Raw genomic sequence first — 57,671 nt, 5'->3', positions numbered from 1 at the left:
GTCAGTACGCTCAACTGGCATAAACAACCCACTAGGAAGGGTGAGACGGATTTCACGCTTTAGCGCGTCAGCGTCATTTTCTAATAAGCTAATTTGCTTACGAACACTTACAGCTTTATCCCAATCTCCAGCAGTGGTTGCTTCAAAGAATGGTACGAGTAAAGATGCACATTCATGCACTTTATCTATATGCTGTTCTAATGGTTTAAGGGGTGATTTTGCAAACACACCTAAAATAGAGTTTACTGGCATTGCGGTTAACCTATTTAATGATTCCAATGTTGGAAAAACGGGCGCATGTTACCTCAAGCGTCCGCATAATGAAACTGTGTTTTTAATTTAATCTACAGTTAATACGGCTCAGTATATAGAACTGAGTTGCGCAATCCTAAGGGATTTTTATGACAGAAATGTGACATTGTGAATTTATTATGACGCATTGATGAAGATTTAATGACAAGATGAGTAGAAAGTCAATGGACGCAGAGATTGAACTTAAGCTGTTTATGCAGTCGCAACACAATGATTTGCTTGTTAAATTACTTAACGGAATGAGTGATTCAACACCACAAAATATCACAAGTTTAACAAATAAATATTTTGATACAGCCAAGTTACAACTTCGCAGCTGGAAAATGGGCTTGCGTATCAGAAAGGGTGAAAATTTCACCGAGCAAACCATTAAAACAGCTGGAACAGTTTCGGGGGGGATTCACTCTCGACCTGAATATAATGTGCCGATTTCCCAAGATACACCCGAGTTGGCGCTTTTTCCGAAAGAAGTATGGCCTCAAGAAGCGGATATTGATGCGCTACAAACTGAGTTAACCTGCGTATTTGAAACGAACTTTACCCGTCAGGCATGGCACATATACATTGAAGGCAGTTTAGTTGAAGTGGCGTTTGATGTTGGAAAAGTGATCGCAAATGGTGAGGTTGATCCGATTTGCGAGATTGAGTTTGAATTACTGGCTGGAGAGACATCGGCGTTACTGCACCTTGCAATTGAAGTTGCTAAGCATATACCTGTCCGTTTAGGTAAGGCGAGTAAAGCGCAACGCGGCTATCATTTAGCAGGACACTTACCTGCCATAGCACTAGAACAGATTGATTATATTTGTTTGCCTACTGATAAAAGCTTATCTAAAACATTAGAGGTGTTACTTGAAACTGGTATTGAGCGCTGGCAGGTTATAGAAGCCTTACTTATTGATACTAATGATATTGTTCAACAAGCAAAATTATGGAGTCAGCTCAGAGCATGTGTCAGGTTATTAAGATTAACCTTGATGCAATTTGGCTTACTTAATAGCGATGTATTAACCCACTTTGATGTGATTGAACAAAAATTACAATTTATCGAGCCACTGCAGAGTTTGAGCTTATTACTCGATGAGCCACAAAAGTTGCTGGGCAAACGCATCGATAAAACTCAAATCATTCCACTCGCGCAGCAAAGCGTCAATGAATTGGTTTTAAACCAACGATTAAGCTGTTTATGGCAACTGCCAGAATACGGTCAATTACAATTGGCACTGGTTGAGTTGTTACTAAAAACCGCGAATGGGAGCCACCAATTAGTTGATTATCCCGAATTAGGTTTATTTGCTAATCATCTTCAGCAGGACTCTTGGCAAAAAATTGTTGATTTAATGCCAATATCTGCGGCAATGGACAGTTTAGATTATCAACAAGTCGCACAAGGGTTAGATGAAAGTATTTTGGTCGGTTTTGCTTATGGCGAGCTGTACCAATCTGATGATCGAGAAGCATTTAGAGCGCCATGGCAAGATCTGGCATTAGGTATTCAAACGTTAGGTTGCTATCAGCTTTTAGCTAAATTAACTGAGCAAAGTGAAGTGGATATTAGCGATTGGCTTCAAGACAAAGAAGCCAGTTTACTCTTTGCAATGGAGCACTCACGTAAAAGCGCGCTTAATAATCAGCCTTATTGGTAAGCATTGGATTAGCGCCCCCAAAAAAACCTATCATTACGATAGGTTTTTTTATGTCACTTGCGCTATTCACGAGTCTTGTTTTGTTGATTAAGTTCTTCCCGTAATCGAGTGATTTCAGCTAACATGACTTGCTGGTTTTGCTCCATTTGCTGCTGATTTTCTTCCATTCTCAATAAGGCTTTTTCAAGTTCAAATTTAATTTCTTTCTTATTATTCTCGCTTCGTTCATGGTCATCTGGTGCGACAAAGACTGAGGCCATGTAGCCCGATATCACACCAAAAAAACTTACGCCGCTCATAATAACAAGGGCGCCAACGACATGTCCCACAGTGCTTACAGGGTAGTAATCTCCATATCCCACGGTTGAAATGGTAACCAAGGTCCACCAAATGGCTTGTTCAGCGGTTTCTATATTGGCGCCTTCTGTACCTGCTTCAACTAATAAGATGACAATAGAGGCAGTAGTTAAAATGAAGACCATTGCTAACAACAAGCTTGCTAAAGTGGTTTGTTTACGTTGTCTAATCAGTGGAATAATTAAGGTGCGACTAACACGTATTAAGCGTATAACCCGAAGAATTTGGAATACACGCGCAATACGCAGTGCTTCAATGGCGGGAATACTGGCAACGAAGTCAATCCAATGATGTTGAAGATAGAATTTTTTGTTGTTGGCTTTTATGAGACCGTAAAAAAAACGCGACATAAAAATCATACAAATACTGAGATCGATAAACAGTAATAGCCTGCGTGTTTCTGCGTCAACGTTTCCAAATGTCAGGATTAGCACCACGATGACAGAGAACAGCGACAGGATCATCATAGCTAAGTCAAAAGGGCTCGGGCCATTTAATGCTTTTAGTGACCAACGTTTTTTTTCGATCATAGTAAAATCCGTTTTGAGAATATTGCGTTGTGGTGATGCTAACAATGTAACCTTTTAGAGACAATCTAAAGGTATAAAAAAACACGCCAAAGGGCGTGTTTTGCATTTAGCTTGGTTGTAGTGCTTATTCATCAACAAATTGAACTAAATCATCTAGCACACGTTTTTTGATTTCTAGCTGAGCATCAGCTTCTAAACCATATCTGTGTGCCAAAATTGCATAGTCATCTTGGCTTAATGACACTGTTAACCTTGGACGCTTAGGGCGTTTAGTCACTTCCAAGCCTAGGATTGAGCGAATTTGATCTGAAGGGCTAACACCTGCATCTAGCGCTGCTTTACGAATTAAGTATTGAAACTTTTCATCGAGGTCAAAAGCCACTTGTGTCGCTTTTGCTGCTTGCTGATTTTTAATCCATGTATCTGGTAATGATTTACCTTTACTCATGTCAGGTGTTACTCCTTTATACTGCCAGTGTTAACTCGCTGGCCAAAACTCACGAATGTCAGTTACTGGGCGGTACAGTGTTAACATGACATCGGTATCGCCACCTTCGTAGACCTCAATATCGACAGCCTGAGAATCTTCATTATTGACTAAAGAATAGCTTTCAAAGGCATTTCCGCGGTGTTGGCTGCTATCATCTTGAGGTGGTTTTTGGCCACGATAATCTTCACGGTGGAAGTATCCAAAACAACCAAACTCTACTTGATGGTATGCGCTAGCAAGCCAACGTCCGTATTCGCTATCTAACTCATTCGACAATGAAAGTGTCGTGAGCTCTGCATTGCCCGGTTCTTCAAATATTTGGCTAAACTGCTCCAAGTCAAACAGCTGCTCTACCACCGCTCGGTTTACTTTGATTGAAAAACTCAAGTAAGCCTCATCTTCTTGATGATACGAGAGATAAATTGCAGTACCGCTGTGGCCTCTAAGTAACCACTCACATTGCTGAGAGCGTTCATACTCATAAGTATGGACTTCTTCAACTTTAAGCTGCTGCCCACGTAGTTGCTCAGGTAAAGCAAAGCTATCATCAAGGGAGATCATATCTCCCTTGAGTAGCTTGTTCACATGGTCAAGCTGACGTTTTGGGGCTTCTTTCTTGCCGAAAAGGCCACTTAGAAATCCCATAGCTTAATTAACCTTTTTTCGCTTTAAGGCGATCAAGAACTGCATTAGCACTAGACTTTTGCTCACCAATGCCTGCTTCAGCTAGCTTGGCATGTAATGACTTATCGCTGTTTTCTTCAGCTAATGCTTCAGAGGCTTGTAAGCGATCATCGAATGATTGCTGACGTGCTTTGATGCGCTCTAAAGAATCTTTCGCATTCATTAGCTTCGAGTTACTTGACGCAAATGAGTCAGTAATCGTGGCAGTGGCTTTTTGAACACTTTCAGTGGTTTTCACCATGCTTAGCTGACGCTGGTAATCCGTTAACTGACGTTCAGTTTTCTTAACTAAATCTTTAAGGCGAACGGCATGAGCAGAAAAGCTTGCGTTAGCGGCTTCTTGGTCAGCGAGTTCTTGATCCAGTTGAGCAATCTTTTCAGCAACTTCGATAGCCAAAGCTTCGTTGTCTTTTTCAAGCGCTTGTGTAGCGTAACCTTCGTGCTCAGTGATGCTGCGCTTTAAGCGGTCAACTTCACGGCTAGCTTGCATCTCTTTCGCCATTACGTCAGTTAATTCACGCTTAGCTTTGGTTAAATGCTTTTCTGCATCACGGATTTCTTGTTCAAAAATACGGGTAGAATTTGCATCGACAATGTTTTGGCCGACTTCATTAGCACCGCCGCGAAACGCCGTTAAAATTTTATTTAAAATGCCCATGTGTGGCTCCTTACTTCAAAAATTCGACGAGTTCGTCGATGACTTCTAAACAGTTATCAGACAATACTGATAATTCTTGTTCAATCTCTTCCATGCTTGAGGTGACTGAAAGTGCACCGTAAACCACATATTTATCGTCAATTTTTGCAAACGATGATAGTGGCATTGGAATGTTTAATTCCAACATGGTTTCAAACATTTGAGTGCGAGTTTCTTCTTTCACTTCGCTCTCATCCCATAAGTAACTGATACACAAAACTTGGTTGTCAGTTACTGATACAAATACTGGTAACTCTTCGCGACCAGCAACGTTGACTTGTAACACCTCAACATCACCATCAATTGGGAAACAATCAAACTTCAACCCTGTGTGGCTCTCATCGCCTAGTTCAGTTAAGTGGTTAGCAATCTTATGGATATTCATATTTGTCCTTATTGACATATTATGTCTTAGGTTTCAAAGATAGCACTTAGACATATTATGTCAAGGCTATTCTTTATTAGATTAAAAAAGATTCATCCCTTGGTTATCAGACCAAGACGCTAAGTGATAATGGTAAAGCTGTAATGAGCCAATTTTGTTGGTCTTAATCTTATCTTTATCGTCATAAAAGTTGCCAGGAAACTCAAAAGCACCATGAATTAAGCCCGGTGTTAACCAGTCTTCTTCTATTGGCAGTGGCTGATTATGGGCTAAACGAGACTTGGCATCTTTTCCTGCGCGAGTTGCGATACTCCAGCCCCATTCTCCAAAACTTGGCACATTATGATGATATTGCTGTACGGTAAAACCAGCCGATTCTATGGTTTTTCCGACAGAAATGAATGCCTGCTGCGCATGGTATGGCGAGGTAGACTGTACTGTCATAGCACCATCGGCACTCAATAATTCAGCGAGCTTTCGGTAAAATAAATCAGAGTATAGTTTGTTGAGATCGGGATGACTTGGATCTGGAAGATCCACGATGATGACATCAAACTTCTGATTCCCTTTAATCAGGTTATCTACGCCATTAAATGCGTCATCGAACACCAAGTTGACTCTAGGGTCATTTAACGCATTGCCATTAAGTGACAGCATAGCTTGGCTGACATGGGCTGGCATTTTTTCATCAGGGGCTGCAAATAACTCGACTAATTTCTCGTCTAAGTCCATTAAGGTGACCGACTTAGGTTGCCATTTGAACACTTGCTTAAGGCCTAACCCATCTCCACCACCAATGATGAGTACCTTGTCTTGTCTAGCACTGGCTGCCATCGTTGGGTGCACTAAAAAACTGTGATAAATATGCTCATCAATGCTGGAGAACTGCAAACGGCCATTAATATAAAGAGAGTAGACAGGTTCTTGGCCATTACCACGTAAGCGTTCAGTAAAGGTTAATTGCTGAAAACGGGTCGCTTCGGCATAAACAACCTTGTCTTTGTACAATAAATTATTGAAGTTTTGTTCCCAACTTGGGCCGTGCATCGCCAATAGCACCAGTACACCACTGGCAACAAAGTGACCAATAAGAATCAATTTAGCCCAGCGAATTTGTTGCCAAAAACGCCATATAAAAACAAACCCTGCCAATAAGTTAACACTGGCAGTTAATGCTGCTGCTAACTGAATATCTAGCGAGAGCATAAACATTACCCATATTGCAGCGCCTGCACCAGCGCCGATGTAGTCAGCACCATAAATGGTACCAGCATTATGGAGAAGGTGTTCTTCAGATAGGGATTGGCGAACTCGAGCAATGAGTGGAATCTCCATACCAATCATCAAGCCTAAAATGACGCCCCAAATATAAGGTAAATACTCACTGAGATTTTGTAGTGTCCCGATAAAACCTCCATCAGGAATATGATCGGGTGGCAGGCCTAATGTGTTGGCGATTATCAAGGGTAATTGCTGGCCAAAACCAATAACGGCCGCTGTGATTAAAATGGCGAGCGAACCGCAAAAAGCGACGGTGAGTTCAAGCAAGGCGAAACCGGTAAACGCACAGCGAATTTTACGGGCGGCAAAAGCGCCAATACCCATAGATACGATCATAATGCCAATCATGGTATAAATCGCAGCTTCTAGTGCGCCAAGAATGCGGCCGGCATAGTGAGATAATAGGTATTCGTAGATAAGACCGCAGCCTGCAAGTAGCGCCATGATGCCCAGTAAAAGGGCATCATCGAACCATGCTAAGCTGCGTTTAGAAGGACTGCTTTGCTTGTTGCAGCCCTCCTGGCCATGTTCAAGCAAAGTATTATTCATCGAATTAAGCCATTAATGCCGCAAGAATAAGTGCGATACCAATACTGATAGCAAGCTCTACAGCTGCTACGCCAACGTTATGCTGCTTTTCAACTTCATCTGTGAGGTTAATTTGCGCTAACACTAACTTTTTGACGATGGCTAATAACACTGACAGTGCGATAAGCATGATCACTGAGAATGTCAGCCAGCCAACAATATTCATTAAATAAGCAGTCGGATCATAAATGATAAAGTGACTTGCAGCATTAAAAGTAAATGCCATTGCAATCATGTAACCACTGTGACGAACAGCAATAGCAACTTGACCTTGCTCTAACGCCTTTTGCATTGAGTCACCCTGATTACGCTTAGCGTACTGGTGTTCACGGAATCGAGTTAGCAGCACTAGCATTAATTGAGAAATCAAGAATGCAGTGAAAATTGCGATAAAGGTGTCAACCGTAATATCTTCAGCCCACATTAATACTGAGCGAATAATGATAGCCGTTGCTATTGCAGCTGCTGCATCTACGATAGCAACAGACATATTGCCATTAACAATTTGGCTGTTTTTATCAAATTCATTGAGTGCCACTTTGTCATGTAAAAAACGGCCAAATTTAATTAGCACTAAACCAAATACGCCGTAGCAGGTCATGCCGATTGCTTCCATTGCGTATGAGTTTGCTGCTTCACCTGTAATGGCGCCAGTTAACACAATGCCTAAGGCTAATACTGCACCAGCGGTGCTAACACCAAAGGCAAAATTATCACGGTCTGCTAATTCTGCACGGCTGTTAACACGCACACTCCAACCTTGTAAGTAGCGCATTAATGCTAACAAAATTACAGCAATGGTAATGTCGATAGCTAAAATAATCGCTAAGTCTAGGGTAAGTCCGAAGTCACTTAAAAATGTCATGATTGTTCCTTATTTGCCTCGGCGTACACCGCGAGTTGTGCGGCTAGATGAATTACGAAAACTGCTGTCTTTTGAATAGGTCGAACGGAATTTACTTGAGTTAGCACTTCTAGTGCCTGTGGTACTTGCTTTGGGAGCAGAAGTACTTTGACGTGATAAGCTCGTTGAGCCAGTACGGGATTTAGCGTACGGGCTATTAAATTGTTTACCCTGAGAGTTAAAGGTTTTCTTGGTGTTTTCATAAGTGCGATTTTGAGCACTTGCTTGTTTTGGAGACGTGTAGCGATAACGACCAACGTCATTGTAATAGCTGTAACCACGATTGTTTGACCAACGATCATAACGCACTGGGTTCATGATATTTGAAAACATCGAGTACATGCCGTACCACGCCCAAAAAGACATGCCACTTGAATTCGTTTGCCAGCTACCATATGAAGGGTTACCGACGAGTTGACTACCTGCACCAAAATCTTCACTGCCATTAGCCAGTGCAGCGGCTTCACGACTTATTGAGTTCACCCGTGCTAATTGCCCGCCAGATAAGTCTGCTACAACGTTAACAGGATCAGACAACATGTCATTATAGAGACTTGAGTCTGCAGCTTGATAAATGTTCTGCGCTTCTTCGAGCTGTTGATCTAAATCGATAAAGTTGGCTGAATCAGAAAGCTCGCTTGTGCGTCGTTTTAGCGATTGAAACATTGGCCCTGTGGTGCCAGCATCTTTTGCTAACTCATCTAAAAGCGGCACCAGATCGGGTTTGCTGCTTTTTAATAATTGCGTGTATTGCTTTAATAAAGTGGCATTACGCAATTCACCAGCATCTAGCATGGCGCCAAGCTGAGTTATTCGTTGTTGAGACAATTGCTGATATTGCGCAATTTTTTCAGGACGGTCATCGCCGCAACCTGAAAGTGAGATGCATAATATCAACCCGGAAAATACTGTGAGGACACGGGGTAACAAACCAGCCATGTTTTCTCCAATGCTATAAAAATCAAATTAAAATAATTAACAAACCGAATAAATATGTATTCATATTCGACCAAATATTTATACGGTTAGGTATAACTGCTATACAGGTTATAGTAATCTTAATGCTATATACAATTAAGACTTACATTAAACTTTTATTATGAATGGTATAGCATAATTCGACATATTATGTCGAATTAAACCTGCCATATCATGTGTAAATTGCCGAAGGGATCGAATAATAATGCTAATCGAAAGTAACTCTATTTTATCTGCCGAATTATCAGAAATTGCAGAACGTTACTGGTTGAGGTTAGGTAATTCTTCCCCGGAAGTCATTGATACGTTATCAATCGACGAGCAAAAGGCATTAAAGTCAGTCTTTGGTTTGAGTGACTACATTGCAGAACAATTGTGTCGCCACCCTGAATGGATAAGCTTGTTACTTGATGGCTTATTAACAGAAGTCGATAGGCAAAGCTTTGCGATTGAATTAGCAAATAAACTTGCTTCGATAAAGTCTGAAGATGAAGTTAAATCAATCCTGCGTCAATATCGTAACTTCCAGATGGTGAGATTAGCTTGGCGCGACTTTGGCAATTATTCAGCATTAGAAGAGTCATTACTGGATTTGTCTGCGTTAGCTGAAGCCCTCGTTATTGCCGCGAGAGATTGGCTATATCAAGATATGTGTCAGCAGCTTGGTACACCGTCAGATGAACAAGGTAATCCTCAGCCATTATTAATTCTCGGTATGGGTAAACTTGGTGGGCGCGAGCTTAACTTTTCATCTGATATTGATTTAATTTTTACTTTTCCTGAGCATGGCGAGACTGTCGGAGGCCGTCGTGCCCAAGCTAATCAGCAGTTTTTCATACGTATGGGTCAGCGATTAGTTAACCTACTTGATCAAGTGACCGTTGATGGCTTTGTTTTTCGGGTTGATATGCGTCTGCGCCCATATGGTGAGAGTGGCCCATTAGTGGTGAGTTTTAGCGGTCTTGAAGATTATTACCAAGAACAAGGGCGAGATTGGGAAAGATATGCCATGGTCAAAGCCAGAGTATTAGGCCCGTGGACTCAATTTAGCGATGACTTACATGACTTATTAAGACCCTTTATTTATCGACGCTACATCGATTTTTCAGCAATCGATTCATTACGTAAAATGAAGCAATTAATTGCGCAAGAAGTGCGCCGTCGTCAGCTTACCAATAATATAAAATTGGGGGCGGGCGGGATTCGAGAAGTGGAGTTCGTGGTGCAAAGCTTCCAGCTTATTCGAGGTGGAAGGGAGCCAGCACTGCGTCAGCAAAGCCTTTTTGGTGCTATTGATACGTTATATAACTTAGGTCAACTCGAGTATCTTGCCGTTGATGAACTCAAAAAGAGCTATATCTTACTTCGCCGAGTAGAAAACTTACTGCAAGCTATTGATGATAAGCAAACTCAGACATTGCCAGATAATGATGTCGACTGGCAGCGTTTATGTTTTGCGATGAACTGCGAAAATGAAACGGTGCTGCGTGCTGACATTGATAGAGCAATGCAACAAATTCATAGACACTTCAACGATACTGTTGGTGGCGATGATGCACATGAACAAACGGAACATTGGACTAGTCAATTATGGGTCATTGAAGATCCAGACAACGCCGCAGCGCTTTTAGAAGAACATTTAGTGGACGATGCTAATTTTTGGCCGACATTAACTGAGTGGCGATCTATAACGGTTAAACGTTCAATTGGCCCAAGAGGAAGAGAGACCCTCGAAAAGCTGATGCCAAGATTATTGTCCGAGCTATTAGAGCATGCTTCACCTAGCGCGGCATTAACTGCCGTATCAGGGGTTTTAGAACAGATTTTAACCCGCACTACCTACCTTGAGTTATTGTGCGAAAACCCTGGTGCTCGACAGCAATTAATTAGTTTATGTTGTGCTAGCCCATGGATTGCCCAAGAACTTGCCAACTTCCCAATGTTATTGGATGAGTTGATTGATCCTGCGCAATTATACGACACCACTTCTGTTGATGATTACCCTAGTGAGCTAAGACAATATTTACTGCGGGTGCCTGAAGAAGATATGGAGCAGCAAATGGAAGCGTTGCGCCAGTTTAAGTTATCTCAACAATTAAAAATTGCAGCTGCGGATGTCACAGGTGTATTACCGGTAATGGAAGTCAGCGATCACCTGACTTTTTTAGCGGAAGCAATCATTGAACAAGTCGTATTGCAAGCATGGCACCAAGTGGCGAGTCGACATGGTGTTCCTGCTGGTACCAGCCCAGACAAAATGGGCTTTGCGGTAATTGGTTACGGAAAACTCGGTGGAATAGAGCTAGGGTACGGATCCGATCTGGATTTAGTGTTTCTGCGAAATAGCGTCAATACTGGTGAAACTGATGGCAAAAGACCCATAGGTATTGGCCATTTTTATTTGAAGCTTGCTCAACGAATTGTGCATTTGTTTGCAACACGTACGACATCGGGTGAATTATATGAAGTGGATATGCGTCTTCGACCTTCTGGTGCATCTGGTTTATTAATTACTGAAGTTGAGCAATTTAAAGAGTACCAACAAGCTGAGGCGTGGAACTGGGAGCATCAAGCATTAGTTCGCTCCCGTTTTGTTTATGGTGATAATGCGTTGGCCGCCCGTTTTAGTGAGATTAGAACTGAGATTTTATCTAAACCACGTGATTTACCTGAGTTAGCTAAGCTGGTTCGGGATATGCGAATTAAAATGCGCGATCATCTATTAAAGGTAAGTCCTGATAAATTCGATTTAAAACAGAGTCCTGGCGGCATCGCTGATATTGAATTTATGGCGCAGTATTTGGTGCTAGCCCATGCTAGCAGCCATAAAGAGTTGGCTATTTGGTCTGATAACGTGCGTATATTTCAAATGTTAGCTGAACTAGAAATGATTCCATTTATGACTGCGCAGCACTTAACGCAGACCTACTGCTGGCTAAGAGATGAAAATCATCGACTGACATTGCAACAGCAAAAAGGACAAATTGATGTTTCAGAGGCAGAAAAACACGTCGCTCAGGTGATTGATATTTATCAGCATATCTTGGGAGAGGCGGATTAATAATACGCTTAATACGAATATTGAAACCCGAAAGGCAATAATCGAATTCGCATATTCTAGTGGCTTTAACGTTGATATTGCTAGCTACATACTTGTTAGTTAGTCAATTCGTTCACCCTAACTAGTAAATTTAACCTATTGATTTATTGCCATATCTGCTATTTGATATTAACGTTAGTATATTGTGTTTAATATTGATTGGCAGGGATTATGCTTACCGCACCAATACCAGAAAATGAAGCTGCGCGTCTAGCGACACTGCGAAATTTAAATGTGCTTGATACTGCCGCTGAAGAACGGTTTGACCGCATTACCCGCCTAGCAAAACGGTTATTTTCAGTTTCTATCTGTCTAGTCAGTTTAATTGATGAAAATCGACAATGGTTTAAATCCTGCCAAGGGTTAGTCGCAAATGAAACTCCTCGAGATATTTCATTTTGCGGTCATGCCATTCAATACTCTGAAGCATTCGTCATTACCGATGCCTCAAAAGATGCGCGCTTCAGCGATAATCCTCTGGTTACTCAAGCGCCTCATATTCGTTTTTATGCAGGTCACCCACTGACAATGCCAAATGGGATGAGAGTCGGGACCTTATGCATTATTGATGATAAACCCAAAGAGCTAGATAAAGACGAGATGCTAGCGCTACAAGACCTTGCAGAGATGGTCGTATCTGAGCTGATTTCCATCCAGCAAACAACCCTAGATCAGCTGACAGGTATTTCCAACCGTCGTGGATTTGAAGTGCTAGCAAAGCAAGCATTATCGACATGGGATCGCAATCATATTGATAGTTGCTTAGTGTTTTTCGATTTAGATTATTTCAAAGAAATTAATGATAATCATGGTCATGAGGCGGGCGATCGAGCCTTAAACCAGTTTGCTCAGCTGCTTACCTCAGAATTTCGCGATTCTGATGTGATCGCTCGTTTTGGTGGTGATGAATTTTTAGTATTGTTTAGTGAGTGCAGTAAGGGCCAGGTTGACGTCGCACTTGCTCGTTTTCAAACAGCATTGAATGCCCATAACACTCAGAGTGAAGACGTATTTGAGCTGGCGTACAGTGTGGGAGTTGCGACTCGACATGCTAATCAAAAACTTGATATAGCCGAGTATTTAGAAATTGCAGATCGAGAAATGTATCAAGTGAAATCCAAGCATCATCAACAACGTTGATTCAATTTGTTACACCTTAATCCCATATCATTGATGTTTTCTTGCTCTCTATCACTGTTCTGAATTGCGATTATTCTAGACTGATCTAACTATGAGCTCGTCTCGTATTCACCTCATTGGTGCAATCGTCGAGTCTGTTTATAGAAAGCATCATAGAGATATCAATCAGGAGATGTAGCATGCGAAATGCAATCGATATTTATCAAGCGTTAAAGGTCTTTAATAAAATCGTTGAATGTGGTGAAAAGCATAAAGCTGAAAATGGCTACAACTCTCGCTATCATTTATGTGGACTGCAAGCTGAAACAGGCTTTGATGGTTACACAATAACGCTGAGTGATGGCAGAACTTCGCTTAATATCTACTTCCATAATAAATATCAATTTGATTACCCTGATAACGAAGCGTTTGAAAACTTCATGCGTCGCTTCGGTGATGTGATAAAACACACTGTGCAATAATCGACAGCATGAAACACCTTAGCTAGAGTTGTTATGTTTTATCAGTTAAATCATAAGTTACTGATAAAGCTTATTTGGTTGCTGGTTTGAGCCAGCGCTGCATTTCAACTAAGCGACTCACCGTTCTACGAAACTCAAATGATAAGGCGCCGCCTGAATACAATTCTGTAATGGTCCATTCTGAGCAGACCGTTAACGATACGCGTTGATCGTAGAGTTCATCGACTAAACTAATAAACCGTTTAGCAGGATCGTCACTGGTTGCATATTCTAATTGACGCTCGCTAGTTTTATTACTTTCAGCCCCATCTTCCGTACCACGTGCTTTTATCCAAGTTCTAATTTCACCTCCTAGTTGGGGCACTTCATCAATAATCACATGCTTAAATAAGCCTGCGAGCTCGATATAGTCTAAAGCAGATCGAGGCCCGTCACACAGTTGGTCGAATTTAAACCAAATCACTTGATTCACTTTAGCTTGAAAAGCAATTGTACGATGACATATTTCGATATAGCTATGTGTTTCACACACAGCGGCTTGATGGGGATAATGCAGTCCTGCAATAGTGACAAAATCTTGGTGACTCATGTGCTTTGTTAACTGTATTTGTTGTTCAAGCGAACGGTCAGATTGCGCAGCTATTCGATGGTCAGTGGCGCCAGTTAAGTTAATTTGGTCTACATTAGTTTGTAAAATATCAATAAAAGGTAAAAATCGCTCACGCTGCAATCCACCTTCATATAAACGGCTAATTTCAATATTGGAGGTAGCGACTAAGATGACTCCATGAGCAAAAAGGTGTTCGAACAACCTAGCAAGAATAATTGCATCTGCAATATCATTGACAGAAAACTCATCAAAACAAATGACTTGATATTGAGCTGCATAATGACGAGCAATATGCACTAAAGGATCGGCAATCCCTTTTGTGAGATTGAGTTCTTGATGCACCATAGCCATAAAGCGATGAAAATGTAATCTAAGCTTATTTTGCTGTTTAAGATGATTAAAAAATAAATCCATCAAAAATGTTTTACCACGACCAACATCTCCCCAAAGGTAAACACCTTTGGCAGCTTGCTGCTGAAGACTGGTATCACCGAGTTCTGCTACTTCTTCATTAACATTCACATTATGTTGGAGTTGAATAAATAGCTCGTTGAGGGCAAGTAGCGCTGTACGCTGTTCAGCATCATCGTGTAATCGCAATTGAGATGATTGAGATGATTGAGATTGTGCTATTTTACTTTGATAGAGTTCTAATAACGTTGTTGTCACGCCAAGACCATATTGATTGGTTTATGAGTCACAATATATCAATTAAAAACAAGCTCAAGTATTTAAGGGAAATATAACTTGCGCTATGTGTGAGCCGTCGAGTTGAAAAACAACTTGAAGTCGTTTGCTACCCTTATAGGCATACCCATGGTTCAGGCTTCATTACTATCTTGTCTATATCGAGCGACATAAGACGAGAATAAGAAAGTGCTAAAACCAATCGGCAGCTATAACGCGATCAACTTCGTAAACTCCGTTAGTACGTCAGACATCTATATAAGCGACTAACCTAAATCACACTTGTGTAAAGACGTAAGAAAGCTGTCCACGGCTTGAAACATTTGTTTTCTTGAAAATGTTTTGAATGTGCATTTTGACTGTATTAATCGAAATACTTAAGTTTGCTGCAATTTGCTCATTAGATAAGCCTTGGCAAACCAAAGACAGCACTTGCTGTTCTTTTTTGGTGGTTAATGACAGTAGCTCAGTTTGACGTTGTGTAATAGGTTGGCGGTTTCTTGATTGAATATAATGAGACATCGCATCATGACTGAAATACAATTTATTGTTGTCCAGATTCTTAAAGGCTTCGATGATCTCAATAATCGATGCATCAAAAGACAGTCCACCATGAAACCCATTTGCGATGAGCAAACTTTCAGTGTCAGAGGTCAATTGAGGGCAAAAAGCCAAATGTTTGCCGTCTGCAAGTAATTCTGCCGATAAGTTAGGGATGTGTAATTTGGGATCACTGACATAGTGCAGTAGAATTTTTTTGTGGTGCTCTGCTTGTTGCCACTGGAGGTTAAGCGGGTCGTGGCTAATGGTATTACACTTTAAAAGTTCAGTAATCTGGCAAAGCTGTTGGGTCAAACTTTCAGGTATTTCACCTAAAAAAATATCCGATACAATCATGTCACATCCTTGTTTATAAAACTCGACTATTGAAGATCCTTAACAATAGGTTCGTGAATAATAATTATTCTTAATCACAGTGTCCAGCAATAAGTGATGAGTTAGCAATTTAATTGATCCGAAATGTTTACAAGGTGAATTTTATGTAAATGCAATGTTATTTGTTGTTTTTAATTAGTTAGTTTACTATAAGTCGAAAATTTATAATAAAAGGATACTGCTGGGTATGAATAACAAAGGAAATGGGGTGACTTTTATCGGTCCCGAGACTTCATTGGATGGAGAAATGACGGTAAAAGGACCTGCTTTGATCGCTGGTCAAGTCAAAGGTGTTATTCGTTCAACAGACCAAGTTAAAATTGAAGTAGGTGGCGAAATTGACGGTGAACTTTACTGTCAAGAGTTACGTGTTTGTGGTGTTTTCAAAGGAAAATTACACTGTAACAGTCTCGTTATCGTAAGCTCTGGTGTGGTTGAAGGTGATGTTTCGAGTCATAAAATGGAAATTTATGATGGTGGTCAATTCTTAGGTGCAAGAACTAAAGGCCCTGAGCAAGGTGTATTACCTGAGCTAGCAGCTGATGAACAGCCTGTTGCTCCTTATTCTCAACCTTTTAATGATGAGCCGGCTTACGCATCCCCAAAGCCTGAAGCGCCTATTGCAGAGGCGCCGATAGCTCAGGCTGCAAAAGTGAGTAATGTTAACGTAATGGCCGAGCCTATTACTAACGTTGCTGTTGACACTCCTAAAGTAAAAACTGAAATAAAGCCTGATGTAACGCCTGAGATTAAGCCAGAGTTTGTCGCTGATGAAATGACAGTTAAGACTGATGTCAAGTCAGAAAAACCGGCTCAAGCACAAGAGATTCGTACTCCTGCACCATTAAATAGCGTGCCAGAAAGCGAACCAATGCCAGCGCCTAAGCCGATGTCAAAACTTGAGATTAAGCCACAACCAAATCCTCAAGCTCAGTTAGCGGCAAAAGCAGCAGCAGAAAAAGCGCAACAAAAGAAATCAGGTGCGACTAAATTTGTTGTTGCCGGTGTGGTATTAGCTGCAGCGGCAGCTGGTGCAGTAGTTATAAAGCCTGAATTAGGCGAAGCCTTGATGGCGAAAATTAATTCAACGACGAACACGCAATCAGCAAAATCTGAACCAGCAGTAGAAGATGCAAGTATTGCCAACGTTGAAACTACTGCAGCAGTTGAAGTTATTGATGCTGAAACAGCCCTCGCTGAGCTAGATCAAGCTGCAGCAGCTAAAGCCGTTGAAGCTGAAGCGGCGACAGAGCTTGTTGCAGATGTTAGCGAAACGTCTTCTGACAGTGTTGATGAGTCTATCAATGAGACTTTGGCTGATGAACAAGCTGATTTATTAGCAGAACTAGAAGGCGTTGACAGTGAATTGACTGCCGACATCAATACAGAAGCTGATGATATTGTCGAAAGTGCTGCAGCGTCAGTTGAAGATGACAAAACAAAAGTTGATAGCCTACTTGCTGATTTATTAGCAGAAGAGCGAGCTGACTCTACAGAAGCGGCTGAAGCGACTGAAGAAGCAACGACAACAGCGGGCAATTTATAAGCCTTAAAGCTTAATTTTACATGTTTAAAGGCCCTCATTTGAGGGTCTTTTTTATGCCTGAAACCCAGTGTGATACCACTCGGCGCAACGCTTTTTTTCCTCAGATTTTGACAACATACCAACTTCTTTAGCCCATCCTTTAATCTATCGTTGTTTTGATTTTTATCCGTAAGTTTACTTTTCTTCTTGGAGTTTCAATTGTTATTGAGTGCTTATTTCTATTAGAACACGAATGAATTAATAGCTCTTTTGAGTCAATTTTGGAGACGAGAAGGATGCGCTAATCTTGTGCGCACCGAAATAGCGCTGCACTTATATGGTGCGAAAGTTTGAGGTTATTGACTGCAATAAATTAAATATTTCAACAAAAACATTATCTTACAAGTTTGGCCTAATGATTGAATTGTTATTGCAAACAAATTTATAACAATCACACTTTTGGAGGTCGAGATGAAACTCGTCAGCGCTATCATCAAGCCGTTTAAATTGGATGATGTCCGAGAAGCAATTGCAGGAATGGGCATTGAGGGAATGACTGTTACTGAAGTTAAAGGCTTTGGACGTCAAAAAGGTCACACAGAACTTTATCGTGGCGCAGAATATCAAGTTGATTTTCTTCCTAAAGTAAAATTAGAAATTGCGACAAAATCTGAAAATTTAGACATGCTAATTGAAGCTATCACAACAGCAGCTCACACCGGCAAGATTGGTGACGGCAAAATTTTCGTAACTGATCTTGAACAAGCAATCCGTATTCGTACGGGTGAGCTTGATAACGAAGCATTATAAGGGGGCTGAAATGGAAGAGTTAGCAGCGTTAGGAACAACAGTAACAGAATTACGATTTGCACTAGATACATTCTACTTTTTGATTTCAGGTGCGTTAGTGATGTGGATGGCAGCAGGTTTTGCCATGCTTGAAGCGGGTTTAGTTCGTTCAAAGAACACCACAGAAATTTTAACTAAAAACGTTTGTTTATATTCAATTGCCTGTGTCATGTACCTACTTGTCGGTTACAACATTATGTATGTTGATAATGTTGAAGCGGGTTGGTTACCTTCATTTGGTTCATTAATAGGGTCACAATCAGCCGATGCGGATCACGCACTTGAGTCAGATTTCTTCTTCCAAGTTGTGTTTGTCGCTACTGCAATGTCGATTGTGTCTGGTGCTGTTGCTGAACGTATGAAGCTATGGTCATTTTTACTTTTCTCAGTGGTATTAACAGGTGTTATTTACCCAATTGAAGGATACTGGACATGGGGTGGTGGTTTCATTTCTGCTGCTGGTTTTGTTGATTTTGCAGGTAGTGGTATCGTGCACATGGCTGGTGCAGCAGCAGCGATTGCTGGCGTACTGTTACTTGGAGCTCGTAAAGGGAAATACGGCGCGAATGGCGCAGTAAACCCAATTCCTGGTTCAAACTTACCAATGGCGACATTAGGTATGTTTATCCTATGGATGGGTTGGTTTGGTTTTAACGGTGGTTCTCAGTTATTAGTATCAGATGCTGAAAATGCATCAGCAGTAGCAAAAATCTTTGTTAACACAAACTCTGCAGCCGCATTTGGTGCAGTATCAGCACTCATTGTTTGTAAAATTGTTTGGGGTAAAGCTGATTTAACCATGATTTTAAATGGTGCATTAGCTGGTTTAGTAGCTATTACCGCTGACCCATTATCGCCTTCATTATTGATGTCTGCAGTTATCGGTGTCGTTGCTGGTGGTGTGGTTATTTTCTCAATCGTTGGTTTTGACCGCATTAAAATCGATGACCCAGTAGGTGCAATTTCGGTGCATGGTGTATGTGGTTTCCTAGGCTTAATGCTAGTGCCATTATCAAATGCTGACGCAAGCTTTGGCTCGCAGTTATTTGGTGCTGCAGCAATCTTCACTTGGGTATTTGCCGCTTCATTTGCTGTTTGGTTTGTCCTTAAAGCAACTGTTGGTATTCGTGTTACTGAAGAAGAAGAGTATAACGGTATGGATGCATCAGACTGTGGTGTTGATGCATACCCAGAGTTTGTATCGATTAAATCAGCGGGTTAATAACTGAAAAATCGTGTATAAAAGCAGAGCTATTTAGCTCTGCTTTTTTGTTATACTGATGAAATACCAATGCTCTTATTTGAATAGGTCTCACTATGGCTAAGTCACTTAGGTTAACGCTTCTTATTAGTGTTATAGCACTTGCGGGAATAACGATGACTACGCTAAGCCATGCGGGTAAAGTTGTGGTTCGTAAATCATCTGACCCCTTTGATGCCTTTGCCGTTAGAGATGCGGTTCAGCAGGATCATCAGTGGCAAGAAATGCTACGTATGCAACAACAAATTCAAATCCTTCAAGCGTTGCCTTTAGGGTGCCTCGCAGTCGCTGTCCCATACCATTATTATAATTGTGCAGGCAGTATGTACCGACCTTACATGCATCAAAATCAAGAGTTATTTATTCAAATTGACCCGCCTAAAATACCACAAGTAAAGTAATTACTATCTTCTTGGTGATGTGCTTCGCTATGTTCTTAGCGATATACATTGCCCAGTTTATTCTGTTTCAGTTGATTGTTGCTGAACAGCCTTAACCTTATTGAAAATATTTTTTGTCACATTTATATATCTCAATTTTCGTACATGCATCTATGCTTAATAAAGGTGTTTTGTACGGGGCATAAATATGTTTCAAAAATATGAAAATAACAAAAAAAATAATAATGCAATTTTACCTCGCAATAATATACAGCTAAGCCTTTGTTTGGCATTGCTATTACCTCTCTTTCTTTTTGGCTGCTCTAGCACTCAACCCCATCAAAGTTCAGCCAATGCCACAGAGTTGTTTAATGACAGCTATTTCACGCCAACGGCAATACCAGCAACTGAAACAATCTATGAGTTACCTGAAGGCATGGTTAATGAGATTAAAAAAGCCTATGCCCGCTCAGGTGGAGTTGTTGGAAATAAAAAGCCGGTTAATGTTTGGCTTGCTGAGTACATTGATGCAGAAAATGGTGGATTTGAATATCGTGATCATTATACGCGAATGGCCAGCGTTACCGCACAAGAACGAGCAGGCAATTGCATGTCTTTAGTTGTGCTGTCTACTGCAATAGCTGAGGCATTAAATGTCCCTGTTAAGTATCAAGACATAGATGTCGAGCCTATTTGGGATAGACGTGGCGGTTTTTATCTTGTTAATGGTCATGTGAATATGAAGCTGCTTCATCGAGACGACATCAACTCATACAGCTTTAGAGGGTCTGAAATTTTAGTCGACTTTTTACCAGAGCGTTCAATTAGAGCCTATAGAATAAAGCAGATAAACAAGCAGACTTTATCGAGTATGTACTTCAATAACGTTGCAGCAGAAGCATTAGTTAAAAACGAGTATGACTTAGCTTATGCACTATCTAAAAGAGCGATAGAATTAGATCCATATTATGTAAATAGCATTAATACGTTAGCTGTGATTTATCGCCATAAAGGTTTAAACAAACTCGCAGAGCAAGCGTATCGGCATGTATTACAGCTTGAGCCTGAGAACATTACGACTTTATATAACTTAGCCTTGATATTAGGTGAACAAAACAGATTAGATGAATGGCAACAAGTACATAAAGTATTGGAGCTTGCACGGATTAAAAACCCTTTCTACTACTTTGATATGGCGCAACAAGCTTATTTTGAAAAGCAGTATCAAGAGGCGCTAGTCTGGTATAAGCGTGCGGTTGAAAGAGCCGACTATCGACATGAGTTTTATTTTGGCCTGTCCCGTGCTTACTGGGCGACAGGTGATGAGAGACGTGCGAAAAAGAATATGAAAAAAGCGCTGGATTTGAGTATTGATGAAGTAAACCAACATCGCTACAAAGGCAAGTTGCAAGCTATGATGCGCCATTAGCTATGCAAAGAAGCGTGAAAAACAAAGGCCTCATCGATGGCCCATTATAAAACCATGCTCAACGTATGTTGCTCATGGTTTTTTCGTTTATGACTTTGAGCACGCTGTGCGATATTAACTCAATCTAGTCAAATAAACGCAGATAATAAAAATTTCATATTTATTTAACTAAACCGAACTTAATGAATTTATTATATATTTTATTTTTGTTTATCTAAACTTATTGATTAACAGTCATTTAAATACATAAAACTGATAAAACCATAGATTGAACGAATTATTGTGTGGTACTGTTTGAATTATAGAGCTGATCGCTATGCTTTACTGCCAATGTTAAACGTTGGCATAAATAAACTGTTTGCTGGAGTTGTATAAACTATGTATTACCAAAATGATGACGTTAGAATTGATGAAATAAAAGAACTATTGCCTCCAATTGCCATTTTAGAGCGATTTCCAGCATCAGAAACTGCATCAGCAACAGTCTTTAACGCACGTGATGGCATTCACCGTATTTTAAACAGACAAGATGATCGTCTACTTGTCGTTATAGGCCCTTGTTCTATCCACGACCCTGTTGCCGCGTTGGATTATGGTAAGCGTTTATTAGCATTACGTGAAAAATATAAAGATCAGCTTGAAATCGTCATGCGAGTGTATTTTGAAAAGCCACGTACAACTGTTGGTTGGAAAGGTTTAATTAATGATCCTTATATGGACAATAGCTTTAAATTAAATGATGGCTTACGTACTGCACGTAAACTTCTCGTTGATTTAAACGAAGCAGGTATTCCTACCGCGGGTGAGTTCCTCGATATGATTACACCACAATATGTGGCGGATATGATGTGTTGGGGCGCAATTGGTGCTCGTACTACTGAGTCTCAAGTTCACCGTGAGTTAGCATCGGGTTTATCAAGCCCTGTCGGGTTTAAAAATGGTACTGACGGCACAATTAAAGTCGCTATCGATGCTATTGGTGCAGCAAGTGCACCTCATCACTTTTTATCAGTGACCAAGTTTGGTCACTCAGCCATTGTATCGACAAAAGGTAATCCTGACTGTCATATCATTCTTCGTGGCGGTAAAGAGCCAAACTTCAGTCAAACTCATGTAGCAGCGATTGAAAGCCAACTAGAGAAAGCCAAGCTTGCAGCTAATATTATGATTGATTTTAGTCACGCTAATAGCAGTAAGGATTTTAAAAAGCAGATGTTAGTGGCAGAGGATGTGGCTAATCAGATTAGTGCGGGCAATCAGAATATTTTTGGTGTGATGGTTGAAAGTAATATTGAAGAAGGTCGCCAAGATTTAGTTGTTGGTAAAGCGCTTTGTTACGGTCAAAGTATTACTGATGCTTGTATTGGGTGGGCCGATACCGAGAGCTTATTAGAGACACTTAGCCAAAGCGTACAAAAACGTCGCAGCTAATTAGGTGCACTCATTTGATAAAAAAGGCGCTGAGAGGCGCCTTATTTATTGGTATTTGCTAAATATTCGTTTGCTTTAGCTAGGCTTCCAAATGCCGAGATGAGGTTGTTTCTTCCTTTGTCTTGTAGCTCAGGGTTACCTGATTCGATCATCATCCATACCCAAGTTTGTATTAGTTGTAATGGTGGGTGCTGAACTTTTGTTGCGTCTAACATGTTACTTCCTTTGAGCTGGGAAAAATGTTAATGGCTGGTAATAAATGCCAAAAAGAATCAAATAAAGAGTACCAAATTCTTTTTCGTTTCAGAACTAGAAACAAGCCAAAATTAGCTAAATCTGCGTTTTTTTCTAAAAAAATAGTCTTTTAGACTAGTCAGAAAAAGAAAAAGTAATTCTAAAGTATTATTTATCGAATATCTTACCGATATAATGCCGTAAAATCATGCAATTTTTATCGTGCTTTTTTGATTTTAAATAAGCTATGTAAAGCCGTTATAGTGTTAACGTTATGTAGAACTTAATGTCTTGCTTAACTGAAATTGTTGCATTGTGCTTGTATTCCCTCCCTATGGTGAAATTTAATGAGACCCTCTTTATATTTTGATGGCCCTGTTGGCAAACTTAACTGGAAAGTTGTGGGGCTATTGTGGCCTTACTTATTCGAGTTCAAAGGGCGTATTTTTCTGGCAATGTTATGTCTTGTTGTTGCCAAACTTGCCAGTGTGGGCCTACCGTTTATTTTAAAAGATTTGGTTGATAGCTTAGATGCTCAAAAAACGGCAACAATCGTGGCCGTGCCTATTGCTTTGGTGTTGGCTTATGGCTCGGTTAGGTTTCTCAATGTCATCATTGGTGAAATTCGAGATACGTTATTTGGCCGAGTCACTGAACGTGCAATTCGGCGCCTAGGTTTAGCGGTATTTGAGCATCTGCATCGTCTTGACTTGGATTTCCATTTAGATAGGCGGACAGGTGGATTGTCTCGGGACATAGAGCGTGGCACCAGTGGTGTTAGCTTTTTGATGCGCTTTATGGTGTTCAATATTGTTCCGACCTTGCTAGAAATCAGTCTGGTCATCATTATCTTTTTTATTAACTATGGAATCGGTTTTGCGTTAATCACTTTGATTGCGGTCGTTGCGTATATTGGCTATTCAATAGTGGCGACTGAGTGGCGTACCGGTTTTGTTCGTGATGCTGCCAATGCAGATTCATTATCCAATACACGGGCAGTTGATAGTTTACTTAACTATGAAACGGTTAAGTATTTCAATAATGAGCGCTATGAATCACAACGTTACGATGAAGCATTGGATCAATGGGAAGTCGCCAAACGTAAAAACAGGTTATCGCTATTTGCTTTAAACGCTGGCCAAGCACTGATAATTGCGGTCGCGATGACAGCTATGATGGGGCTTGCTGCCTATGAAGTGACTGAAGGCAATATGACATTAGGTGATTTCGTATTAATTAACGCATTTATGATGCAGCTGTTTATCCCACTTAATTTTTTAGGTTTTGTTTATCGAGAGATTCGAGGTGCACTAGCTAATATTGAGCGAATGTTTTCTTTGTTAGATAAAGTACCAGCCATCCAAGATATTCCGTCAGCGTCTAATGTGACGCCAACTCAAGGTGAACTAGCGTTTAATCATATTTGCTTTAACTATGATGAGCGGCCGATCCTAAAAGATGTCAGTTTTAGCATTCCAGCAGGTCAAAAAGTGGCTGTTGTAGGAGAAAGTGGCGCGGGTAAATCTACCCTGATAAAGCTGCTATTTCGGTTTTATGACGTTGATAGTGGCTTAATAACCATTGATGGGCAAGATATTAGACAGTTAACTCAGCAGGCGCTGCGTCAATCAATCGCCATCGTGCCACAAGATACTGTGCTGTTTAATGACACCATCTATAACAATATTCTTTACGGCCAGCCAACAGCAACTGATGAAGCGCTCAAAGAGGCGGTACACTTGGCTAACCTGACTGATTTCATCGAGTCATTACCCCAAAAATGGCAAACTAAAGTTGGGGAGCGAGGCTTGAAGTTATCAGGCGGTGAGAAACAAAGAGTCTCCATTGCCCGAGCTATTCTAAAAGCAGCCCCCATTTTAGTGTTTGATGAAGCAACGTCATCACTAGATAGCCAATCTGAGCAAGCCATTTTATCTGCCCTAAAAATGGCGGCAAAAGGACACACCAGTTTGGTGGTCGCTCATAGGTTATCTACGATTGTTGATGCTGATAAAATCGTGGTGTTAAGTGAAGGCCGAATTGCAGAACAGGGGACGCATAAAGCGTTATTATCGCAAAATGGCGTGTATGCAAAGTTATGGCGAATCCAAAATGAGCAAACTATCACACATTGATCGCATGCTTGTGTGTGTTTTCTCTCTTTGAAAGTGCAGTTTTTGTGTATAATTAACTTTAATTGCCTGGAAAGGATTGAGATCGTTTAGGTAAATAGGGAATTATCGGGTAATTAAGCCTAAGTATGGAGGTCGTTAGTGCAAAACATTTCTTTAATAGCAGCCCTAGAGGGGACACAACATAAAGTGACCACCGATTGGTTTGCGATTATGGCTACGCTTGAAAAGCGAGAAATGAACCAAGATGAACTGCAGGCTGTTTATGATGAACTATGTGCAGGATTAATTGTGACAACCCGTGGACTGACATTAGCTAAAATTAATGACAATGAAAGCGAAGACAGTTTATTAAAAGCGGATGATAGCGCAGCCGATATCTTAGTGTAATGGCACTTTATGCCTTAATGAAAGGCAAAGTGAATGGTATTTATCCAATAAAAAAGCAATCATAATGATTGCTTTTTTATTGGATAAATTGAGTCGGTTAGCTGTTTTTAGACCAACTGTTACACACCATTTTTATTATTGCATCGCTAGTATTTAATTCCGTTAGACGAGTAATCTTGCCATGATCGAAGCAGACTTTTTCACCTTCGATTTCTGAAAGGCGCTCACAATTGGTACAAGTTAATGACATTGCTTTATGGGTATCATTATGTGCCATGATTGAATTTGTCTCTTTCAAATCTATATCCCTTCGCCAATATGCTTAACGTGATTAAAAGTGTGGTTTACGTCACAATTTTATACTTAATCTAAAGATAGTTCAAAGTATTACCTTGTCAATATATTAGCAATTGGTCTAATAGTTTTTTCTAATGAGCTGCAGTATTGCTTAAGTTTATCATTCTACAGTGATTATCTATTAGGTTACGACTTAGTTTGCGATCAATGTACTCAATACTGTTGATAAAATTTGTCCAATGACACCGATATACCGCTCTCTGTGACAATTCTGGCGTGGTGCCGTGTTAACTGTCTTGCTTCACTTACTCCACATGAATGGGCAATAATTTTCAAGTCATGATTCAAAGAACGATTATAATTCGCCACCCTTGCAGATTTGTTATGGGGATCTAACCCTTGTTGAAGATGCTTATTATGGGTAGTGATGCCGGTTGGACAAGTATCTTTATTACACTGTAAAGCTTGTATGCAGCCTAGTGCGAACATATTTCCCCGTGCAGAGGCAATAAAATCGGCACCTGTCGCCAAGGCCCACGCAACCTGAGAGGGCAATATCATTTTGCCGCTAGCAATCACTTTGATTCGTTGCTTCAATCCTTTTTGTTTAAATAGATTGATGACTATAGGTAAGCTTTCTTTAATCGGTAAGCCGACATGATCCATTAATGCTTGAGGTGCGGCGCCTGTTCCGCCTTCAGCGCTATCAAGGGTAAAAAAGTCTGGTGCACTCTCAATCCCTCGGTGTTTTATTTCTTCACATAAGTCTATTAACCACTGTTCATCACCAAGCACAGCTTTTATGCCTGTGGGCTTTCCTGTGATGTCACGAACATGGCAAATCATGTCAATAATATCCACGACGCTATTAAACTCAGCATGGCCATTAGGACTAATGGAATCTTGCCCTACCGGGATCCCTCTGATAGTGGCAATTTCTTCAGTGACTTTAACGCCAGGTAAAATGCCGCCTTTACCAGGTTTTGCACCTTGGCTTAGTTTAATCTCAAACATTTTGACGTTGTCATGGGCTGCAATGTTACGGAGCTTGTCATCATCAAGTTTTCCTTGCTCATCACGTACGCCATATTTAGCAGTACCGATTTGAAATACTAAATCACAGTTGCCTTTAAGGTGATGCTCGCTTAAGCCTCCTTCGCCAGTATTAAGCCAGCAACCAGCTTGTGCTGCACCATGGGATAATGCCGTAACGGCAGGGCGAGATAATGCACCAAAGCTCATCGCAGAAATGTGGCAAACTGTTGCTGTCCTATACGGGGTTTTACAGTGCTCACCTACAGTAATAATGCTGTCTTGATGTTCATCTGAATCATATTTAGGAAATGCGGCATTAAGAAACATTACCGTGCCAGTTTTGTCGTGCACTTGGGTTGAGCCAAATGAGATGGTGCGATCGACATCTTTTGCGGCGCGATATACCCAGCTACGCTCAGCACGATTGAAAGGCAACTCTTCTCTATCTTGAGCAAAAAAGTATTGCCTGAAAAACTCACCTTGTTTCTCAAACAAATATCTAAATCGACCTATTACGGGGTAATTGTGACGAATAGCTTGTTTAGTCTGTAATTTATCTGCGATGTACATATAAATCACTGAGATAAATAAAATGGCAATACAGGCGAGAAATAACCCTGTAAATATCTCTAATCCGACGATAAACCAATGTGGCTGCATTTTTGTTCCTTAAAAATGATCGATTGATATTGAGTAGATAACAGTTATTAGTGATTGATATTCGCTAAATTGTTTATTTTTTGACTATCATCATTATGAATGAAGGTCGGTTTTTGTTCTAGGTAATTTAAAGGTACCGATAGCGACAAATGGAAATAATAACTCGCCACCATAAAGCTGCAGGTTTTTTGGTCGATAAACTCGCAAGCGTTTTTGGTTTTATCACATCATTTTTGACATCGGCATACCAAAGGTTGATACCCATTGTAAAAGTGATTATGAGGATACACTGATGGAAATTTATAACCCAACGCAGCTAAATGCTCAGGCTGCTAAAAATCAACAGCCTAGTGATGGTGCTAAAGATATTCCCAGCAACAACGATGTCTCTGGGAGTAAAGCATCAATCAGCGAGATAAGTAGGGATTTAAAAAATAGCAGTGTTTTGGCTGCGCAAGAACAAGTGAGTATTCAATCTGGCGATAAATCCATGGCACTTCTTTATCGAGCAGCTATTGATTCAATTAACAGTGAATTGGCTCCAACCTTAGGCGAAAATGTCATTCAAAAAAATGCTGAAAATGAAGTGGATTATTCGCCAGAAGCCACTGCAGAGCGTATAGTCAGTTTTGCGACTAACTTTTTTTCGGTGCACCAGCAGCAAAACAGTGGCATGGCGTTTAATGAGCAATTAGATAGCTTTATGGACATTATTTCTGGTGCAATTGATCAAGGTTTTAGTGAGGCCACTGAGATTTTAACTGGTCTGAATGTATTTGAAGGTGACATTGAAGCTGGCGTGGATAAAACCTATAGCTTGATACAAGCTGGGCTTGAAACCTTCAAGCAAGAGACGGCAAAACAAGCGGACGTAGAAAGCGAGCAACTAACAGAGAATTAGCGCATAAAGTTAGCGAATTGACATAGAGAACTGATTTTCTAAGGAACAGCTTATGTGGACAACAGGTACTGTTATTGAACGTATTGAATGGAACGATAAATTGTTTTCGTTACGCATCGAAGCCGATGTTGAGCCATTTATAGCTGGGCAATTTATCAAGCTCAGCCAAATTCGGGATGAAAAACGTATCGCAAGAGCTTATTCACTGGTCAATCCGCCAGGAAAACCTTATATCGAAGTGCTTGCCGTCGCAGTTGAAGATGGTCAGTTATCGCCAGATTTACAAGCATTAAAAGTAGGAGAGCAAATCGAAGTCAGCACCAAAGCGGCAGGCTTTATGACGCTTGAAGAAATTCCCACAGGGGCAATACAAGGACCGCATCTTTGGTTTTTGGCAACAGGTACTGCAGTAGGGCCTTTCATTTCAATGATGGAAACTGATGAGCCATGGCAACGTTTTGAAAAAGTGGTGCTGGTTTATGGCGTTCGGTTAATCGAAGATTTAGCTTATTTACCGCAAATTAAGGCGTTACAACAAAAGTACCCGCAGCAATTTATTTTTATACCGTCAGTGACACGAGAGCATTATCCCGAGGGGTTGTCTTGTCGAATTCCCGATGGCCTTCAAAGTGGGTTAATTGAACAAACAGCAGGCATCGCGCTTAGTGCCGATAACTCTCAAGTGTTAATTTGTGGTAATCCTGAAATGATTGGGGATGCGCAATCAACGTTAACTGAAAAAGGATTAGTTAAGAACTTACGCCGAGCTCCTGGGCAAATTACGGTAGAGAAATACTGGTAAGACGCAGTGGTAGCCTGCGTTGATAACGGTTATTTTTCGTTCACTATTAGAGGCTGTATTTATCCTTAATACAGCCTTCAAAAACCCTTGTTTTACTCACTAATTAACTTACTTATTCCAAATAATACAGTCAGTAATCTTTAAAGAATACTTGCTCAAAAAGCGCCGATCTATTATCCTTTCCGCAATTGATAATTATTATCATTTCCATGGGTGATAACCTAATGCAATATAAGTAACATTTTAATTATTGGTTAAGAAAAGTGCTTAAATCAGGTTTTTGCAATAATAAAAAGCGCCGTAAGGGCAAGGAGAAATTGGAATGAAATCGTTAAAGAGTTTTGCGCTGTTAGGTCTTGCAGCTGTATCTTCAATGGGTTCTATCGCAGCACAAGCAGCAGATGATCTTACTGTATATTCTTATCGACAAGCGTTTCTTGTTGAGCCGATTTTAGAACAATTTACTAAAGACACTGGCATTAAGGTCAACGTCGTATTTGCTAAAGATGGCATTGCTGAGCGTATTGCCCGTGAAGGTCGTCTTTCTCCTGCTGATGTTGTGCTTACATCAGATTTTTCACGTTTAATGGAATTGGTTGAAAAAGATTTAGTTGTTGACGTTAAAAGCGATACGTTAAGCAGCAATATCCCTGAGCAATATCGTTCTCCAGACAATGACTGGTATGCGTTAACCATGCGTGTTCGTAATGTTTACTCTTCAAAAGATCGTGTGGGTAAGCTCGATCTAAACTATGAAGATTTAGCATCAGAACAGTACAAAGGTAAGATTTGTACTCGTAGTTTCAAGCATCCTTATAATATTGCGCTAGTCGCTTCAATGATTGCTCACCATGGTGAAGCTGAAACTAAGACTTGGCTTGAAGGCGTAAAAGCTAATCTAGCACGTAAACCTCAAGGAAATGACCGCGCGCAAGTGAAAGCGGTTAAAGAAGGCTTATGTGATGTGGCCATTGGTAACAGCTATTACTTTGGTAAAATGTTGACAGATCCTAAGCAAAAGAGCTGGGCTGATGCGGTTTACATTAACTTCCCGAATCAAAAGAATCGCGGTTCACACATCAATGTTTCAGGTATGGCTCTCGCTAAGTTTGCACCGAACAAAGATAATGCTATAAAATTAATGGAATTTTTATCATCTGATGTTGCGCAAAAATCTTATGCAGAAGTGAATATGGAATATCCAGTAAAAGCGGATGTTGCACCTTCTGAAATGGTTGCATCTTGGGGAAGTTTTAAAGCTGATGACCTTCCGATTTACAAGCTAGCAGAAAATCATCAAGCAGCTGTTAAACTACTTGATGAAGTTAAATTTGACCTATAAGAATGCAGCATTTCACCGCATAGTCATTATGCGGTGCTAACTGGAATGTATTTATGATTTTAGGCTTAACCAGAAGCTGGTCGCTCACTGGTTATGCGATTGCGGCAATATTAATATTGCCGCTTTTTGCACTTATAGTACAAGCAACAATTCCTGACGAAGCAGTATTTAGTCATTTATTTGATACTGTTTTACCAACCTATATCAGCAATAGCTTGTTACTCATGCTACAGGTTTGCATCGGCTCTTTGGTCATCGCTGTGCCTGCGGCTTGGCTCGTAGCACGTTGTGATTTTCCTGGACGGCGCTATTTCCAATGGGCACTACTACTACCTTTAGCAATGCCTGCCTATATCGTCGCGTATGTTTATACCGACATGCTTGATTATGCTGGACCTGTGCAACGTATGTTAAGGCAAGTCTTTGGTTGGTCATCCCCACAAGATTATTACTTCCCCGATATTCGTACGCTAACAGGCGCAGCTATCATGCTGTCTTTAGTGTTATTTCCATATATTTACCTGTTAGCCCGCACAGCCTTTATGGAGCAATCGTCTAGCTTATTACATGCCTCTCGCATTATGGGCTGCAATCCTTGGCAAAGCTTTTGGCGCTTAGGTTTACCCATGGCAAGGCCAGCCTTAGCGGTGGGAATGGCGTTAGTGGCAATGGAAACCGCTGCTGATTTTGCCACGGTAAGTTACTTTGCTGTGCCGACGTTAACGACTGCGGTTTATGATACTTGGCTTGGCTATGGCAGCTTATCTGCCGCAGCAAAACTTTCGGCAATCATGTTGTTGGTGATTTTTGCCATGGTAGGGGTAGAGCGCTTTGCTCGCCGTAAACAAGAGTTATTTCAAAAGCAATCAAAACTGACAGAGTCAGACCGTTATTATTTAACAGGCTTTAAAGCTTGGAGCTCATTTGCTTACTGCGCTTTATTGATTGTATTGGCATTTTTATTACCTTTTATGGTGCTTGCAGGCTATGCAATCGACTATTTTGATGAAAGCTGGAATAGCCGCTTTTGGCAATACAGTTTTAATAGTTTATATATCGCAGCCGTAGTGAGCTTTATCTGCGTTGTACTGGCATTAATTATGATGTTTGTTCGCCGTGTTAGCCCACGTAAAAGTGATTTGCTACCTTCACGATTAAGCAGCACGGGTTATGCAATACCTGGCACGGTACTGGCAATTGGCGTTTTGGTTCCACTGACTTATCTCGATTTTGCCATTAATGATGTTTATGCCTACTTTGATAGCAGAGGACCTGGCTTATTATTTACGGGCAGTGTCATTGCGCTAATCTTTGCTTTTTGCGTTCGCTTTGTGGCGATTTCAATTGGCAGTATCGAAAATAGCTATAAGCGAATGTCTCCTTCGTTAGATATGGCAAGTATTACTATGGGGCAAACCCCAAGACAGCTGCTATGGCGTGTGCATTTACCTTTGTTACGTAAAGGCATATTTGCAGGAGCACTGTTAGTATTTATTGAAAGCATGAAAGAGCTGCCAGCAGCGTTACTATTGCGTCCTATCGGTTTTGAAAACCTTGCGACTCATGTTTTTCAGTTTGTTTCTGATGAGCAACTAGAGCATGGTGCTTTGGCTGCAATTGTCATCGTAATCGTTGGACTTATCCCATTGATTTACCTTAATCGTTCGCTGGAGCAAGAGAGCTAATATGTCCACACTGACCATTAAAAATGTTAAAAGTGACTACCAAGGGCAGGTCATACTTAATGGACTCAACCTAACCTTAGAGCAGGGAGAAATCGTTGCGCTGTTAGGGCCTAGTGGCTGCGGTAAAACCACGTTATTACGTGCTATTGCTGGTCTTCAAGCGATCAGTGAAGGTGAAATTATCATAAATGGTCAATCGCTAAGTGCTGATGGCGTATTTGTTCCCAGCGAAAAGCGTGGTATTGGGATGATTTTTCAAGATTATGCATTGTTTCCCCATTTAACCGTCAGTGATAATATTTTGTTTGGCGTTAAGGGGTTATCTGAAAAAGATCGCCAAGACCGCCTTGAGGATATGCTCGCTTTAGTTAAGCTTGAAGGCTTAGGGAAACGTTATCCTCATGAGTTATCAGGTGGCCAGCAACAACGTGTTTCGATTGCCAGAGCCTTAGCGTATCAACCCGAGATTTTACTTCTCGATGAGCCTTTTTCTAATATCGATTCTCAAGTGCGTAGTGAGATGATGCTGGAAATCAGACAGATCTTAAAGCAGCGTAATGTCAGTGCAGTTTTTGTAACCCACAGTAAAGATGAAGCGTTTGTATTTGCAGATAAACTGGCTTTGTTTAAAGAAGGCGGAATTGTTCAGCATGGTATTGCAGAAGACTTGTACGGTGAGCCAAACGATCGTTACGTTGCAGAGTTTCTTGGTGAAGGTAACTACATTACTGTCACCATTAAAAGCGCCACGCAAGTCGCCTCCATATTAGGCTTAATAGAAAGCACTAGCCTGATAAAAAACGTGGTTAATACTCAGGGGCAATTACTTCTCAGGCCGCAGCAAATCGAGATTCAACCTGCAGCACAGGGGCAAGGTGAAATTGTCGAGCGACGTTTTCTGGGTACAATTTGTCATTATTGGGTTAAAGTAGGTCAACAGACGCTCGAAGTGAGAAGTCAGTTAACCGAACTGACATTAGGCCAGAAAGTTAATTTGTCCATATCAGCGCATCCGCTAGTGATTTTTTAGTGACCTAAGTCTAAATTGATTAAATATTGCATAGAGCAGTAAGGAATAAATTGCTCAATTGCCTTAAACTCTTTATATCTTATTATTGTTAAAGGTGATTGATTCCAACATGGAAACACAGAATATGCCTCGCGAACAGTTAGGGATTTGTGCTGAAGGAAATCTGCATAGCGTCTATTTGATGTTTAATGCAAATGATGGTGTCGAAGATCAGCTTCGTCCATGTTTAGCCAATGTAGCCCAATATATTTATGAATTATCTGATCAATATGCAGATAGTGCATTTAATGGCTTTGTTGCTATTGGTGCGAATTATTGGGATACCATTTTTGACGGACAAAGACCTGCTCAATTACGCCCTTTTCCTGCGATGAATGAAGGTAATCGAGATGCACCAGCAATCGAATACGACTTATTCATGCATATCCGCTGCGATCGTTATGACATTTTGCATTTAGTTGCCAATGAAATTAGCCAAATGTTTGAAGGTTTGGTTGAGTTAATTGAAGAAGAACGTGGCTTTAGATTTATGGACAGCCGTGACTTAACTGGCTTTGTCGATGGCACAGAAAACCCGAAAGGGCGTAGCCGTCAAGAAGTTGCTTTAGTGGCTGATGAGGATATCTCATTTAAAGGCGGTAGTTATGTTCATGTGCAAAAATATGCCCATAACTTGAGTAAATGGAATCGCCTACCGCAGAAGAAACAAGAAGATATCATTGGCCGTACTAAGCAAGATGATATTGAATACGCTTCTGAAGATAAGCCATTAACCAGCCATATCAAGCGAGTTAATTTAAAAGATGCAGATGGTAAGTCGATGGAGATTTTACGTCAGAGCATGCCTTTTGGCTCGTTAAGAGAGCAAGGGTTGATGTTTATCTCGACCTGCCATAATCCAACTCATTTTGAAGAAATGCTACGCAGCATGATTTATGGTGACGGTCATGGTAATCACGACCACCTCATGCAGTTTACTAAAGCGCTGACAGGGTCATCATTTTTTGCGCCATCATTAGATTTTTTAGCGCAGTTTGCTAATGACTAATTTTGCAAAATACGCGTTCTTGTAAGCTTGGGTAGATTAAAACCAAAAAAAGCAATGCCAAGGCATTGCTTTTTTATTGGGTTTTCGTCCGTACTACAGACTCAACATGACGCTTGTTTTACTCGCTGTAGTTAAACAGTGATTTAACTGTTTCTAACGTATCATCGATGGTTTTAATGCTTGATGGACAAATGAAGATCGTGTCGTCACCAGCAATGGTACCTAAAATGCCTTCAGGCTTACCTATTGAATCAAGTAATCGCGCGATGAGTTGTGCTGCACCTGGACTGGTACGCACTACAATCATAGCTTGGTTATGATCAACATCTAATACTAAGTTTTTAACTGGGCTACCTGCTGTCGGTACACCTAATTCAGCGGGCAAACAGTACACCATTTCTTGCTTAGCATTTCGAGTTCGCACCGCGCCAAACTTACTGAGCATGCGCGATACTTTAGATTGGTTTATGTTGCCAAAACCTTCTGCTTGTAGTGCGTTGACGATCTCACTTTGGCTACCAAAGCGTTCTTCCTTTAATATCGACTTAAACGTTTTAACGAGTTCATCCTGATTTTTGGTCGCTGGCATATTTTTTTTCGTCTTATAGTAATTTTTAAATTGAATACAATATATTCACAAAACGGGTTCATTTTGAATATATAAACGTCACAAGTCAAGAAATAAGCTAAATCGGTGAATAAAAATTCACTTTACAGTGTAAGTGCTAAATCAGGGATTATTGATATATATATCATAGAATAAGTTAATTGCTTTACTCCACTAAGGGATAATTGAAATTGTCTCGCTGATGCAGTAATGTGACGCCACGAGAAATATGATCTATGTCACAGACTGAGAATCATAAACTTAGAAGTCAAACATAAGAACGTTATTGGAGATAATTATGAAAGTAGCTGTACTTGGTGCTGCTGGCGGTATCGGCCAGGCCCTAGCTTTACTATTAAAAACTCAACTTCCTGCAGGCTCAAAGTTGTCTCTGTATGACATTGCTCCTGTAACACCTGGTGTTGCTGTCGATTTAAGCCACATCCCAACAGATGTTGAAGTGGCTGGTTTTGCTGGTGAAGATCCAACGCCTGCGCTAGTTGACGCTGATGTTGTTCTTATTTCTGCTGGTGTTGCACGTAAGCCTGGAATGGATCGTTCAGATCTGTTTAACATCAATGCGGGTATCGTACGTAACCTTATTGAAAAAGTCGCTGCGACTTGCCCTAAAGCATTAATTGGTGTGATCACTAACCCAGTAAATACAACAGTTGCTATTGCAGCTGAAGTACTTAAAAAAGCGGGTGTTTACGATAAGAATCGTTTATTCGGTGTGACGACACTTGATGTTATTCGTTCTGAAACTTTCATCGCTGAGCTTAAAGGTCTAAACGTTGCTGATGTTAACATTAACGTTATCGGCGGCCACAGTGGTGTGACTATTCTTCCACTTCTTTCACAAGTTGAAGGCGTAAGCTTTACTGATGAAGAAGTTGCTTCACTAACAACTCGCATCCAAAATGCGGGTACAGAAGTTGTTGAAGCTAAAGCCGGTGGCGGTAGTGCGACACTTTCAATGGGTCAAGCGGCATGTCGTTTCGGTCTATCATTAGTTCGCGGCCTACAAGGTGAAGCAAACGTGGTTGAATGTGCATACGTAGATGGCGGCAGCGAGCACGCTGAATTCTTCGCACAACCTGTTGTATTATGTAAAAACGGCGTAGAAAAAGTACTTCCATACGGTGAAGTAAGCGCATTTGAAGCAAACGCACGTGATGCAATGCTTGATACGTTAAAAGGCGATATCGACCTAGGTGTTGAATTCGTTAAGTAAGCTCATCGTTTACGACAAAAAGCGAAGCCTAGGCTTCGCTTTTTTGTGTCTGTAATCTGCAGTTACCATTGCACTGTTTGACCTTGCCAATCAAGAAACTCTGCTTGGTTGTTAAATTCAATACCTTGGTGAATCGTGAGTAATTGCTGGGCGGCGAAGCCTGCGGTGAACAATTTCCCTTCGGGAACGTTGGCCTGAAAAGGTTTAGATAACTCGGTATCGGTTGTACCGGGGTGAAACGCGATCAATTTTGTATTTTTAGCTCGGCGTGCATATTCAATCGCACTGGTTTTTATTAACATATTCAATGCCGCTTTTGATGCTCTGTAGCTATACCAGCCTCCTAACTGATTTTCACTGATACTGCCAACTCTGGCACTCAACACACTGATGATGCATGCTTGCTTGCCGTTTACGAGTTTAACGAGATGTTGAAGCCACATCATTGGCACTAATGTGTTGGATTGAAAGACTGACAGCATAGAAGCTGGGGTAATATCTTCAAGGCGCTTTTCTGGCGATAAAACAGTTGATGGCTCAATTTGTTGATTTTCTGGACTCTTTGAGGCCTGTGGATTATGTGTATGGACTGACATTTGATTGTTTAATGAATGCAATCTGCCATTACAAATAAACACCTTGCTGATATGCCCTTTAATTGATGATAGAGCAAGGCACACCCTTGCTATGTTTTCGTTAGCGTCATTACTGGCGTTATTACCAAAGCCATTCATGGTGTAATCGCAGCAGATGTGGTGATGAATGTTATTGCTAACATTAAAAACCAATTCTTTTTGACTGATGGTAATGATTTGCTCAATCTCAGCATTATCTGCGAGCTCGGTGACAATCGCTTTTGCAATACCTGAAGATGCGCCAATAACAATGGCAGTGTTAACGGCTTGAACACGACAGATATCCATAGGCTACTTCAACTTACAGCTACCGTCTTCACAACGTTGCTGTCCGGTGAGTAGATAAGAAATTTGGTAGCGATTTTTCGCAAATCCACGATAAGCGATATCAGCAAAAGGTTTAACACAAGGTAAGCGTAATAATTGAATCCACTTATGCTTACCTGTTAATGCCCAAGCTTTAGCTGTCACATCTAACCCCGTTAGAATTGTGCCGTCATTTGTTTCTGCATGCAGGATGTTATTGGCCACAGATAAATCAATATGGGGGTATTTTTCTTCGAAATTGTCTTGGTTTAAATCAGCCAATTCAATTTTGTGTAATCGATCGTGCTTCTTTAGTTGCGCCATTTCGTTAGAACATAATGGACAAGCGCTATCGTAAAAAATTCGTAACTCCATAGTGCACCTCTGCCTGTTTGGGTTAAAAATCAATACGTCGATTGTCACAAGTTAGATCTTTTTTGTGCTCTAGTGCACCTATTATGGGGTGTCATTGAATGTTAGTATCGTACTAATTGCTCACTTTTGACGGAACAAAACATGAAGAAACTCAGCCAGTTTAGTTCTTTTTTAGTTATATTCCCCTCGATAATTTCCAGTGTTTTACTCAGTGTTGCCTACGCAGAAGAAGGCAGTGAAGCCACCAGTCGTGATATCCCTCGTCCAGTCAAAGTGCTGCAAGTTGATGTGGGCTCTGAATACCGTGAGCGCTTTTTACCTGGCGAAGTTAAAGCCTCAGAAAAAGCGGCATTGTCATTTCGAGTCTCAGGTGAAATTGCTGAAATTTTTGTTAGACCTGGAGATGCCGTTGAACCAGGAGATATATTAGCCACACTCGATAGTGATATTTATCAGCAACACTTAGCCATGGCGCAAGCACAATTCGAGTTAGCTAAAGTGTTGTTTGAGCGCAATGAGTCTTTGGTTGAGCAAGGGGTGGTATCACGTAACGATTATGACCAAGCTAAAAGTGATTTCACCGTAGCTCAAGCAGCACTGGATAAAGCCAAAACCGATGTGACCTACACTAAGTTGCGTGCCCCCTATCAAGGGGTGATTTCTAAACGCAGTAAGCGTGAGTTTGAGTTTGTCCAAGCACAAGAAGAAGTCATGGGGATTCGAACTGATGCATCTGCAGATATTAGTTTCCAATTGCCAGAGCAATTTATAGGTTTTTTACAAAAATCTGATAAAGGCTTAGAAGATATAGACAACATAGAAGTTAAGTTTGATAGCCGCGATCAATGGTATGTCGCTCGCTTAAAAGAGCTTAATACCGTTGCCGACCCTACAACCAGTAGTTACACCATTATATTAACTTTACCAATGCCAGATGAACTGAATGTTCTACCTGGCATGTCAGCACGAGTTAAAGTTAAGTTGCCCGCAAGAACGGCCGATGCCCATCCGAAAATCCCTAAAGGCGCAGTGGTCAAAGAAAACCAACAAGCCTATGTATTTACTTGGTCACCGACTCAGCAACGAGTCAAAAAGGTACCTGTTACCTTACAGGGAACTCGAATGATGTCAGGGCTAAATGATGGTGATTGGCTTGTCGTCGCAGGAGCCGCTGAGCTTAAAGATGGCCAAGCAGCGGTAAAGTGGATTAAAGAGCGAGGCTTATAATATGCAACGGATTCAACATTCTAGAATGAGTTCCATCATTAATCGTCTAGGGGTCGTTGCCTTAGGCCTATTGGGCTTATCCGCCTGTGAGCGCACTGTAGACATTGAGCCAACAAAAACCTTAGTGAAAACTTATACCTTGCCTCATGCTAATAATGAAGTGATGCGTGAATTTAATGGTGTGGCTAGAGCGCAAGATTTAACGAACCTGTCTTTTAGAGTTGAGGGAAGAATAGAGCGTATACCAGCAACAAAAGGCAAGTCGGTTGAAAAAGGTGAGTTACTCGCCGTACTTGAAAAACGTGACTACACCATTGCCCTAAGCGATCGTCAAGCACGTTTAGAAGTCAGTTATAAACAGGCCCAACGAGGCAAGCAGTTAGTTGAAAGCAAGTTAATGGCACAATCTGACTACGATGAAATGAATGCCCAATATTTAGTGGCCAAAGCAGAAGAGCGCCAAGCTGAGTTAAACTTGCAATACACAGAATTGCGCGCGCCATTTTCAGGGATTGTCAGTGATGTATTTTTAGAGTCTTTTGAAAATGTGCAGCCGGGTGTATCTGTACTCAGTATTCAAAAAGTTGAGCGTATTGAAGTGGATGTGCAAATTCCAGATATGCTGATTGCTGTTTCAAAAAAGCAAGAAGACAGAGAGAATCAAGCCAAGTTGAATGTCAGCTTTGAGGCTTTTCCTAATACTCAATTTAGCGGCCGTTTATTAGAGGTCAACACCGAAAAAGATCCCACCACATCAACTTATATTGCCACCATTGCAGTGGACTTAGACCCCAAATATAAAGTGTTAGAAGGCATGCCTGCAAAAGTACAAGTTAACTTGAGCGACATGACTTACACCTATCATCGAGAATATTTAGTGCCAATCGAAGCGGTTGTTATGCAAGATGGTAGTGATATTGATGCACAAAATAGTGGTGTTTGGCTTTACAACGCTGCCGATAATTCGATTCAGTATCAACCAGTAACACTGGGGGTTATTGTCGGTGATGAAATTGAAGTTATCAGTGGCCTTGATGATGGCCAAACCATTATCACAACAGGCGCAGCCCGTTTAGTTAAAGGCCAGCAAGTACAGTTATTAGAGGAGGGAGCATGATGACTCGGTATCCAAAAGTACTCCTTAATAACGCCAATCACTCAACTGATACAAGGGAAAGTGTGTAATGAATATAGCAGGCTACTTTGTTAAAAATACTGTGATCAGTTGGATGTTTACCTTAATACTGCTTATTGGTGGTTTGATGGCATTTACTGGACTAGGCCAATTGGAAGATCCGCCTTTTACCATTAAAGATGCTGTGGTTGTCACCTTATATCCTGGTGCAACGTCCACAGAGGTGGAAGAAGAAGTCACCTACCCAATTGAAAAGGCAATTCAAGCATTGCCCTATGTCGACTATATTCGCTCACTCAGTACCTCGGGTATGTCGCAAATTACGGTAACCATGAAGAACATCTATGGCCCTGAAGAATTGCCACAAATATGGGATGAACTGCGCCGTAAAGTCAACGACATGTCATCAAGTTTACCGCCAGGAGTACAAGCGCCTATCGTCAATGATGATTTTGGCGATGTGTACGGCATCATGTTGATGGTGAGCGGCACGGACTACAGCTATCGAGATATTCTCGATTACGTCGACTATGTAAAACGTGAGCTCGAATTGGTACCAGGTGTCGGTAAAGTGTCATTGGCAGGGAACCAGCAAGAGCAGGTGTTTGTTGAAATGTCGCTTAACAAAGCGGCGAGTTCTAACATCGACCCCTCATTGATTCAAAATCTACTTAACTCGCAAAACATGGTGTCAGATGCGGGTAATATTCGGGTATCTGCCGATAATTTAAAAATTCGTACCAGTGGCGGCTTTAAGTCTGTCAGTGAGCTTGAAGAGTTAATCATTCCCGGTACCCAAGGTGACAAGTTAATTTATTTAAAAGATGTCGCTACTGTTTCTCGTGGTTTTCAAAATATCCCGACCAATTTACTCAAGTTTAATCAGCATGACGCCATCAACATAGGTATATCGTTTTCGACTGGGGTCAATGTTGTTGAGGTGGGTAAAGCCATTGACGCAAAACTTGCCAGCATTGAAAGCGTGCGCCCTGCAGGTATGGTGATTGAAACCATGTACAACCAGCCTAATGAAGTTGATGCCTCCGTCGGCAGCTTTGTGTGGAACCTCATTGCAGCAGTGGTGATTGTTGTAGGGGTATTGCTGGTATTTATGGGCTTTAAATCAGGGATATTAATTGGATTAATCCTATTTTTAACCTGTTTGGGCACCTTTATGCTGATGTTGCAGGCAGAGATTGAACTGCAACGTATCTCCCTCGGGGCATTAATTATTGCCTTAGGGATGCTGGTGGATAATGCCATTGTGATTGTTGAAGGCATACTCATCGGTCGGCAACGTGGACAAACAACCCTAGAGGCAGCTCAAGGCATCGTTAAACAAACAATGTGGCCATTACTTGGCGCAACTGTCATTGCGATTACAGCTTTTGCACCCATTGGGCTCTCGCCAGATTCGACGGGTGAATTTGCAGGGTCGTTATTTTGGGTATTACTGTTTTCGCTGTTTTTATCTTGGATTACTGCGATCACGATTACGCCATTTTTCGCGCAATTATTTTTTGGCTCGGAAGCTGAAAAAGTGGAAGGTGAACCAAAAGATCCGTATGGCGGTGCCTTCTTCATGTATTACAAGGCACTACTTGACGTGTGTATGCGCTTTCGTTGGGTCAGTGTGGTTGCCGTTGTTATTGCGTTTTGCGCCTCTATTTATGGCTTTGCTTACGTTAAGCAATCGTTTTTCCCACCGTCTACCACACCTATATTTTTAGTCGATGTGTGGATGCCAGAAGGGACCGATATTCGTGAAACTCAAACCGTCGTTGAAGGGATGGAAGCCATCGCGTTTAACCTTGATAATGTCGAGTACGTGGCATCTACCATAGGTAAAGGTTTTCCTCGTTTCTTATTGACTTATTCGCCTGAGAAAAACTACGCATCCTATGCGCAAATTGCATTAAGAACATCAGATTTTGAAACCTTATCTGATGTGATGGTGACCTTTCGCAGGGACGTAGAGCGCAGTTATCCGCAAGCGCAGCTTAAATTTAAGCGCTTAGAAATTGGTCCATCAACGGATGCCAAAATCGAAGCGAGGATCAGCGGCGCCGATCCTGATGTATTGCGTAGTATTGCAGCGCAAGTGATGGAGGTATTTAATGCTACACCAGCCACAGTCAATGTACGTCACGACTGGCGTGAGCGGGTGAAATACATTGCCCCACGGTTTAATGAAACCCAAGCTCGTCGTCTAGGTATTGTAAAAAGTGAAGTCGATGAGGCATTAAAATTTTCGTTTACAGGCTTACAAATCGGGGTTTACCGTGAAGGCACCACCTTGCTGCCGATTATCGGTCGCTTACCTGAAGATGAGCGCATTGATATCGAATCGTTAGAGAGTATTCGTATTTGGAGCCCAGCGCTAAGTGCCTTTGTACCTCTGCAACAAGTGGTTGATGGTTTTGAGGTGAAGTTTGAAGATCCTATAATTCAACGTCGGGATCGAAAACGTACCTTAACTGTATTTGCCGATACCGATTTTGAATACGGCATTCTCCCAGCTGAACTGTTTGCCAAAATCAAACCTAAAGTAGAGGCTCTCGAGTTACCAGTAGGGTATGAGCTGCAATGGGGAGGGGAATATGAATCATCGACAGATGCACAAGAGTCATTATTTGCGACCTTGCCATTAGGCTTTTTATTCATGTTTTTGATTACCGTGTTCTTGTTTAATTCGGTAAGAAAACCCCTGGTTATCTGGGCTTGTGTACCATTAGCTATTATTGGTATTACATCTGGATTATTAATCCTTGAGAAACCATTTAGCTTTATGGCGTTGTTAGGCATGCTCAGCTTATCGGGCATGCTACTGAAAAACGGGATTGTTTTATTGGATCAAATTAACACTGACATCAACGAAGGAATAGAAACCTTTGAAGCCGTGTTTAACTCAACGGTGAGTCGTGTGCGACCTGTTTGTATGGCCGCCATAACCACGATTTTAGGTGTGTTGCCGCTGTTAACCGACGCTTTCTTTGAGTCGCTTGCTGCGGTAGTCATGTTCGGTTTAGGGGTAGCAACCATGCTGACTCTGATCATTGTTCCAGTGTTTTATATCATCTTCTTCAAAGTTAAGTACCGAAACTATAAAGAGTTTTAGTTAGCAAAATTGGCGTTTTATCGCTATAACTATAAGAGTCAGCCATTAACGGTTGACTCTTTTTTATGTGATCTAACTTGCTCATTGTCACGTACTACCCAGTGAATTTATAAGAGGCTCACTATGTCCATTAGCCAAGCAATCATTAAAGTGACCAATCTTCGTTTACGAACGTTTATTGGTTTTAATCCTGACGAACGTGAAAAGCAGCAAGATGTTGTGATTAATATCGAAATCCAATATCCCGCCGACAAGTCATTTGAAACTGACGATGTTGCAGATGCACTTAACTATAAAGTCATTACTAAAAAAGTTATCCAACATGTTGAAGAAGGGCGTTTTTTACTGCTCGAAAAGTTGGTGGCAGATGTGTTGGCTATTTGTAGTGAGCACCCATCAATCACGATGTCACGGGTGACAATTGATAAACCTCATGCTTTACGTTTTGCCGACTCTGTTTCGCTGTCTTTAGAGCAACGCAAATAATCGGTAGCCGCTGGCTATCACGTAATAGTGTGGTTTTATTTGGCACGGGTTGCCATAAGGAAAACACATGATTTCAGATGAAGCACGCAAGGTGCAGCAAGTTCTTATTGAGCGAGGTCTTGAAACGCCATTGGTCGAAAATCAGATGACCAATGACCAAAAAATAGAACGCATTCAAGGATTGATGACTGAAGTTGTTTCAACATTAGGTCTGGATTTAACCGATGACAGTTTATGTGAAACACCACATCGAATTGCCAAAATGTACGTGAATGAAATTTTTTCGGGGCTCGACTATCAGCATTTCCCTAAAGTAACCCAAATCGATAATAAAATGGGCGTTGAAGAAATGGTTAAAGTCAGCGATGTCAGTGTTGTGAGTACCTGCGAGCATCACTTTATCACCATAGATGGCGTTGCCAATGTGGCTTATATGCCTAAATCAAAGATCATTGGTCTGTCTAAAATCAATCGGATTGTGCGCTTCTTTGCCCAGCGTCCCCAAGTGCAAGAGCGTTTAACGCAACAAATTTTAGTCGCACTGCAAACGCTTTTAGAAACTGAAGATGTCGCAGTTAGTATGAATGCCACTCATTATTGTGTGAAATCTCGTGGCATCATGGACACCCAGTCGCACACCACCACATCAGCATTAGGTGGCTGCTTCAAAAGTAACCCTGCGACCCGAGCTGAGTTTTACTCAAAGGCTTGATTCACTCAGCTAACTCATGAATGATGGATAACAGACACGAGGTCATTAGTCGCTGCTAATGACCTTTATTATGTGAGTTTAACGACTGGCTCAATAAAAGAATAAGAGAACTCAAATGAAACACACCATATTGATTACAGGGGTTGGTAAACGTATCGGCTATGCGTTAGCAAAGCATTTTATTGCCCAAGGCCATCAAGTGATTGGCACCTTTAGAACTCATTACCCAAGTATTGATGAGTTGGCTGAACTTGGGGCCGATTTATATCAGTGTGACTTAACTCTCCCTGAAGAAATAAACGATATGTTACAGCGCATTGTTGCGCAATATAGCCAGCTAAATTGCATCATCCATAATGCATCTGATTGGCATAATGATAAAACCTCAAATGAGGTGAGCTCTGCGGATATTATGACAAGAATGATGAATATTCATGTGAGCGCACCTTATCAAATCAACCTTGCTTTAGCGCCATTATTAACAGCCAGTGCTAAGCAACAAGTTGGTGCCAGTAATATTATTCATATCACCGATTATGTCGCCGAAAAGGGCAGTAAAAAGCATATTGCTTATGCGGCCAGTAAGGCGGGATTGCATAATTTGACGCTATCTTTTGCGGCAAAACTTGCACCTGAAGTTAAAGTGAACTCTATTGCCCCTGCGATGATTTTATTTAACGAAGGTGATGATGACGACTATAAAGTGAAAGCTTTAGCAAAAGCGATTTTGCCAGTCGAGGCCGGTAATCATGAAATGATATCGCTGGTGGATTATTTAACTTCCAGTCATTATGTGACAGGCCGTAGCTATGCGGTTGATGGTGGCAGACAATTAAAATAATGGATTGCGTCACTGTTAGCACTAATTAAAAAAAAGTTTTAGACTTCTAGATGGCTAATTGCTAATGTGGATACAGATTTGATTGAGCACTGCGATCAACAATCAGCAATGTTCAATCAATTTTCCGTTATCAACGATGAACGATTAGAAGGGGTCTATCATGGCAGCAGACAATAATGCTCAAGGGATGAAACTGGAGTCACTGGCTTTACACCACGGCTATCAATCAGAAGCCACCACCAAAGCCGCCGCAGTGCCCATTTACCAAACCACTTCTTATACCTTTGATGATACCCAGCATGGTGCTGATTTATTTGATTTAAAAGTGCCTGGTAACATTTATACTCGTATTATGAACCCCACTACAGATGTGCTAGAACAGCGGCTTGCAGCAATCGAAGGCGGCATAGCAGCCCTCGCTGTAGCATCAGGTATGGCAGCTATTACCTATGCGATTCAGGCGCTGACACAAGTGGGTGATAACATCGTTAGTACAAGCCAGCTTTATGGCGGCACCTACAATTTATTTGCCCATACGTTACCTCGCCAAGGCATTGACGTGCGGATGGCTGCTTACGATGATTATGCAGGGCTTGAAGCATTAATTGATGACAATACCAAAGCACTTTTTTGTGAATCTATTGGTAACCCTGCCGGTAACGTTGTTGACCTGCAGCGATTAGCAGAAATTGCGCATAAGCACGGTGTACCGTTAGTCGTTGATAATACCGTTGCAACCCCGGTATTGTGTCGTGCTATTGATCACGGCGCTGATATCGTTATTCACTCATTAACCAAATACATTGGTGGTCATGGCACCACCATTGGTGGGGTGATTATTGATTCGGGCAAGTTTGATTGGGTAGCGAATAAAGCGCGGTTTGCTTTACTGAATGAGCCAGATCCTTCCTATCATGGTGTGGTATATACCGACGCTTTTGGGCCTGCAGCTTTTATCGGTCGATGCCGTGTTGTTCCCTTACGCAATACTGGCGCAGCCTTATCACCGCAAAGTGCATTTTTATTACTTCAAGGGCTAGAAACACTCAGCTTACGAATGGAGCGCCATTGTGAAAATGCATTGGCACTTGCTGAGTATCTAGCGGATCATCCATCGGTTAGTTGGGTGAATTACGCCGCCTTACCCGACAGTCCCCAACACGAGCGCTGTCAAAAAATTACTCAAGGTAAAGCCTCGGGTATCATTAGTTTTGGTATTAAGGCCAGTGATGCACAAGCGGGTAAAATTGCTGGTGGAAAATTCATTGATGCACTGCAAATGATTTTGCGTTTGGTCAATATTGGTGATGCTAAGTCATTGGCATGCCATCCTGCTACGACGACACATCGACAGTTAGACTCAGACGAGTTGGCTAAAGCTGGAGTATCTGAAGACTTAGTGCGTATCTCTGTCGGTATTGAGCACATTGACGATATTATTGCTGACGTATCTCAAGCATTAGCGGCAGCAACGTAATAGGCCGTTAATCATCAATATTCGCTGAGTTGGCGATTAGCTGAAATAAAAAACCGTTATGAAAATAACGGTTTTTTATGTGAACTGCAGCCATTGGTCAGTCGTTAGCGATACGTTTGGTTGGGGTAATGATGATTGGTAATGGAATATCCCAATACTCCACGGGTAAATAACTCACCTGTTGGCAATCATGGGCATAGCCCACTGCTAATGGTTTATTGTCTTTTACCTGCGCTAATGTGCGATCGTAAAAGCCGCCGCCCATTCCCATTCGATTGCCTTTATCATCAAACGCGACTAATGGCGTGACGATCATATCGAGTTTATCTACCGTAATAATATGGCGAATATCCAGTTTAGGTTCGGCAATATCAAAGCGGTTATTCACCATTACGGTATCAGGGCTGTAGCGGATAAATAATAAATGCCCTTTAGCAAAAGGATGTATACGAGGTAAATACACCTCTACATCTAGTTTCCACAATGCTTCAATTAATTTATTGGTGGCAAGCTCGCCATCAAATCCCAAATAAATGGCCACTCTTTTGGCTGAAATTTGCTGTATTTCCGACAATAAATGGCGACTGGCAATTAACGCTAACTGATTTTGCTCTGCTTGATCCATGCTATTTCGTTCTTGACGAATATGGCGACGAATACTATCTCGGCTCATATTTCGACTGTCGAATAACGGTTCAGCATCCCTTGGGCTATTAAAAGAATGCGGATAAATGACCTCGGCAGATGCTGATGGTTCTGCTGATGCTGGGCTAGCTGATGAAAAATACGTTATTGAAGGTTGTTTCGCTGTTGTAGCTGACTGATACTGGCTCGAACCAGTCATAAAGCGCGTCATGCTCATCGGTGAGAAGTTCTCCATCACATACAAATGAAAGATAAAATAGCGATATGAACAAATGATGTTACAAGGTGCAGATTATCCTGATATGTGAAAATATCAAAGAAGATAATCAATGGATTGACCAGCTTGAGTGTAAATGGGGAAAAATCAGCCGCTGGTATGATAAAAAAACGCCGATGATAACCATCATCGGCGTTGTCTTATATCGCATGCTGTAACTCAGGTTTGTAATGAAAGCGGTAAGTTAGCTCTCCACTCAAACCGTGTTTCTCGCTACTTTTCCATGTTCATTGATTTTAACAATACAGGGCTGTCGTAATCAGCGACTTCAGTTTTTGCTTTTAACCAGAACTGACGACGAGTTAAGAAGTAGGCAAAAATGACAGTCAACATTGCCCATTCAATCAGGTTTTCAGCCATAAACAGGGTGCCAGGGCGTAAGGACTGCAACATCTCGAACGGGTATCTGTCATGGTTTTCGATAAAACCAATACGTGAATTGAGAATAAATAGGCCATAGTGCAAGCCGCAATACACGCCAATACCAGCGATAAATCCAGCTACTTTTGTGTACCACTTATTCGGCAATTTTGTGCCAATGACGACAACATATAGGCCGACTAATAACGATGCTGCCATCAATGCATTGGTGATTTCAAGGGTATGTTGAATCACTTCAATACCGTTGTAATACAAGGTGAATCCAATATGAGGTACCAATAAGGTTAAACTGAGCGCCAAAAGCCATATTTTGCCTTGGCCAATGTTCTTCCAATACCACTTTTGAATACCTTTATAGCTTAACCAGAATAAACCAATGATGAACAGATAGTTACACCATGCAGGTAAGCCAAATAAGCCAAACTTCATGGTGACTAATGCCAGCATCCATTCAGGGATTTGAGTCACACTCATACGATAAGCCGTTTCTTGGGCAAACGTTGGGTACATGACAGCAAACAATATTCCTACTGTTAGGAATAGAAAGGCGAATTTAAACATACTGCCAATCATTTTAGGCGCAATGCCTTTCACACTTTGCTTTTTAAGCTGAGTCACTAAGGTTTGATAATTAGAAACAACCGCATCTTTAATATCACTTGAAACCCAGTTCTCCTCTAATAATGCAATCGAGGTGTTAGTTTCATTGGCTTCAATAATGTTTTTAACCGCGGGTGTTGAAAGGGCAGCTTTATCATTAGATTTACTGCCGCCAGCGAGTTTTTGTGCCACGCTCCATACCGCAGGATCGTATACCCCACCTGCATCATGAGTGCTGTTTTTGTTACCACCAAAACACAACGTCGTGTCGACGTTATCGATGTTGGCAGTAAATTGTAAAGTCGGTAATTTGGCCTTAAAAGCATAAATAAAGGTGCAACCGTCCAAAGCGCCTTTAACATCGACTTCGGTGATATCATCTAAGTGGTGAACGATTTTAAGTCCCGTCTTTTTGACGTAATCAGACGTCCACTCATGGTAATCACTGGTGTTATATTCCCACTTTGTACTCCGTTTAGCTTCACCATCAATGGTGTAACTGAAATAGAGGTAACCACCACCATCACAGGTACGACAGGTCACCTTGCCTGAACCACTGCAGTTATAGCAGGTTTTACTACCACTGCCCCAGCATGATGAACATGTCTCAGTGGTATGAACCGTGCGGTTATTCTCGTAGCGAGTCACATGATTTCGGCCACTGCCACTACAACCGCTACAGGAAGTGCTACCGTTGCCATGACAACTGCCGCAGTTTTGTTTACCAGAGCCACTACAGTTATAACAAACCTTGCTACCGACATAGGTTTCTGGCGCCGACTTTAAGCCACGATCTTTGATTAAAAAGTTTTCAGCAACGTCAGGGCCAAGTATTTTGATGAAACGATCGTTAAATAATGAATGTTGACCGCTGACATACTCTTTTGCTTTATTGTTAGCATCGTCGTAAGCGTTCGAGGCGCTGCCACACTTGATGCCTGATGGACAATGCCCGCCATGTTCATGTTCGCTTACACCAATCTCAATGGTCCAGCCAAAGGTAAAGTTAAGCTCTGGTAACTTAGCTTCTTCATTACTCAATACAACTGGTACATCAACACCAGTTAAGTCTTTACCATTACTTCGTATAAAGTCCTGGAATTGCGTTAGTTTACTCACGTAATACTTCCTATCAATCAATGCGTGAATGGTGATTTAACTCAGTTAAATACGTTATAAATTAATCGTGAATTCGGTTTCTTCGGGTTTTAAATAAACCCAGGTTCGAATAGCTTGATGACCACTGGCAGAGACTTTAATGTCATAGCCTCCTGGTGGCAGCATCATGCCTGTTTGATATTTGGGTTTAATATTCATTACCGCGATGCTGGCATTAGCCACATTGGTATTAATGGTTAATGGTAATAAGGCTTTTGCTGCTGAAGCAGGGCTAGACTGAGCACTCGTGTCATGCTCAGGTAATATGGCTAAATCGAATCGATTAATAGGTTCGCTAATTGCATCAAAACCTTTGGTGATAAACAGGTATTCATCAATGCTGGCACCAATAGGTTGCACTATCGGTTGAGTGACCAGTAACCATTTAAGCGCAAAAGAAATACCGGCTGAATCATTGTTTTCCATTTGCTCAAAAAAGTAATGCATAGCAGAGTCTTTAACTGTGTATTGATTGCTACTTAGGGTAACTGGCACCACAAAAATCGATAACAATAGCGCAGCAGAAATCCCCGCTTTGATATAGCCAGCTTTGGCTTTGTTTTGGCCTTCTTGCGACTCACCATCATCCTTGGTTTTTCTTCTGGCTTGTACTAACTCAACCGCTTTCATTGGCAGCTTTAACACGGTTAACAACACCAAGGCTAAACTAATCGACATCGATATCGGCGGCACTATGGTCGCACGTAATGCCGACTTAGCAGTGGACTCAAAGGCGCCGCCATCAGCAAATTCGGCTTGTTGGGCTTCAAGTACATTGAGATATTCAGTGGTTTTACGCTGAATATTGGGCTCAATAATGCGCTGTTTAAATTCTCGGTTATTCCAGTCAGCAAGCGTTGGGCTGATATACAGCTCTTTCATTTGGCGCTCAATACGTTTTTGAATATCTCCTTGCTTTTGGAACTGCTGCCAACTTAAATTAGGTGGCATATCCAAGCCTTTGTTTTTCATAGTCGAGCGCCAACGATTATCCGCCTCTTGGCGGACTTTGTTTGCTACGGCATTATCAAAGCTTGTTCGGTCTGCCATTACCCAAGTTGAAGGTAATGTCAGCCCTTTTTGTTTAAGGGTGTTATTGACCTTAGTGCTAGTCAGTTGATGATGTCTAAATTCATGAATAGTGCTGATACCTAGCGGGTAGCCGCCAGATTCTTTAACAAAATCAGGCTCCATTTTGACCATCAAGACATTTTTATAATGGTTAACATCATTGGTATACACCATGCGATGATCTTTAAAGCCAGCGTCACCACCAGTAGCAGCGTCTACTGCTTGCAATGCAGTGAATAAACCAAAGGTCATTACGCCAGTAATAATAGAATTACCCACGTTTTCAGAAGTTGATATTTCTTCTCGGATTAACCAATCATCAGGTGGAATATAAGGAATGCTGTATTTGGCGATTTCCTTGTCATAACCGTTTTGTAGACGTTCATAACAATTGTCTTTACGACTGCCTTTTTTCATATCTCCGCATTTATTGCGTCGCTCAAAAAAGTCATACATTTTAGGGGCAATTTTTTGCGCTCTCGACTCGACTCTTCCTTCGTAAGCACTGACGCCTTTTTGATATTTTTCCCAACCTTGTTTAACTTGGTTTTGGGTATCTAACCAATATTCATCAGAGCGGCTTGGAGCGGTACTTAGAGCTTGGTTATAATCGTTTGAACCTTGAGCATATTCTTTATAGTGGCTACGTAGGGTTTGACGAAAATCATCGTAGTTTGCGTAGTGTTCATCAAATCGAGACAGGGCACGATCACGGACAAATTTCTCCATGATCATCCGTTTCTTTTCTTTGATATCATCAACTAACTTATCGTCAGCATAAACAAGGCCACCAAAAACCGATAAGAAGGTTTTTTCAGTCGCGTTATGTTCTGAATCGGGGTCGTAATTAATCCCTTCAAATTGAATCGACTTTTCAATGAGTGCGCTACGCAGTATTTGCGACAAATAAGCTTGCTGGCGTTCAGCAGGGGTTGAGGCATCAATGATAAAATGATCAACCAACCACTTTTGTCCAAAAAATACTGTCGGCCATACCAAAATCGCAATCAATGCAAAGTGGCCCAAGGCTCTACCGACTCGAGCGACACGCTTACCCTTGAGCAGCATATCGGCGAGTAATAATGTGACACCAATACCACTGATAGTACGACCAAATAGCTCCACTGCGCGTAAGTCTTCTTCTGACGAGTTTTTACCGCCTGCGACTTCGGTTAAAGCCGCATTGAACACGGCTTCTGGAAACAGATACAGGATTGAGCAAATAAACATGAAAAGCATCCACCAAAAGGGCTTACCTAATTTGGTGATTTGCGCTTCACGCTCTTTATGGATTGCCGCTTTTGTTGCCTGAGAATGCTGTTTCTTTTGTACTTTTTTTAATTGTTTTTCAGCAGCCTGCATTTTTTGCTGTGTTGGTGTTTGGTCGAGTAAACTCGTCGCAAATGGGCTTTTTTTATTGTCAGTCATTTTTTAGTTTTATTATTGTTTGTTGTTTTTATTGGTTGTTTATCTAACAGCTAAACGGCTATTGAGTGCCATTTTCTGGCAAGGTTAAAATAATGGTTTCACCCGTTTTGTGTTCCAGCTTTTCATCTGTAATGGTTGGAAAACCATGCTCTAATAGCGGTGTTGGTGTGGTGTTTTTAGTGGTCACTTTCTTGGCCTTAACAATGGATTTAAGCCCAGAATTGAGTGATAAATAATACCCTTCTTGTTGGTAGCCCAACATTTCTTCAAAGCGATCAAAATCAGCATCTTGAGGCAACGACGCAATATATCGGCCGATATTACTTAATGGTTGGTAGCGTTTAGCGGGGACAGAAGCGGTAAACAGTCGCTGACAAATTTTGTATGGCGTAGCATCAACAATGACGCCGTCAGGCAAAGTGTTACGGCTAAGTGTTAAAAGCTGTTGTTGATGATAATCGGTGCCATTAATCGAGTAGGTATACACCTTCATACCTAAACCCTTAGCACGACTTTTTACCCCTTGGTTTTGCATATAACTACGAATATCAAGGTGTAAGCCTGAGTTAGTCCCTAACTTACTTTGCAGCTTTTTAAGCGCACTTGTGCTTGTATAGTCTTGATAACGAGAGCGATAGCGCTTCGTGCCATATCGACCCGCTAATTCAAGATCGTCCTGATTATCTAAGTAGTAAGCATCGTTTTTGACCCCTTTGCGTAAATCGCTGCGAAGCTTTTCTACGCTAGTTGGGTGACCGCCTTGGACAAAGCCAAGGTAAACATATGGGTTAATACCTCGTAGTTTATATAAGGTATCTTTATCTGCTGCGGAGTAGTAAAAGCCACTCAAGCCAATGTACTTACGCAACATGTTATCAAGGTCAACTAACGCTTGGCCGTTAGCGTCGGATTTTATTTCCACATTTAGCTTTTGTGATGGGGCACGGTATGCCGCAAAAACCTTAAATGATTCAGCAGCGGTGATCGGGCGTTCATTTAAAAGCGCGTTAGTGTTTTTATCACGCAATTTTAATTGGCCGAACTCCTTGCGGTTCATGCGCTCAATCTTGTATCGCTCACCTGTATAATGCACTGTTGCACGCCCAGTTTGGCTATCGTGATGATTGACCCAAGTACCATCCTTAAGCAGCATGACGTCAATTTCGACACTGTTAAAGTTGTCATTCAGCGCCGCTGCTATCGCATTGTAGCTACTTTCTGGTTGACGAAAGTCACCGCGATGGGCTGAAATATCGAGCGGGCATTGCGCCGTCGATATCATTTTGATGTTACCGTTTGCGGCAAGGTACAAGTTGCGATCGCCAAGGGTTAATTGTATATCGACAATGTCTAAGCCTTGATTTGCAGCATCAAGGGGTAAATGCGAGATTGCAGCAGGAATAACATAAGCGGGTTGTTGAGGTTCTGGCGTTGACTTACATGCGGTTAAAAACAACGTTGAAGCTAAAAGTGAATAGAGAACGGCAGAATTTAAGAGGCGACTTGTCATAATCCCTAAGTGCAAGTTATTAATTTTGAAAACTTTATACCGCATTGTTTTATGTAAAACAATATTAACCTTAACTTTAACAAGTGTATTTGAAAGTGCATTCCAAGTTGCTTACTTTGTCTCACATAGACGTTATCTTTTGATACATTTTATTATCAAGCTAGGTGTTTTAATAAGCGATGTTAATCGGTGTTTTATGATTGGCCTTATAGATGACAGATTAGGGCAGATGAAGCGAACTATCGTACCTCGTTAGGGCAAACATGGATTAGCTTGGCTAACCACAGATATAAAAAAGCCACCTAGTTAGGTGGCTTGTTTTATTAGGATGCTCCCCAGAATACCGACCGTCGGTGTAGCCCTTGAACCGTAGGTTCAAGGCGGGAAAATGTTCATCTCCTAAGGTTTCTCGGTACAAGCCGAGCATACACAATGTCAATGAAAACATTCACCCTGGGTTTGTAAATATCGGCACAGGGACATAACCTACAAGCGCATACCCCAGGGAGCAAAACCAGTGCGAATCATGTTGTTAGTCATCATACTAGCAACACAAGTCAAAATTTATTTAATCTTCCTTGGTACGTTCCAGTAACGAGTTTTCTAACGTTGACTGAAGTAAAGAAATACGCTCGTCCATTTGCGCCATATATTGTTTATTTTTTTGCTGCTCTTCATGTAACTCGTAACCAATATTCAGCGCGGCCATAATGGCTAATTCTTCACGGCTTAAATTATTGGTACGTGCCTTCAAGTTAGTTAGCTGTTGCTCAACGCCTTTGGCAATCGAGCGCAACGCTTCCTCTTGTCCTTTCGGGCAAGCGATAGAGTAGGTGCGCCCTAATAGGGAAATATCAATAGCACTGTTACTCATAAGTCGCTGAAGATCCTTATTTGTCTAAAATAAAAATTGTAGCAGTTTACTCTTCCCTCTGACTGTAACGCTTTAGCATGAAAGCGATTATCGGTGTGATCCAACCGTTGTTTTGCATCACTAATAGAGGAACTAGCCTGTTTGCGGACTATATAGCGCCCATATTAAAAGTGCAAGGTAACTTGCCCGCTTTAGCGCTATTTGCTTGATGAATGAGCATTTACTGTTTGTTCACTCTCGTTTAGCCGTCAAGCGCTTTTGTTTTAGACACTATTAAGGATACGTTGTTTATTGAAAATCGTTTAGTTCATCGAGTTATATTTGAGACGGTTAATATTAGCTTTTGATTTATTAAATCCCTTTTAGCCATATGCTGATTCTTGGCGGCATTGTAAAACGAGCCTGAATTACGCTAATTGGCTTAAGGTGCTTTATACTTAACAGATTGACGAATTATTTTAACGACTTTCGCTGTAGCATTTGGTGGCAGTTATTAACTCTGCTAGCATTGCAGCAGATTGTTTATTTATTGGAAAAATACCATGGCAACCCCTCCTTCTTTATGTATCGAAAAACTAAAAAAAGCCCTAGATTCTGCAGAAATAGGTCAGCACCCAGTTGAGGTGCATGGCGCATTAGTCGGATTAATTTGTGGTGGGGTAGAGCAAGCGAATACGGCTTGGTTATCACCGTTACTTGAACTGATGAATGACGGCCAACCTTTAACCACAGAGTTGCAGCAATTAATTGGCGAGTTATTTAAAGATACTGCAACCCGTTTAAGTGATGCTGAATTTGGTTTCTCGCCATTACTACCTGAAGAAGAAGAGCCATTAAGCCAACGTTTAGAATGTTTAGCTTTATGGGTTCAAAGTTATTTAACTGCCATTGCACTTATTCAGCCAAAGCTCAATGGCGCATCATCTGATGTACGTGAAATCATTCAGGACTTAGGTGCAATTGCCCAAGTTGAATTTGATGTCAGTGATGATGATGAATCAGAAGCCGCTTTCATCGAGCTTCATGAATTTGTCAGAATGGCCGCGGTATTATGTTACTCAGAATTTGGTCCAGAAATACCACTTGATGAAACAGACGCGACCTCACCATTACATTAATGGTGCGAGTAAGGCATGGATAACCTATGCCTTTTATTGCTAAAAGTACGCCCTAATAATAAAAAGAATTCGTGTTATGATCCAGTCAATAAACCAAGCTGACAACGACGCTACTGAGCTATCCCATTCTTGTTCTAGTACCGAGCGTCGCGCTAATTCAGCACCCGCAGTAACGCACGTTGATATCACCATTGTTGGCGGCGCAATGGCAGGTGCCAGTTTAGCTTTAGGACTTGCGCAGCTATCGGCTAAATACCAACAGCAATTAGGGCGTCCGTTATCTATCGCCATCATTGAAGCCCAGCAACCAGACTCACAGCACCCAGGTTTTGATGCTCGCTCAATTGCAATAGCGCATGGCTCCGTGTTTGAGTTAATGCGGTTAGGTATTTGGCCAAAGCTTGCCAGTCTTGGCACAAGTATCGAAAACATTCATATCTCTGACCGTGGTCATTTTGGTATGACCGAACTGAATGCTGCACAGTTTTCACTCCCCTCAATGGGACAAGTGGTGGAACTGGCTAAAGTCGGCAAAGTGCTGTTTGATGAGTTAAAGCAGCAGGATATTCAACTGTATTGCCCTGCAAGGCTTGAGCAATTAGACACAGATACCAGTGGCCATACCCTAACATTAAATAACGGTCAGAAAATTCGTACCGCCTTGCTGGTGGCTGCTGATGGTGCACAATCAAAAGTGCGCCAAGCATTAAAGCAAGACATCGAGAAAGTGGATTTTGAGCAAGTTGCATTGGTTGCCAATGTGCAAACTGATAAGCCACATGATGGCTGGGCGTACGAGCGCTTCACAGGCACTGGCCCATTAGCCTTACTGCCAATGTCGTCCGTATCGCTTGAGTCAAATGCACAACAGCCAAGGCTTTCTTTAGTATGGGCGCTTGATAGTGAACAAGCGCAAGCAATGAAAACCGCTTCTAAAGCTGAGTTTTTAGCCAAACTACAACAGGCCTTTGGCAATCGAGCAGGGCGTTTTACCGATGTAGGAGAGCGGGTAAGCTACCCGTTAACCCTATCGTATATGCCAAGGCCGATTTACCATCGCAGTGTATTTATTGGTAACGCTGCGCAAACACTGCACCCAATAGCAGGTCAAGGTTTTAACTTAGGTTTACGTGATGTGGTTGGGTTAATTGATGCCATCGAAACGGTTATTTGTGACAGCATCACAGCTAAACAAGCGTTGGATCTTGGTCAACACTCGCTAATCCATCATTATTTGAATCTGCGTGAAGAAGATCGCCGTAATACCATTAACAATGTTGAATTTTTAGTGCGTGGCTTCTCAAATCAGTATTGGCCATTAGTGGCAGGGCGCAGTTTAGGGTTAAGATTATTATCATGGTGCCCACCGTTGAAAACGCCAATTGCCCATAAAGCCATGGGCTATAAAACGGCATAAGCCAGTTAACGTATATTGGGTTTACACTCGCTGAATCAAATGAAGGACTAACATGTTTCAAACTCAGACCTATGATGTGGCCATTGTTGGTGGCGGTATGGTTGGTTTAGCCACTGCCATTGGTTTAGCTGAGGCCGACTTAAACGTCGTGGTGATAGATGCTGGCCAAACACAGGCCGTAACAGGTGAGCCACGCCTTCGAGTAAGCGCGATTAATAAAGCCAGTGAGCGATTACTTACTAACTTAGGTGCTTGGCAATACATTGACTCAGCCCGCACAGCCCCTTATCAAAAAATGGCCGTTTGGGACAAAGACGGTTTAGGCAAAATTGCTTTTGATGCAGCGAGTATTAGTGAGCCTTCTCTTGGCGCTATTATCGAAAATCAGGCTATTAGTTACGCCTTAGCTAAGCGCACCGCGGAGCTTGCCAATATCACCCACCTTGAAGGCCAGCGATTAGAACGTGTGGCTTTTGGTGAACGTGAATCTTGGCTGACGCTAGATAATGGCGATAATTTAAGTGCAGCCTTGGTGGTTGCAGCAGATGGAGCAAACTCTTGGGTGCGCAGTCAATGCCAAATTCCACTGACATTTTGGGATTATGGTCATCATGCCATTGTGGCAACTATTCGCACCGCACAGCCCCACGAAGATACCGCTCGTCAGGTCTTTCTGGCCGACGGCCCGTTAGCACTACTGCCGCTGTATGAAGATAACTTGTGCTCAATTGTCTGGTCAGTATCACCGCAAGAGGCTGAAAGGCTCCTTGCTTTAACGCCTGCAGAGTTTTCAAAAGCATTAACTGCCGCGTCTGATGGTCG

The 57,671-nt window shown here is 41.5% G+C and carries 51 protein-coding genes and 1 other RNA gene (2 of these 52 running past the window's edge); 29 read left to right on the top strand and 23 right to left on the bottom strand.

What is annotated here, in order from left to right; translation table 11 throughout:
• Nucleotides 1-252 carry the beginning of a TIGR00153 family protein gene (locus J8L86_RS11715; protein WP_055022631.1) on the bottom strand. Its footprint begins 432 nt before the window's first position, so 252 of the gene's 684 nt are visible here — the first part of the coding sequence; its start codon is at nucleotides 250-252; the stop codon falls past the left edge of the window.
• A gap of 224 nt (nucleotides 253-476) precedes the next feature.
• Between J8L86_RS11715 and J8L86_RS11710 the strand changes: the two genes are divergently transcribed.
• Nucleotides 477-1,958 carry a CYTH domain-containing protein gene (locus tag J8L86_RS11710; RefSeq protein ID WP_211030434.1) on the top strand — a complete coding sequence of 494 codons (1,482 nt, stop codon included), beginning with the start codon at nucleotides 477-479 and terminating at the stop codon, nucleotides 1,956-1,958.
• Nucleotides 1,959-2,020: 62 nt separating this feature from the next.
• Here the strand turns inward: J8L86_RS11710 and J8L86_RS11705 are convergent, their stop codons facing one another.
• From J8L86_RS11705 to J8L86_RS11670, 8 genes are all read right to left on the bottom strand, one after another.
• A complete protein-coding gene (locus tag J8L86_RS11705) occupies nucleotides 2,021-2,845 on the bottom strand; it encodes an ion transporter (protein WP_055022629.1) in 825 nt (274 codons plus the stop codon).
• 124 nt (nucleotides 2,846-2,969) lie between these two features.
• Nucleotides 2,970-3,293, bottom strand: a complete 324-nt coding sequence (locus tag J8L86_RS11700; RefSeq protein WP_055022628.1) for a hypothetical protein — start codon at nucleotides 3,291-3,293, stop codon at nucleotides 2,970-2,972.
• A gap of 30 nt (nucleotides 3,294-3,323) precedes the next feature.
• Entirely contained in the window at nucleotides 3,324-3,980 is a 657-nt protein-coding gene (locus J8L86_RS11695; RefSeq protein ID WP_055022627.1) for a hypothetical protein, read from the bottom strand.
• A 7-nt stretch (nucleotides 3,981-3,987) separates the two neighbouring features.
• Nucleotides 3,988-4,677, bottom strand: coding sequence for a PspA/IM30 family protein (locus J8L86_RS11690; RefSeq protein ID WP_065109827.1), 690 nt, complete (start codon nucleotides 4,675-4,677; stop codon nucleotides 3,988-3,990).
• A 10-nt stretch (nucleotides 4,678-4,687) separates the two neighbouring features.
• Nucleotides 4,688-5,101: a DUF2170 family protein gene (locus J8L86_RS11685; RefSeq protein WP_055022625.1), complete on the bottom strand. Its 414-nt coding sequence runs from the start codon at nucleotides 5,099-5,101 to the stop codon at nucleotides 4,688-4,690.
• 81 nt (nucleotides 5,102-5,182) lie between these two features.
• Nucleotides 5,183-6,931 (bottom strand): polyamine aminopropyltransferase, encoded by a 1,749-nt coding sequence (locus tag J8L86_RS11680; protein WP_211030433.1) that lies wholly within the window; start codon nucleotides 6,929-6,931, stop codon nucleotides 5,183-5,185.
• A gap of 4 nt (nucleotides 6,932-6,935) precedes the next feature.
• Nucleotides 6,936-7,835, bottom strand: coding sequence for a DUF350 domain-containing protein (locus tag J8L86_RS11675; RefSeq protein WP_055022624.1), 900 nt, complete (start codon nucleotides 7,833-7,835; stop codon nucleotides 6,936-6,938).
• Between the two features lie 9 nt (nucleotides 7,836-7,844).
• Nucleotides 7,845-8,813 (bottom strand): hypothetical protein, encoded by a 969-nt coding sequence (locus tag J8L86_RS11670; RefSeq protein WP_065109828.1) that lies wholly within the window; start codon nucleotides 8,811-8,813, stop codon nucleotides 7,845-7,847.
• Between the two features lie 244 nt (nucleotides 8,814-9,057).
• On the opposite strand from J8L86_RS11670, the gene glnE reads away from it, so the two are divergent.
• From glnE to J8L86_RS11655, 3 genes are all read left to right on the top strand, one after another.
• Nucleotides 9,058-11,913, top strand: coding sequence for a bifunctional [glutamate--ammonia ligase]-adenylyl-L-tyrosine phosphorylase/[glutamate--ammonia-ligase] adenylyltransferase (glnE, locus tag J8L86_RS11665; protein ID WP_231919178.1), 2,856 nt, complete (start codon nucleotides 9,058-9,060; stop codon nucleotides 11,911-11,913).
• Nucleotides 11,914-12,123: 210 nt separating this feature from the next.
• The gene (locus J8L86_RS11660; RefSeq protein ID WP_211030431.1) at nucleotides 12,124-13,092 is read left to right on the top strand and encodes a sensor domain-containing diguanylate cyclase; all 969 of its coding nucleotides are present in this window, start codon (nucleotides 12,124-12,126) and stop codon (nucleotides 13,090-13,092) included.
• A 179-nt stretch (nucleotides 13,093-13,271) separates the two neighbouring features.
• On the top strand, nucleotides 13,272-13,553 hold the full coding sequence (locus tag J8L86_RS11655; RefSeq protein WP_055022620.1) for a DUF3081 family protein: 282 nt from the start codon (nucleotides 13,272-13,274) through the stop codon (nucleotides 13,551-13,553).
• 70 nt (nucleotides 13,554-13,623) lie between these two features.
• On the opposite strand, the gene zapE is transcribed toward J8L86_RS11655, so the two are convergent.
• Both zapE and J8L86_RS11645 read right to left on the bottom strand, forming a co-directional pair.
• On the bottom strand, nucleotides 13,624-14,832 hold the full coding sequence (gene zapE, locus J8L86_RS11650) for a cell division protein ZapE (protein ID WP_211030429.1): 1,209 nt from the start codon (nucleotides 14,830-14,832) through the stop codon (nucleotides 13,624-13,626).
• 294 nt (nucleotides 14,833-15,126) lie between these two features.
• On the bottom strand, nucleotides 15,127-15,747 hold the full coding sequence (locus J8L86_RS11645; RefSeq protein WP_055022619.1) for a response regulator transcription factor: 621 nt from the start codon (nucleotides 15,745-15,747) through the stop codon (nucleotides 15,127-15,129).
• A 226-nt stretch (nucleotides 15,748-15,973) separates the two neighbouring features.
• Between J8L86_RS11645 and J8L86_RS11640 the strand changes: the two genes are divergently transcribed.
• The 6 genes from J8L86_RS11640 to aroG all read left to right on the top strand — a co-directional run bounded on the left by J8L86_RS11640 (nucleotide 15,974) and on the right by aroG (nucleotide 22,661).
• Nucleotides 15,974-17,332, top strand: coding sequence for a polymer-forming cytoskeletal protein (locus tag J8L86_RS11640; RefSeq protein ID WP_211030427.1), 1,359 nt, complete (start codon nucleotides 15,974-15,976; stop codon nucleotides 17,330-17,332).
• A 450-nt stretch (nucleotides 17,333-17,782) separates the two neighbouring features.
• Nucleotides 17,783-18,121 (top strand): P-II family nitrogen regulator, encoded by a 339-nt coding sequence (locus J8L86_RS11635; protein ID WP_055022618.1) that lies wholly within the window; start codon nucleotides 17,783-17,785, stop codon nucleotides 18,119-18,121.
• Nucleotides 18,122-18,131: 10 nt separating this feature from the next.
• Nucleotides 18,132-19,382, top strand: a complete 1,251-nt coding sequence (locus J8L86_RS11630) for an ammonium transporter (RefSeq protein WP_055022617.1) — start codon at nucleotides 18,132-18,134, stop codon at nucleotides 19,380-19,382.
• A 155-nt stretch (nucleotides 19,383-19,537) separates the two neighbouring features.
• Nucleotides 19,538-19,822, top strand: coding sequence for a hypothetical protein (locus tag J8L86_RS11625; protein WP_247663354.1), 285 nt, complete (start codon nucleotides 19,538-19,540; stop codon nucleotides 19,820-19,822).
• Between the two features lie 187 nt (nucleotides 19,823-20,009).
• Nucleotides 20,010-21,230 (top strand): tetratricopeptide repeat protein, encoded by a 1,221-nt coding sequence (locus J8L86_RS11620; protein WP_055022615.1) that lies wholly within the window; start codon nucleotides 20,010-20,012, stop codon nucleotides 21,228-21,230.
• A gap of 378 nt (nucleotides 21,231-21,608) precedes the next feature.
• Nucleotides 21,609-22,661, top strand: coding sequence for a 3-deoxy-7-phosphoheptulonate synthase AroG (gene aroG, locus J8L86_RS11615; protein ID WP_211030423.1), 1,053 nt, complete (start codon nucleotides 21,609-21,611; stop codon nucleotides 22,659-22,661).
• 41 nt (nucleotides 22,662-22,702) lie between these two features.
• Here aroG and J8L86_RS11610 read toward each other — a convergent pair whose 3' ends face one another.
• Nucleotides 22,703-22,876, bottom strand: a complete 174-nt coding sequence (locus J8L86_RS11610) for a hypothetical protein (RefSeq protein ID WP_119967651.1) — start codon at nucleotides 22,874-22,876, stop codon at nucleotides 22,703-22,705.
• 366 nt (nucleotides 22,877-23,242) lie between these two features.
• On the opposite strand from J8L86_RS11610, the gene J8L86_RS11605 reads away from it, so the two are divergent.
• Complete coding sequence (locus tag J8L86_RS11605) at nucleotides 23,243-25,030, top strand: ABC transporter ATP-binding protein/permease (RefSeq protein ID WP_211030421.1); 1,788 nt, start codon at nucleotides 23,243-23,245, stop codon at nucleotides 25,028-25,030.
• Between the two features lie 138 nt (nucleotides 25,031-25,168).
• Nucleotides 25,169-25,417 (top strand): hypothetical protein, encoded by a 249-nt coding sequence (locus tag J8L86_RS11600; RefSeq protein WP_055022612.1) that lies wholly within the window; start codon nucleotides 25,169-25,171, stop codon nucleotides 25,415-25,417.
• Between the two features lie 97 nt (nucleotides 25,418-25,514).
• Here the strand turns inward: J8L86_RS11600 and J8L86_RS11595 are convergent, their stop codons facing one another.
• Nucleotides 25,515-25,715, bottom strand: coding sequence for a hypothetical protein (locus J8L86_RS11595; protein WP_231919181.1), 201 nt, complete (start codon nucleotides 25,713-25,715; stop codon nucleotides 25,515-25,517).
• 212 nt (nucleotides 25,716-25,927) lie between these two features.
• Nucleotides 25,928-27,409: an FMN-binding glutamate synthase family protein gene (locus tag J8L86_RS11590; protein ID WP_211030419.1), complete on the bottom strand. Its 1,482-nt coding sequence runs from the start codon at nucleotides 27,407-27,409 to the stop codon at nucleotides 25,928-25,930.
• Nucleotides 27,410-27,701: 292 nt separating this feature from the next.
• Here J8L86_RS11590 and J8L86_RS11585 point away from each other — a divergent pair, with 292 nt between their 5' ends.
• The 6 genes from J8L86_RS11585 to J8L86_RS11560 all read left to right on the top strand — a co-directional run bounded on the left by J8L86_RS11585 (nucleotide 27,702) and on the right by J8L86_RS11560 (nucleotide 34,217).
• On the top strand, nucleotides 27,702-28,310 hold the full coding sequence (locus J8L86_RS11585; protein ID WP_211030417.1) for a DUF5610 domain-containing protein: 609 nt from the start codon (nucleotides 27,702-27,704) through the stop codon (nucleotides 28,308-28,310).
• A gap of 52 nt (nucleotides 28,311-28,362) precedes the next feature.
• The gene (locus J8L86_RS11580) at nucleotides 28,363-29,112 is read left to right on the top strand and encodes a ferredoxin--NADP reductase (protein WP_211030415.1); all 750 of its coding nucleotides are present in this window, start codon (nucleotides 28,363-28,365) and stop codon (nucleotides 29,110-29,112) included.
• 322 nt (nucleotides 29,113-29,434) lie between these two features.
• Nucleotides 29,435-30,454, top strand: coding sequence for a Fe(3+) ABC transporter substrate-binding protein (locus J8L86_RS11575; protein ID WP_065109840.1), 1,020 nt, complete (start codon nucleotides 29,435-29,437; stop codon nucleotides 30,452-30,454).
• A 53-nt stretch (nucleotides 30,455-30,507) separates the two neighbouring features.
• A complete protein-coding gene (locus J8L86_RS11570; protein WP_055022606.1) occupies nucleotides 30,508-32,139 on the top strand; it encodes an iron ABC transporter permease in 1,632 nt (543 codons plus the stop codon).
• Between the two features lies 1 nt (nucleotide 32,140).
• Nucleotides 32,141-33,169 carry an ABC transporter ATP-binding protein gene (locus tag J8L86_RS11565; protein WP_065109842.1) on the top strand — a complete coding sequence of 343 codons (1,029 nt, stop codon included), beginning with the start codon at nucleotides 32,141-32,143 and terminating at the stop codon, nucleotides 33,167-33,169.
• 109 nt (nucleotides 33,170-33,278) lie between these two features.
• A complete protein-coding gene (locus J8L86_RS11560; protein ID WP_055022604.1) occupies nucleotides 33,279-34,217 on the top strand; it encodes a Dyp-type peroxidase in 939 nt (312 codons plus the stop codon).
• 118 nt (nucleotides 34,218-34,335) lie between these two features.
• On the opposite strand, the gene argR is transcribed toward J8L86_RS11560, so the two are convergent.
• The gene (argR, locus tag J8L86_RS11555; RefSeq protein WP_055022603.1) at nucleotides 34,336-34,806 is read right to left on the bottom strand and encodes a transcriptional regulator ArgR; all 471 of its coding nucleotides are present in this window, start codon (nucleotides 34,804-34,806) and stop codon (nucleotides 34,336-34,338) included.
• 316 nt (nucleotides 34,807-35,122) lie between these two features.
• On the opposite strand from argR, the gene mdh reads away from it, so the two are divergent.
• Nucleotides 35,123-36,058, top strand: a complete 936-nt coding sequence (mdh, locus tag J8L86_RS11550) for a malate dehydrogenase (protein ID WP_211030414.1) — start codon at nucleotides 35,123-35,125, stop codon at nucleotides 36,056-36,058.
• 62 nt (nucleotides 36,059-36,120) lie between these two features.
• Here mdh and J8L86_RS11545 read toward each other — a convergent pair whose 3' ends face one another.
• Nucleotides 36,121-36,981, bottom strand: coding sequence for an SDR family NAD(P)-dependent oxidoreductase (locus J8L86_RS11545; RefSeq protein ID WP_211030412.1), 861 nt, complete (start codon nucleotides 36,979-36,981; stop codon nucleotides 36,121-36,123).
• Between the two features lie 3 nt (nucleotides 36,982-36,984).
• A complete protein-coding gene (locus J8L86_RS11540) occupies nucleotides 36,985-37,374 on the bottom strand; it encodes a DUF393 domain-containing protein (protein ID WP_065109844.1) in 390 nt (129 codons plus the stop codon).
• Between the two features lie 141 nt (nucleotides 37,375-37,515).
• Between J8L86_RS11540 and J8L86_RS11535 the strand changes: the two genes are divergently transcribed.
• The 7 genes from J8L86_RS11535 (at nucleotide 37,516) to J8L86_RS11505 (ending at nucleotide 46,370) form a co-directional block, all read left to right on the top strand.
• Entirely contained in the window at nucleotides 37,516-38,601 is a 1,086-nt protein-coding gene (locus J8L86_RS11535; protein WP_119967644.1) for an efflux RND transporter periplasmic adaptor subunit, read from the top strand.
• A 1-nt stretch (nucleotide 38,602) separates the two neighbouring features.
• Complete coding sequence (locus J8L86_RS11530) at nucleotides 38,603-39,718, top strand: efflux RND transporter periplasmic adaptor subunit (RefSeq protein ID WP_247663353.1); 1,116 nt, start codon at nucleotides 38,603-38,605, stop codon at nucleotides 39,716-39,718.
• Between the two features lie 67 nt (nucleotides 39,719-39,785).
• Nucleotides 39,786-42,854, top strand: coding sequence for an efflux RND transporter permease subunit (locus J8L86_RS11525; RefSeq protein WP_211030410.1), 3,069 nt, complete (start codon nucleotides 39,786-39,788; stop codon nucleotides 42,852-42,854).
• A gap of 129 nt (nucleotides 42,855-42,983) precedes the next feature.
• Entirely contained in the window at nucleotides 42,984-43,340 is a 357-nt protein-coding gene (gene folX / locus J8L86_RS11520; RefSeq protein WP_055022743.1) for a dihydroneopterin triphosphate 2'-epimerase, read from the top strand.
• A gap of 67 nt (nucleotides 43,341-43,407) precedes the next feature.
• Entirely contained in the window at nucleotides 43,408-44,052 is a 645-nt protein-coding gene (gene folE, locus J8L86_RS11515; RefSeq protein WP_065109846.1) for a GTP cyclohydrolase I FolE, read from the top strand.
• A gap of 115 nt (nucleotides 44,053-44,167) precedes the next feature.
• Entirely contained in the window at nucleotides 44,168-44,893 is a 726-nt protein-coding gene (gene folM / locus J8L86_RS11510) for a dihydromonapterin reductase (RefSeq protein ID WP_065109847.1), read from the top strand.
• A gap of 187 nt (nucleotides 44,894-45,080) precedes the next feature.
• On the top strand, nucleotides 45,081-46,370 hold the full coding sequence (locus J8L86_RS11505) for an aminotransferase class I/II-fold pyridoxal phosphate-dependent enzyme (RefSeq protein ID WP_211030557.1): 1,290 nt from the start codon (nucleotides 45,081-45,083) through the stop codon (nucleotides 46,368-46,370).
• 97 nt (nucleotides 46,371-46,467) lie between these two features.
• Here the strand turns inward: J8L86_RS11505 and J8L86_RS11500 are convergent, their stop codons facing one another.
• The 6 genes from J8L86_RS11500 to zapA all read right to left on the bottom strand — a co-directional run bounded on the left by J8L86_RS11500 (nucleotide 46,468) and on the right by zapA (nucleotide 54,314).
• The gene (locus J8L86_RS11500) at nucleotides 46,468-47,232 is read right to left on the bottom strand and encodes a 5-formyltetrahydrofolate cyclo-ligase (RefSeq protein WP_211030409.1); all 765 of its coding nucleotides are present in this window, start codon (nucleotides 47,230-47,232) and stop codon (nucleotides 46,468-46,470) included.
• Nucleotides 47,233-47,505: 273 nt separating this feature from the next.
• Complete coding sequence (locus J8L86_RS11495; protein WP_211030407.1) at nucleotides 47,506-49,392, bottom strand: hypothetical protein; 1,887 nt, start codon at nucleotides 49,390-49,392, stop codon at nucleotides 47,506-47,508.
• A gap of 54 nt (nucleotides 49,393-49,446) precedes the next feature.
• Nucleotides 49,447-51,930: a hypothetical protein gene (locus J8L86_RS11490; protein ID WP_211030405.1), complete on the bottom strand. Its 2,484-nt coding sequence runs from the start codon at nucleotides 51,928-51,930 to the stop codon at nucleotides 49,447-49,449.
• Nucleotides 51,931-51,988: 58 nt separating this feature from the next.
• Complete coding sequence (locus J8L86_RS11485; RefSeq protein ID WP_211030403.1) at nucleotides 51,989-53,440, bottom strand: glycerophosphodiester phosphodiesterase family protein; 1,452 nt, start codon at nucleotides 53,438-53,440, stop codon at nucleotides 51,989-51,991.
• Nucleotides 53,441-53,768: 328 nt separating this feature from the next.
• A non-coding RNA gene (ssrS, locus tag J8L86_RS11480) (6S RNA) lies at nucleotides 53,769-53,951 on the bottom strand.
• Between the two features lie 57 nt (nucleotides 53,952-54,008).
• Nucleotides 54,009-54,314, bottom strand: a complete 306-nt coding sequence (gene zapA, locus J8L86_RS11475) for a cell division protein ZapA (protein WP_055022592.1) — start codon at nucleotides 54,312-54,314, stop codon at nucleotides 54,009-54,011.
• A gap of 542 nt (nucleotides 54,315-54,856) precedes the next feature.
• Here zapA and J8L86_RS11470 point away from each other — a divergent pair.
• The 3 genes from J8L86_RS11470 to J8L86_RS11460 form a co-directional block, all read left to right on the top strand.
• Complete coding sequence (locus J8L86_RS11470) at nucleotides 54,857-55,432, top strand: UPF0149 family protein (protein ID WP_055022591.1); 576 nt, start codon at nucleotides 54,857-54,859, stop codon at nucleotides 55,430-55,432.
• A 76-nt stretch (nucleotides 55,433-55,508) separates the two neighbouring features.
• Nucleotides 55,509-56,849, top strand: a complete 1,341-nt coding sequence (gene ubiH, locus J8L86_RS11465) for a 2-octaprenyl-6-methoxyphenyl hydroxylase (RefSeq protein ID WP_211030401.1) — start codon at nucleotides 55,509-55,511, stop codon at nucleotides 56,847-56,849.
• Between the two features lie 52 nt (nucleotides 56,850-56,901).
• Nucleotides 56,902-57,671: the 5' portion of an FAD-dependent oxidoreductase gene (locus J8L86_RS11460; protein ID WP_211030400.1), read on the top strand. It continues 442 nt past the right edge of the window; 770 of the gene's 1,212 nt are visible here — the first part of the coding sequence; its start codon is at nucleotides 56,902-56,904; the stop codon falls past the right edge of the window.

Source organism: Shewanella sp. MMG014, assembly GCF_018100775.1.
Lineage (GTDB): Bacteria > Pseudomonadota > Gammaproteobacteria > Enterobacterales > Shewanellaceae > Shewanella > Shewanella japonica.
This window is presented reverse-complemented; position numbering and strand designations above follow the sequence as displayed.

Coding starts and splice junctions, on each gene's coding strand:
- J8L86_RS11590 (WP_211030419.1), bottom strand. CDS start 27,409: ATGCAGCCACATTGGTTTATCGTCGGATTAGAGATATTTACAGGGTTA.
- J8L86_RS11645 (WP_055022619.1), bottom strand. CDS start 15,747: ATGATTGTATCGGATATTTTTTTAGGTGAAATACCTGAAAGTTTGACC.
- J8L86_RS11690 (WP_065109827.1), bottom strand. CDS start 4,677: ATGGGCATTTTAAATAAAATTTTAACGGCGTTTCGCGGCGGTGCTAAT.
- J8L86_RS11570 (WP_055022606.1), top strand. CDS start 30,508: ATGATTTTAGGCTTAACCAGAAGCTGGTCGCTCACTGGTTATGCGATT.
- J8L86_RS11525 (WP_211030410.1), top strand. CDS start 39,786: ATGAATATAGCAGGCTACTTTGTTAAAAATACTGTGATCAGTTGGATG.
- J8L86_RS11695 (WP_055022627.1), bottom strand. CDS start 3,980: ATGGGATTTCTAAGTGGCCTTTTCGGCAAGAAAGAAGCCCCAAAACGT.
- J8L86_RS11540 (WP_065109844.1), bottom strand. CDS start 37,374: ATGGAGTTACGAATTTTTTACGATAGCGCTTGTCCATTATGTTCTAAC.
- argR (WP_055022603.1), bottom strand. CDS start 34,806: ATGCCAGCGACCAAAAATCAGGATGAACTCGTTAAAACGTTTAAGTCG.
- J8L86_RS11655 (WP_055022620.1), top strand. CDS start 13,272: ATGCGAAATGCAATCGATATTTATCAAGCGTTAAAGGTCTTTAATAAA.
- J8L86_RS11490 (WP_211030405.1), bottom strand. CDS start 51,930: ATGACTGACAATAAAAAAAGCCCATTTGCGACGAGTTTACTCGACCAA.
- zapA (WP_055022592.1), bottom strand. CDS start 54,314: ATGAGTAACAGTGCTATTGATATTTCCCTATTAGGGCGCACCTACTCT.
- aroG (WP_211030423.1), top strand. CDS start 21,609: ATGTATTACCAAAATGATGACGTTAGAATTGATGAAATAAAAGAACTA.
- J8L86_RS11625 (WP_247663354.1), top strand. CDS start 19,538: ATGACTACGCTAAGCCATGCGGGTAAAGTTGTGGTTCGTAAATCATCT.
- J8L86_RS11585 (WP_211030417.1), top strand. CDS start 27,702: ATGGAAATTTATAACCCAACGCAGCTAAATGCTCAGGCTGCTAAAAAT.
- J8L86_RS11505 (WP_211030557.1), top strand. CDS start 45,081: ATGAAACTGGAGTCACTGGCTTTACACCACGGCTATCAATCAGAAGCC.
- J8L86_RS11680 (WP_211030433.1), bottom strand. CDS start 6,931: ATGAATAATACTTTGCTTGAACATGGCCAGGAGGGCTGCAACAAGCAA.
- folE (WP_065109846.1), top strand. CDS start 43,408: ATGATTTCAGATGAAGCACGCAAGGTGCAGCAAGTTCTTATTGAGCGA.
- J8L86_RS11470 (WP_055022591.1), top strand. CDS start 54,857: ATGGCAACCCCTCCTTCTTTATGTATCGAAAAACTAAAAAAAGCCCTA.
- J8L86_RS11485 (WP_211030403.1), bottom strand. CDS start 53,440: ATGACAAGTCGCCTCTTAAATTCTGCCGTTCTCTATTCACTTTTAGCT.
- J8L86_RS11630 (WP_055022617.1), top strand. CDS start 18,132: ATGGAAGAGTTAGCAGCGTTAGGAACAACAGTAACAGAATTACGATTT.
- J8L86_RS11610 (WP_119967651.1), bottom strand. CDS start 22,876: ATGTTAGACGCAACAAAAGTTCAGCACCCACCATTACAACTAATACAA.
- ubiH (WP_211030401.1), top strand. CDS start 55,509: ATGATCCAGTCAATAAACCAAGCTGACAACGACGCTACTGAGCTATCC.
- J8L86_RS11710 (WP_211030434.1), top strand. CDS start 477: ATGGACGCAGAGATTGAACTTAAGCTGTTTATGCAGTCGCAACACAAT.
- J8L86_RS11640 (WP_211030427.1), top strand. CDS start 15,974: ATGAATAACAAAGGAAATGGGGTGACTTTTATCGGTCCCGAGACTTCA.
- J8L86_RS11565 (WP_065109842.1), top strand. CDS start 32,141: ATGTCCACACTGACCATTAAAAATGTTAAAAGTGACTACCAAGGGCAG.
- J8L86_RS11580 (WP_211030415.1), top strand. CDS start 28,363: ATGTGGACAACAGGTACTGTTATTGAACGTATTGAATGGAACGATAAA.
- J8L86_RS11560 (WP_055022604.1), top strand. CDS start 33,279: ATGGAAACACAGAATATGCCTCGCGAACAGTTAGGGATTTGTGCTGAA.
- J8L86_RS11545 (WP_211030412.1), bottom strand. CDS start 36,981: ATGGATATCTGTCGTGTTCAAGCCGTTAACACTGCCATTGTTATTGGC.
- J8L86_RS11530 (WP_247663353.1), top strand. CDS start 38,603: ATGCAACGGATTCAACATTCTAGAATGAGTTCCATCATTAATCGTCTA.
- J8L86_RS11700 (WP_055022628.1), bottom strand. CDS start 3,293: ATGAGTAAAGGTAAATCATTACCAGATACATGGATTAAAAATCAGCAA.
- J8L86_RS11660 (WP_211030431.1), top strand. CDS start 12,124: ATGCTTACCGCACCAATACCAGAAAATGAAGCTGCGCGTCTAGCGACA.
- J8L86_RS11500 (WP_211030409.1), bottom strand. CDS start 47,232: ATGAGCATGACGCGCTTTATGACTGGTTCGAGCCAGTATCAGTCAGCT.
- J8L86_RS11620 (WP_055022615.1), top strand. CDS start 20,010: ATGTTTCAAAAATATGAAAATAACAAAAAAAATAATAATGCAATTTTA.
- mdh (WP_211030414.1), top strand. CDS start 35,123: ATGAAAGTAGCTGTACTTGGTGCTGCTGGCGGTATCGGCCAGGCCCTA.
- J8L86_RS11670 (WP_065109828.1), bottom strand. CDS start 8,813: ATGGCTGGTTTGTTACCCCGTGTCCTCACAGTATTTTCCGGGTTGATA.
- J8L86_RS11685 (WP_055022625.1), bottom strand. CDS start 5,101: ATGAATATCCATAAGATTGCTAACCACTTAACTGAACTAGGCGATGAG.
- folM (WP_065109847.1), top strand. CDS start 44,168: ATGAAACACACCATATTGATTACAGGGGTTGGTAAACGTATCGGCTAT.
- J8L86_RS11675 (WP_055022624.1), bottom strand. CDS start 7,835: ATGACATTTTTAAGTGACTTCGGACTTACCCTAGACTTAGCGATTATT.
- J8L86_RS11605 (WP_211030421.1), top strand. CDS start 23,243: ATGAGACCCTCTTTATATTTTGATGGCCCTGTTGGCAAACTTAACTGG.
- J8L86_RS11575 (WP_065109840.1), top strand. CDS start 29,435: ATGAAATCGTTAAAGAGTTTTGCGCTGTTAGGTCTTGCAGCTGTATCT.
- glnE (WP_231919178.1), top strand. CDS start 9,058: ATGCTAATCGAAAGTAACTCTATTTTATCTGCCGAATTATCAGAAATT.
- J8L86_RS11705 (WP_055022629.1), bottom strand. CDS start 2,845: ATGATCGAAAAAAAACGTTGGTCACTAAAAGCATTAAATGGCCCGAGC.
- J8L86_RS11635 (WP_055022618.1), top strand. CDS start 17,783: ATGAAACTCGTCAGCGCTATCATCAAGCCGTTTAAATTGGATGATGTC.
- J8L86_RS11535 (WP_119967644.1), top strand. CDS start 37,516: ATGAAGAAACTCAGCCAGTTTAGTTCTTTTTTAGTTATATTCCCCTCG.